Origin of the sequence: Actinocrinis sp., from assembly GCF_035605935.1 — a bacterium.
Classification (GTDB): domain Bacteria; phylum Actinomycetota; class Actinomycetes; order Streptomycetales; family Catenulisporaceae; genus Actinocrinis.
In genome coordinates, this window is sequence record NZ_DATNGK010000270.1 from 1 (window position 1) to 41,964 (window position 41,964).

The following is a 41,964-nucleotide window of genomic DNA, read 5'->3' on the forward strand; positions in this document are numbered from 1 at the left end:
CGATCTCAACGCCAGCGGAACCAACTGGTGGCTCGTCGCGAAAATCGTCCCCCGGCAGGCGGGAAAACAAGCCATCGACGGCATCAGAGTTCATTACACCGCAGGTGGGCGTTCAGGCAGCGCAGTCTATAACGAGAAAATCGTCACTAACTGCGCGAAGTGAGACCCAGGCCCAGGGGCGGGCGCAGTCTGCGCCCGCCCTCGTCAGCGCGCCAGTCCGTTCGAGCGCGGTGGACTAGGCGCAGGTGACACGGTAGTGGCATGGCCCGCCTATCCCCGACCAGGCACCTAGCCGAGGCGGACGAATGGTCGTCCTGACGGGGCTGCTCGGAGCAGGCAAAGCACGGTCGCGGAGACCCTCGCCGACCGCCTGACCTTCAGCGTCCACCTTCACAGCGACGACTTCTGGCATCACATCACACATCAGTGGCCAGAAGGCTGGTTAGGGCAGCGACCGTAGGTCGGATGCGTGGTGGTGCCGGGTGGGTCCAGCCGCTCTCTGCTGAGAAACCCAATGCCGAATCGCCGGGCCGGCGTCGGCCGTGCTGCCCGTTCTTACCTGCGGCTCGACCACCACTCGTCCGAATGCGCGTCGCCCGGTCACCGGGAATCCCGGCGCACGACGGCGCGAGACGGCACTAGGGCCGGTTGAGAGTGATCGAGTTGATCGGCGTGAAGTCGACCGCGACCGCTACCCACTGGGCATCGATGCGGCCGTTGTCAGCGACCTGAGGATCGTTGCAGTTCGTGCCGTTATAGCCCAGGCAGAGGTTCGCACTCGCGCCGCCTGTCTGGTTGTTGATGACGTCGTGAGGGCCGTACATGTTGCTCAGGTTGTGTGCCCCGTAGCTCCACAGCACGAGTTCGGGGACGCTCGTGTCAGTCGAGTCCTGGCCTTCCGGGTAGACACACACCGCGCCATCGGGACATCCGTCCCACGTACTGGCATGTGCAGCGGTGGCCGAGCCGAGCGCCATGGTGCATGCTGCGGCGAAGGTGAGGGCTGCGGCCTTCCCGGCTCGGCGGCTGCGCTGGAGGGACGGTCGCCCGGTGATTTCGTGGCTCATGATTACCTCGTTCGTGATTGCCCCGTTGGGCCCCGAAGGCAGCCGTTTCGGTGCCAGCGAGCGTTGTTCGACGTTGCAATGACGCCGCCGGGCCCTGCCCGACACTCTGCAACCAGGAGCGCTCGCCGGTAACCTGTGGGCTCTTAGGGTGCGGTCCGGGCGGAGAGCCGCTGCGAAACCTTGACTCTGTAGCGGAGCGGCCGAGCGGCAGCGAGGGCGTGGAGCTTCGGGGGTGGAGGGCGGGCTCCAGTTCCGGCGGAGCCGGAGCCAGCCGCAGGCGTCAGGCGGAGCGACGCGGAGCCGGGCCAGCGCAGCGTTCAGCGCGGAGCGCGTGCGCGGCAGCGCCCTGAGACTGTGAAGCGAAGCGGAGCGGGGTGGGAGGGCAGGCAGCCGAATGCGTTACCGGTCGGCCGCAGGCGTCCCGACGGAGCGCACCAGAGCAGCGAATCAGACCTCATCGGCGAGGATGTCGAGCGGATAGTCGCTCGTTTCCAAGCCTGCGGCCGTCACCACGCGCACGGTCCACGGGCCCGGTTCGGCCTCGAACGGGATCGGGACCGTCAACGCCGTATCGGTCGGGTTGGTGAAGCCGCCGTCCTGGTCCGGGACCAGCGGGACGTGGATGTGGATCGGGCCGAGTTTGACCACGATGCGGGCCAGCTGATCGGGGGCGGCGGCCGCTGCGGGGACGAAGCCCAGGCCGCGGATTTCGATCTCGTCGCCTTGCCGGATCGGGCCGTCCGGCTCGCCGGGAGTACGTACCCTGACGATGGAGACCAGGACCGGCTTGCGCACCTCGGTCAGCTTGACGGCCAGGTAGAGCGCCGCCGCACCGAGTGCGATGACAGTGACCGCGTCGGGTAACTGCGGGAGCTGATATGGGTCCTTGGCCAGCCCGATCACCAGGAACAGCACGCCGACCAGGTTCACCGGCAGCCATACCGCCGCGGCCAGCGAGCCGAGGCCGCTCTCCTCGACCAACAGATCGCGCAGCTGCGAGCGCTGTCCCGGCAGGTACGGCGCGGCCCTGCGGCGCATGCGTGCTGCCATGACCGCGCCGCTGATCACCGCGACGATGACCGGCGCCGCGAGCAGCGCGAGGTACTCCCAGCGCGGGTGCGAGAGCGACGCGGCGACCTGCGCTCGTTCGGCCGAGTCGCCTGCCGCGATGTCCTCGATCCCGAAGTACACGAACGCCGTGGCGATGCTCGCCGCCCATAGCACCCCGAGCGTGCGCGGCAGCGAAAGCCTTCCGTCGACCCCGACGAGGAAACACAGCACTCCGCCGATGTCGCTGTGTACGAGGGTGAACAACGTGAATAGCGCGGCGAAGGCGAGGAACGCGACCGGCGCCGCGGTGCGCGGCATCGTCCAGCCGTCCGAGAGCGGCAGGGTGGCAAGGTCGACCACGAGCACGGCGACCAGCAGCCACCATGCCCCGCGCATTGCCTGCTTGCCCACTAGCGCCAGCCAGGCCGCGTTCTCGCGGCGTGCTGCCGCCGCGAGCCGGCCGGCCCGCCTGGTCAGCTCGTCGGATACCCACTGCCGGGCGCCGGATTCCGAGTGCGCCAGCGCGGCGGGCACGCCCTCACCACGGGCGAATTCCGTACAGCGATCGACGAACTGGGTGAGTTCGAGGTCGTAGTCCCGCCGGACCGCGCCGTGATCCTGCGGTCCATGTACCTGCGGTCCGTGGACCACGCCCGCCCTCCCTGTGACATCGGCAGCAGGCTCGGAGCGTACACCGGTGAGGCCACGCGCCGGGCGGGGACAGTGCGGCGGTTGGGAATCCGTTACGGGATATCGATAAAGCGGACCGCAGGCGTCCGAATGGGGGTGCGAATGGGGGTGATTACTCCCACTCGATGGTGCCCGGCGGCTTGGAAGTCACGTCAAGGACGACGCGGTTCACGTCGCGCACCTCGTTGGTGATCCGCGTTGAGATGCGGGCCAGCACGTCGTACGGCAGTCGGGTCCAGTCGGCGGTCATCGCGTCCTCGGAGGAGACCGGACGCAGCACGATCGGGTGCCCGTACGTGCGGCCGTCGCCCTGAACGCCGACCGAGCGCACGTCCGCGAGCAGCACCACCGGGCACTGCCAGATCTCCCGGTCGAGCCCGGCCCGTGTCAGCTCCTCGCGGGCGATCGCGTCGGCCTCGCGCAGCAGGTCCAGCCGGTCCTCGGTGACCTCGCCGACGATGCGGATACCGAGTCCGGGGCCGGGGAAGGGCTGGCGCCACACGATCTCCGCAGGCAGACCGAGTTCCTCGCCGACCCGGCGCACCTCGTCCTTGAACAGCTTGCGCAGCGGTTCTACGAGTTCGAATTCGAGGTCGTCGGGCAGGCCACCGACATTGTGGTGCGACTTGATATTCGCGGTGCCGGCGCCGCCGCCAGACTCCACCACGTCGGGGTACAGGGTGCCTTGCACGAGGCACCAGTCGGAGGGAGCCGCACTGTGCTCGGATGCTGAGTCGCCCGCGACGATCTCGGCTTGCGCCTGCTCGAAGACCCGGATGAACTCCCGGCCGATGATCTTGCGCTTCTCCTCCGGGTCGGTCACTCCAGCCAGCGCGTCGAGGAAGCGCTGCCTGGCGTCGACCACCTTGAGCTCCACTCCGGTGGCCGCCACGAAGTCCTTCTCGACCTGCTCGGCCTCGCCCTTGCGCAGCAGTCCGTGGTCCACGAACACACAAGTGAGCCGGTGCCCGATGGCCCGCTGCACGAGCGCGGCCGCGACCGCGGAGTCCACGCCCCCGGACAGGCCACAGATCGCGCGGCGGTCACCGACCTGCGCGCGGATGGACTCCACGGCTTCCTCGACGATGTTGACCATGGTCCAGCTCGGCGTGATCCCGGCGCCGTGGTACAGGAAGTTCTCCAGCACCTTCTGGCCGTGCGCCGAGTGCAGCACTTCGGGGTGGTACTGCACGCCGTACAGCCGCCGCTCGTCGTCTTCGAAGGCTGCGACCGGCGCGCCGAAGGAGCGCGCGCTGACCTGGAAACCCTCGGGCGCGGCGACGACCGAGTCACCGTGCGACATCCAGACCGACTGCGCGGCGGGGGTTCCGGCGAACAGCGTCGAGGCGGTCTCGCTGACGGCCAGGTCGGTGCCGCCGTACTCGCGCGTGCCGGTCTTCTCGACCACGCCGCCGAGCGCCCGCGCCATGGCCTGGAAGCCGTAGCAGATGCCGAAGGTGGGCACTCCGGCGCGGAATAGCTCGGCGGCCACGTTCGGCGCGCCGTCGGCGTACACCGAGGAGGGCCCGCCGGACAGGATGATCGCGGCCGGGCGCTTGGCCAGCAGTTCGGCGACGGAAATGTCGTGCGGCACGATCTCGCTGTAGACCCGCGCTTCGCGGACCCGGCGCGCGATGAGCTGGGCGTACTGGGCGCCGAAGTCGATGACGAGAACCAGGGGGGAAGTGGAGTCCATAGTGCGACCAGTTTAGAGGGAGCGGCACGAGAGGCCGGTCCCGGTCCACCGGCGCGGCTCGCGGGTTCTGTGCGCCGGTTCAGCCAAGGGGTCCCCGCGCCGGGCCGGACAGGAGTGATCCCGGGCGGCCCGGCACAGGGACGGGAAGGGTACGCGGACGCCTGTCGGCTGTCCCCTGCCGACGGACGCGCACCGGGGCGAGGTCCCACAGCCGGGGGCCGGTTGTCGCTCTGCCCGGCCCCGGCCGTTCGCCACCGGCCCATCCGCCGTAGACAACGACTGATCGGACGTCCGGTTACGCAAGGGCGCGCCGCATAAGGCACACGCGGCTACGCGCGTCCGCGGCCGAGTTCGAGCAGGGCCATGGCGATCGTGGTGCCGGGGCGGCCGAGCGCGGCGGAGTAGCGGGCGATGATCTCGGTCTCCCGGCGCAGATCCACGCGGCGGCCGCCGTCTGAGATCCGGGCGGCCTGAATTTGCCGGGAGACTTCGATCCGGCGTTGCACGAGATCGGCGATCTCGGCGTCGAGCGCATCAATGCGTTCACGGCCGGTGAGCACACCATTGGGGCCCTCGGGACCGTCGGGACTTGCGGACCCGTCGATCGGGAGCTGCGGCGCGGGCTCGGTGCGGGGCGACTGCGCGGAAAGCTCGGTGGCGGTCATGGTCGGTCAATCCTTCCGGGTGGCCCTTGCGGGCGGTTCGGGAAGGCGCCGGCGGGTCCGCACGACCCGTGGCGAACGCGACGGCGCCCCGGACCCTGCGGGGTCCGGGGCGCCGTGAGTGGTCTCGCCGTGTTCGTCAGCGCGCGACCGCTTGGCTTGCCGGACCTGCCGGAAAGCCATAGCTAAATCGCCGCGAGTGAAGCACGTTCGTCACCTTAGCAGAGCATGCGCAAGAGTCCGGCTCGCGTCCACGAGCCGGACTCCCCCACGCTGAACGAAGACTCAGCCCCAGCTCTGCGCATTGGACGACTCGGTCGTCCGGTAGGCCTGCTCCGTCTCGTCGAGCACCCGGCCGATCGTCTGCAGCACGTTGCCGAGGTCGTTCTGGGCCTGAGTCCAAGCCTGCTGCTTCGCCTGGTACTGCTCAGCGGCCGCACCCGACCAGGTCGAGACCATCGGCTGCAGGAAGCTGTGCAGGTCGTTGAGCTTCTGCTCGAGGCTCTGGTATGTGCGCTGAGTGTTCTGGGCTGCCTCCGCGATGGTCGCGAAGGTGACCATCACCTGGCCCTGGTCGTAAGACATTCCCTACTCCCCTCGTGAGATGAAGACCCGCCGCGTGGCGGGATTAAGAACCCGCTCGATCGCCGCTTATTGGAGACCCTTGAGAATCGCGCCGATCTGCGACGAGTTGTTCTCTTCAGCCTGCGAGTAGCTCTTGTTGGTCTGCTCGAGCATCTGGGCGATGTCCGCCAGCGCCTGCTGCAGCTTGGTGGCATCCTGCCGCCAGCGCTCCATCAGCTGCTGGAACGCGCTGGCCGCGCTGCCCTTCCAGGAAGCGGCGACCGGCTCGAGGGCACTGGCCAGCGAGTTCAGCTCCGAGCCGATCTCCTCGCTGACCTGCTGGACCTGCTGCGCAGCCTTCTGCATCGTCGCAGCTTCGGTTGTGTAAGCTCCGGCCATCGTTCACCATCCCCGTCAAATCAGGAAATCTGCGTATAGGACAACTGTGAGGTTGTCAGATCCACCATTCCCGCGCTCCCCCAAGACCAAGGCCCTCGTTAGAGGTGACGGTTCGGTGCCATCTGCCCCTACACGCTACTGGTATGAGCGTGGCGGCAGAAAGCCGGGTACCAGACATTACCAAGTCTTTACCGTGTTCCAGCGCGTCGTGATCGGCAAGGTGCGGCGGCCCGTTGTCGCCTGCTGTCAGCGTTCTGGATCAGGTCAGGCCTCTACGTGTGTTGCTAACGCCGGCTGAGCGGCTACTTCAGTCCGAGGCGCTTGAGCAACCGCAGCGAGAACGTCAACTGCTTGGTGTAGCGCTCGGCGGAGAACCCGAGCCACGGGGCGAGCGGAAGTACCGTCTGCCGGGCGATCGTCTGGATCTCGGTGTAGCGGTGAATGCCTTCTGCTCCGTTGCGGCGGCCGAGTCCCGAGTCGCCCATCCCGCCGATGGCCGCGCCGACGGAGCCGAACGCCGCCGCGTACGCCTCGTTCACGTTGACCATTCCGGAGTGCAGGCGCAGCGCGGCCTCGCGGGCGCGCTTGGTGTCCCGGGTCCACACGGCGGCGTTCAGGCCGTACGGAGTGTCGTTGGCCAGGTCCAGGACCTCGGCCTCGTTCTTGAATCCGTATACTGATACGACCGGTCCGAAGGTTTCCTCGCCGTAGACGGACATCGTCGGCTTGACCCCGGACAGGATGGTGGGCTCGTAGAACAGCGAGCCGATGTCGGGACGGCGACGGCCGCCGGCGAGCACTTTGGCGCCCTTGGCCCGCGCGTCCTCCACATGCAGCGTGACCGCTTCGAGCTGCCTGGTCGAGGCGAGCGAGCCGATCTCCGCCGAGTAATCCAGGGCGCTGCCAAGCCGCAGTGCTTTGGTCTCGGTGACGAAGCGTTCGACGAACTGGTCGTATAGCGAGTAGTGCACGTACACGCGCTCGAAGGAGACGCACAGCTGCCCGGCGGACGAGAAGCAGCCGCGCAGCGCGCCCTGCACCGCCTTTTCCACATCCGCGTCGTCGAACACGACCATCGAGTTCTTGCCGCCGAGTTCCAGCGAGCAGCCGATCAGCCGACCGGCAGCCTGCTGCGCAACCTGGCGGCCAGTGCGGGTCGAGCCGGTGAAAGCGACGTAGTCGGCGTGGTCAACGACAGCCGGTCCGGTAACCGGTCCCTCACCGGTGACGATCTGCCACACGTCTTCGGGCAGGCCGGCCTTGACCGCGAACTGGCGGACGTAGAGCGCCGTGAGTGTGGTCGAATTGTCCGGCTTGTGCACAACCGCGTTGCCCGCGGCCAGGGCTGGGGCGATGTCCATCACGACGAGAGCGAGCGGGTAGTTCCACGGCGTGATCAGGCCGACGACGCCCTTGGGATGACGCACCTCGGAGACCTTGGTCAGGCCGGGCAGGATGCCGGGACGACGCCGGTCCTTGAGATACCCGGCGGCCGCGGCCGCGTAGTGACGCAGCGCGGCGGCCGAGCCGGCCAGTTCCTCATAGGCGTGCAGCCGCGCCTTGCCGGTCTCGATCTGGACGAGGTTGAGCAGATGCGGCTCGTTGTCGAACAGCAGGTCGTGCAGGCGGCGCAGCACCGCGGCGCGCTCCCGCACTGGCCGCGCGGCCCAGGCCGGCTGCGCCGCGCGGGCCTTCTGGAAGGCCAGCCGCACGTCACCGGGCGCGGACTGCGGCAGCTCGACGATGACCTCGCCGGTCAGCGGGGCGTGGATCGACGCGGTCGAGGCGGAGGAGCCGACCACCACGTCCTCGACCAGCCGCGCGACGAACTCGCGAGGCAGATGCGGGCGTATGGACTCCAGCCGCACCCCGGAAGCGCCGTTACCGCCGGCGCCGGCACCATTGCCCGCACCAGCGCCCGAGCCCCCTCCTGCCGCTGGGCTCTGCGCCGCCTGGGGAGTCACACCGCTCGTCGTCATAGCGCACAGACTAAGCCCGCCATCTCGCCGAATCCAGACCGGTTACCGGCTAGTAATCGACCATGGTGCTGCACCGGTGCGATCAGAACGCGAGTTCGTCCCATGCGATGCGGATCGGGAACGGCTCGTCGGCGCGGACGCCCTCGGGTGTCTCGGCCGGCGTCCAGCGGGCGCGCACCTCGTAGCGCTTCTCGCCTTCGGGGAGCGCGTACCAGGTGACGGTGGATATGGCGCCGTTGCGCGTCTCGACGGTCCAGTAATGGGGGATGCCAGCGTCGGCGTACTCGGCGGACTTGTGCACTGTGTCCATGATCCGGCTGGACTGCGAGACGATCTCGACGACCAGCAAGGTGTCCGAGGGCGAGGGCAGATTTGAGCCGTGCGCGAGTTCGTACACGATCACGTCGGGCCGGCGATGGTGCAACGGATGGTCCCGAAGCCGCAGCGCGTAGCCGTAGATCGCGTCGATCGCGCGGCCGGAAGCCTGCGCATAGGCGCGGGCGTGCGACCGGAGCTCCAGATTGACCATGCCGGCGGCGCCCTGGTGATCCATGGTCGGCGAGGCGAGCAACAGAGCTCGCCCGTCGACGATCTCCATCCGGCTGCACAGGGTTTCGGGCATCGCCTGCCACATGTCCGCGGTCACGTTTTCCCAGATCCAGTACGGGATCGCGTGGCCTGCCCAGTAAGTCGTCTCGTCCCACGTGCGCTCCACGGCGGCGTCCCTGCGCCCGATTCGATCATTCACGCGACCGAACGTAGCAGACCTCTCACACACCGTCACACCGAATCAAGCACGGTGGCTTGATCAGACCACTGTCAGCGGCAGCAGCTTCTTACCCGTCGGGCCGACCTGGATCTCGGTCTGCATCTGCGGGCAGACGCCGCAATCGAAGCACGGGGTCCAGCGGCAATCGTCCACCTCGACCTCGCGCAGCGCGTCCTGCCAGTCCTCCCACAGCCATTCGCGATCGAGGCCGGAGTCCAGGTGGTCCCAGGGCAGCACCTCGACCTGGTCGCGCTCGCGGGTCGTGTACCAGGGCACGTCGACCGGCTCGTCCTTGAGCGCGCGCTCGGCGGCCCGCATCCAGCGCTCGTAGGAGAAGAACTCGCTCCAGCCGTCGAAGCGGCCGCCGTCCTCGTATACCGCGCGGATGACCTTGCCGATCCTGCGGTCGCCGCGGGAGAGCAAGCCTTCGACGATGCCGGGCTTGCCGTCGTGGTAGCGGAAACCGATGGCGCGGCCGTAGTCACGATCGGCGCGGATCGCGTCGCGCAGCTTGATCAGGCGCGCGTCCGTCTCCTGCGCGCCGAGCTGCGCGGTCCACTGGAAGGGCGTGTGCGGCTTGGGCACGAAGCCGCCGATGCTTACTGTGCAACGGATGTCGCGGCTGCCGGATGCTTCGCGCCCGGCCTTGATGACCTTGCGCGCCATCTCGGCGATCTGGAGCACGTCCTCGTCGGTCTCGGTGGGCAGACCGCACATGAAATACAGCTTGACCTGCCGCCAGCCCGCCGAGTACGCGGCGGTGACCGTGCGGATCAGGTCCTCCTCGCTGACCATCTTGTTGATGACCTTGCGGATCCGCTCGCTGCCACCCTCCGGCGCGAACGTCAGGCCACTGCGACGGCCGTTGCGGGACAGTTCGTTGGCCAGGTCGATGTTGAACGCGTCGACACGAGTGGACGGCAGCGAGAGCGACGTGTTCGTGCCCTCATACCGGTCCGCCAGGCCCTTGGCGACGTCGGCGATCTCGCTGTGGTCGGCGGAGGAAAGCGAGAGCAGGCCGACCTCTTCGTATCCGGTGGCGGACAGGCCGCGCTCGACCATCTCGCCGATGCCCGTGATCGAACGCTCGCGTACCGGGCGGGTGATCATGCCGGCCTGGCAGAACCGGCAACCGCGGGTACAGCCGCGGAAGATCTCCACGCTCATCCGCTCGTGGACCGTCTCGGCGAGCGGGACCAGCGGCGCCTTCGGGTACGGCCACTCGTCCAGGTCCATGACAGTGTGCTTCGACACCCGCCACGGCACGCCCGGCCGGTTCGGCACTACTCGCTTGATCCGGCCGTCCGGCAGGTACTCGACGTCGTAGAAGCGCGGGATGTAGACGCCCCCGGTGCGCGCGAGGCGGAGCAGGAGCTCGTCGCGGCCGCCTGGCCTGCCCTCGGCCTTCCATGCGCGCACGACGTCGGTGATGGTGAGCACCGCCTGCTCACCGTCGCCGAGCACGGCCGCGTCGATGAAGTCCGCGATCGGCTCGGGGTTGAAGGCGGCGTGGCCCCCGGCGATGACGACCGGGTGCGACTCGTCGCGGTCCTTGGCCTCCAACGGGATGCCGGCCAGATCCAGCGCGGTGAGCAGGTTGGTGTAACCGAGTTCGGTGGAGAACGAGATGCCGAACAGGTCGAACGCGCCGACCGGCCGGTGCCCGTCCACGGTGAACTGGGGCACGTCGTGCTCACGCATCAGCGCTTCGAGGTCCGGCCAGACCGAATACGTGCGCTCGGCCAGCACACCCTCGCGCTCGTTGAGCACCTCGTAAAGGATCATGGTGCCCTGGTTGGGCAGGCCGACCTCGTAGGCATCGGGGTACATCAGCGCCCAGCGCACGTCGCAGGCGTCCCAGTCCTTCACCGTGGAGTTGAGTTCGCCGCCGACATACTGAATCGGCTTGCGCACGGAAGGCAGCAGGGCTTCTAGACGGGGCCAGACGGAGTTCACCACGGTCCCAGGCTACCTGGTGGAGCGGAGCCTGACGTTTTCCAGCAGGCCGACGGCGATGAAGTTGGCGAACATCGAGGAACCGCCGTAGGAGACGAACGGCAGCGGGATTCCGGCCACCGGCATGATCCCGAGCGTCATCCCGATGTTCTCGAAGGTCTGGAAGGTGAACCAGCTGAGCACTCCCGCGGCCAGCAGCAGCGGGAACGGCTCGGTGGCGGTGCGGGCGATCACGCAGGCGCGCCACAGCAGCACGGCGAACAACGCGATGATCAGCAGCCCGCCGACCAGGCCCAGCTCCTCACCGGCGACCGTGAACACGAAGTCGGTCTGCTGCTCGGGCACGAATTGGCCGTTGGTCTGCGCGCCGTGGAAGAGACCTTGGCCGAAGATCCCGCCGGAGCCGATCGCCAGGCGTGCCTGGTGGGTGTTGTAGCCCACGCCCCGTGGATCGAGGTTCGGGTCGGCGAAGGCGGCGAATCGGTTGACCTGGTGCGCGGCGAGCAGATGGAGCTTCACGATCGCGAACACTCCCGCGCCGGCCCCGATCGTCAACAGCGCGAGTACCCGCATCCGGACGCCGCAGACCACGATCATGCCGACCACGGTCGCGACGATGACCATGGTGGTGCCGAGGTCGGGCAGCAGCGCGATCAGGCCCATCGGCACCGCGGCCGCCAGCAGCGCCAGGAACAGCTGCCGGGCGGTGGGCACGTCGCCGGGCCGGCGCGCGTCGAAGACCGGGGCGAGCAGGTCGGGAGCGCGCCGGATGCTCGGCCGCGCGGCCAGCGCCATCGCGACCGCCATCACGACGCCTACTTTCGCGAACTCGGCAGGCTGGATCGAGAAGCCGGCGCCGAGCTCGATCCAGGAGCGGGCGCCGTTCACGGTCGAACCGAGCGGGGAGAGCACGGCGAGCAGGCCGAGGACGGCGAAGAGATACACGGCCGGAGTCAGCGCGCGCATCCGCTTGTGGTCGAGGGCGCTGACGGCGATCGCCAGCGCCAGCCCGACGCCGAGGTTGAGCAGGTGCCGCTTGAGGAAGTACTGCGGGTCGCCACCGGTCAGCTGGCTGCGCTCCCGCGTCGCCGACCAGACGAGGACCGCGCCGACCAAGGCGAGAGCGATTGCCGAACCAACCAGCGGCCAGTCGAACCGGCGCAGCGCTCCGCCGCGGCGGGCGGCCGCGCGTACTCGGTCGGTCGGGGAATCGGTCAGCGCGATGCCGACCGCGGGGACGCCGGCCTTCTCACCGATGATCATGTGAAGACGCCCCCTCGGTGCAGGCCCGCGCGGATGAGATCGGCGTAGCGGCGTTCGGGGAGGTAGTAGGCGGCAGTGAGGATTGGTGGCACGGCGTGGAGTGACGGTGCGTGGAGTGACGGTGCGTGGAACGAAGGCAGGACGGCGGAGACGCCGTAGGCGGGCGGCGGCAGATAGGGGGGCGGGAGGATCTGGTCCGCCGGGGTGACGAGCGTGCCGTCCGGCTGGATCCGCGGAAGCGTGGCAGGGGGCTGCGGCAACAGGGCCGCCTGCTGGTTGATCGCGCCGTTCTGGACGCCGTAGAGCGCTTCCTCGATCTTTTCCACCGCCGGACCAGAGGTCATCGCGCCCTGCCCACCCTGGGAGACCATCATCGCGACCGCGTACTGCGGGTGATCCGCCGGGAGGAAGGACGCGAACACGGACGTCGCCTGCTTGCCGTACACGTCCGCGGTTCCGGTCTTCGCGCCGATCGCGATCTTGTCGCGCGGCCAGGCGCCGAACACGCCCGCCGCGGTGCCCTCCTGCGCGACACCCTCGAACGCGTTGACCAGGAATGAGCGCGTGGCCGGGGAGACCGGCACATGCCCGACGACCTTCGGCTGGTACGTCGAGACCAGGTGCCCGTCTGGCGAGATCACCGCCTTCTCCAGGTGCGGCTGGTACAGCGTTCCGCCGTTGGCCAGCGCCGAATACGCGCGCGCGAGTTGCAGCGGCGTGACCAGGATGCCGCCCTGGCCGATCGCCTCGATGACGGCGTCACCGCCGCGGAACTGCCAGCCGTCCTGGCAGTTCTCGTAAGCGATCTGCTTGAGGTACGCGGCGCGCGCCGGGTCGGAGCCGGCCACCTCGGGATAGCCGGTCTGGGCGCGGCGGCACCAGATGTCCTTCATCTGCTTCCACGTCGCCAGCTTCTCCTGCCGGGTCTGCACATCGCCGCTGGCCTCGCCGGGCAGGTCGATTCCGGTCGCCCGGCCGAAGCCGTACTGCGCGGCCATGGTCTGCACGGGATCCAACGGGTGCGCGACCGGGTGGTTGCCCCCGTCGTGCTGCCACATCTGGTAGGCGGCGCGGTAGAACACGGTGTCGCAGGACACTTCGATGGTGCGCTTGAGGGTGATGGGGCCGAACGCCTCGCCCTCGAAGTTGTGGAAGGACTGGCTGCCGATGTCGAACGACGGCGAGCATTCGTAGGTGCCGTGCGGCGGGAAGCCGTCCTGCAGCATCGCCGAGGCGGTGACCAGCTTGAACGTCGATCCGGGGGCGAACTGGCCCTGGAACGCGCGGTCGAGCAGCGGGATGCCGGCCCCCGGGTCGGTCAGATGCGCGTAGTCCGCCGCGCTGATACCGCCGCTCCACACGGTCGGGTCGTAGCTCGGGTAGGTGGCCATCGCGACCACTCCGCCGGTGTTCACGTCGAGCACGACGACCGCACCCGAGTCGGCCTTGTAATGGGCGCTGCTGTTCTTGTCCCAACCGCCGCGCGCCGACTTGATCGCGGCGGCGAGCTGTTGTTCCGCGATGGCCTGGATGTGCGCGTCAAGGGTGGTGACCACGTCGTCTCCGGCGATCGGAGCCGTGGACGAGACGGTGCGCACCGCGCGGCCCACGTTGTCGACCGCCACCTCGGACGTCCCGGAAACGCCGCGCAGCTGCTTGTCATAGCTCTGTTCGAGCCCTGAGCGGCCGACCATGTCGGTGGGCTGATAGGAGGAGCCTGGAGCGCTCAGCTCGTCCGGGCTGACCGGAGAGAGGTAGCCGAGAACCTGCGCGGCCTGCATGCCGTACGGCTCCGGGTAGGCGCGCTGCGCCGCGGGGACGACGGCGACGCCGGGGAACTGGTCGTGCTCCTCCATGATCTTGACGGCCAGCGGGGGCGGCACGTCCTGCGCGACGGGGATCGGCTGGTACGGCGAGCCGGTCCAGCAGGGCTGCGACACCGTAGGCGAGCAGAGCCTGGCGTGCTGCTCGATCTGCTCGACGGGCACGCCGAGGGTGCCGGCGAGGTGTTCGAGCACAGCCTTGCCCTGGTGCGGCTGCTGAGCCAGGGTGCTGAGGTCGACGGTGGCTTCGAGCACGGTGCGGTTGTTCACCAGCGGCCGGCCCTGGTCGTCGAGGATCGAGCCGCGAACGGCCGCGGTCGCCACCGTGCGCAGGTCGTTGGCCGCGGCGGCTTGCTGGAACTGCGTGCCCGAGTGCACCTGGAGATACCAGAGCCGGGCACCGAGAGTGCATAACAGGGCCAGCACCAACACCTGCACAACGGATACACGGCTGCGCGCGAGCTGCGGTACGGACAACGGACGGTTCACACCCTCTCGGCCTCGGAACGCAGTCCGGGGCTGGTGTGCGCCGGACCGGGGAAGATGGCGCCCTCGACGGCGTTGCCGACCGGGGCGAGATAGCGGGCGCCCGCGCCGTCCGCACGGCGAGCCAGAATCGCCAGGCCGGGGACGATCAGGGGCGTGGCGACCGCGGTGTAGAGCGCGGTGGCGCCGAGCGCGAGCAGAAGTCCGGAGCCGGAGAGACCGATGCCGTCGCCGAGCGCGAGGCCGATCACCGTGTCGAGAATGAGCGCCAGCGCGGCATAAAAGCCGGCCAGGACGCTGGTGCGCAGAGCGGAGCGGCGCACCTCGCGAGCGGCCCGCCCGGCGAGCGCGCCGATGAGCGTCAGGACGAGGGCATGCCTTCCGACCGCGCTGAGCGAAGGCGGCGCGAGGTCCTGGATCAAGCCGGCCATGAAGCCCGCGGCCGCCCCGCCGCTGGTCCCCCACTCGGCGGCGAGGGCGAGCGTCGCGAGCAGAATCAGGTCGGGTACGGCGTAGGGCAGGTGCAGCTTCGGCGCGACCGACGACTCCAGCGTGAGCGCGAGAATCGCGGCGGCCGCGGTCAGCGCGGCGCGCAGCAGGGTTCGCATGGATTCCTGACCTCTTCCCGGCGCGGTTTGGGCTGCTCCACCTGCTACGGCCGCGGTGCGCTGGCTGACTGTGCGTCAGATACGGCGCCCGGCACCATCGCGTCACGCGGATCGGTACGCGGAGGCTGCACAACCACGGCCACCGTGTCGACAGACGTCGCGTCGACGTACGGGGTAACGAGCACCGTGCGCGTGAGGGCACCAGGCGTCGAAACAACCTGACGTACCGTCCCGACCGGTACTCCAGGCACGAATGGCGTGTCACCGGCCGAACCGAGGGTGACGACGACCGCGCCCGGCTTGACCTTCAGCTGCGGGTCAAGGAACTCGACGCGCAGCGTATGCGGATCCTGACCGCTCGCGGTTCCGATGGTGCCCGAACCGGCGAGCCGTACCCCGACCGTGGAGGCCGGGTCAACAGCCAGCAGCACGGTTGCGGTATACCGGCCGACCGCGGTGGTGCGGCCGACGAGCCCGTCGCCGGTGATGACGGTCTGGTTCTCGGTGATGCCGTCGCGCGCCCCGGCGTCGATGGTCGCCGACCAGGTTCCGTCCTGCGCGGGGGAAAGGCCGACCAGCTGTGCGGGCACGGTTTTGAGGCCGCCGAGCGCGGTCAGCCGCAGCAGCTTGTCGAGCTGGTCGGCCCGCGCGCGGTCCTGCGTACCGGTCTCCAGCTGCGTCTTGAGCGAGGAGACCTGCGCGGTGAGCTGGGTGATGCGCTGTTGGTCCGCGGTCGAGTGACCCCAGCCGTTCAGCAGCGATCCGATGCCGCGCATGCCGCTGCCCGCGGCCCGCTGCACGGGTCCGAGCACGGACTGGCCGACGGAGCGCACCTTTCCGAGCGGTCCTGGCGATCCGGGGCGGTCGCCGTGTGCATCGACAGTGATCAGCGCGAAGCCGGCGAGCAGCAGCCCGACCAACACGATCCGGGTACGGCGCGTGTCGCGCATATAGCGGCGTCCTTCATTGCTTTGCGCCTCTCATGCGACTACACCCGTCATTGCCGTGCACTTCGTCACCGTGTTCCGCCGGTCACCTGCGGCTCTGCGCGCCGAGCACTGGCTGGAGCGCGTCGAACTCGTCCACACAGCGGCCCGAGCCGAGCACCACCGAGTCCAGCGGATTCTCCGCGATGAGCACCGGCATCCCGGTCTCCCGGCGCAGTCGCTGGTCGAGGCCGCGCAGCAGGGCGCCGCCGCCGGTGAGCACGATGCCGCGGTCCATGATGTCGCCGGACAGCTCGGGCGGGCACTTGTCCAAGGTGTCCTTCACCGCGTCCACGATCGCGGCCACCGGCTCGTCGATCGCGCGGCGGATCTCGGTGGAGGTCAGCACGATGACCTTCGGCAGCCCGGAGACCAGGTCCCGGCCGCGCACTTCGGCGTGCAACTCGGCGTCGTGGTCGTCTGCCGAGCCGATGGTGATCTTCAGCTCCTCGGCGGTGCGCTCGCCGAGCAGCATCGAGTACTCCTTCTTGGCGTACTGGATGATCGCGTTGTCCAGCTCATCCCCGGCGGTGCGGATGGACGAGGCGGTCACGATGCCCGCGTAGGAGATGACCGCCACCTCCGTGGTGCCACCGCCCACGTCCACGACCATGTTCCCGGTGGCCTCCTGGATCGGCAGGCCGGCCCCGATCGCGGCGGCCATCGGCTCCTCGATCAGGTGCACCTGGCGGGCGCCGGCGGCGTCGGCGGCGTCCTCGACGGCGCGCCGCTCGACCCCGGTGATCCCGCTCGGCACGCAGATGACCACGCGCGGCTGGGCGAGCAGCCTGCGGTGGTGCACCTTGCGGATGAAGTAGCGCAGCATCCGCTCGGCGATTTCGAAGTCGGCGATGACCCCGTCCTTGAGCGGGCGGATGGCGACGATGTTGCCGGGAGTGCGGCCCATCATCTTCTTCGCCTCGGAGCCGACCGCGAGCACCGCGCCGTTGTGCGTGTTGACCGCGACGACCGAGGGTTCGTTGAGCACGATCCCCTTGCCGCGCACGTAGACCAGCGTGTTCGCCGTTCCGAGGTCCACCGCGATGTCACGGCCGACGACCGACATGCCCATATTCGTACCAGCTACCTTCCGCGATCACCCACGCCCGTCTTCAGACAGTACGGGTGCTTCCCGCCGATTCGCGGCAAGGAAACGGAGGTTCCACCGGACGAGGTACCGACGGCTGGTCTGGTCAGCCCTGCTCGGGGAAGAACAGCTTGATCTCGCGCTCGGCGGAGGTCGGCGAGTCGGAACCGTGCACCAGGTTCTGCACGACGGTGGTGCCGATGTCGGTGGCGAGGTCGCCGCGGATGGTCCCGGGCGCGGCCTTGACCGGGTCTGTGGCGCCGGCGAGGGTGCGGAAGGCCTCGATGCAGCGGTGGCCTTCGATGATCATGGCGACGACCGGTCCGGACATCATGAAGGAGACCAGCGGTTCGAAGAATGGCTTGCCCTCGTGCTCGGCGTAGTGCTCCTCGACCAGCTCGCGAGGCAGCGCCCGCAGGTCCAGCGCGACCACCCTGATCCCCTTGGCTTCGATCCGCCGGATGATCTCCCCGGTAAGCGCGCGGCGCACGCCGTCCGGCTTCACCAGCACGAGCGAGCGTTCCACAGGGGTCGCCACCATCATCTCCTCAAGCAGTCGTGCGACGTCTGATTCGACGTCTGTGGTTCCCTTGATGGTATGACCCCGATCAGCGGGTCTTCACTCCAGGACGCTCTGTAGAAGTTCGCTCGTCGGCCGCGGAATCCGGCGCCTCGGCCGCGGGTTCGGCCTCGGCTTCGGCCTGCTGCGCCGCGGGTTCGGCCTGCTGCGTCCTAGCCTCGTGCTCGGCCATCCGCTGCGCCTTGATCTGCTCCGCCTTCGCGCCGAAGTGCAGGCCGGCCCACCAGATCGCGGTGAAGATGACGCCGAGCACGAACATGTCGGTGACCAGGAATCCGGCCGCGATGAAGCCGATTTGCAGCGCCCAGCCGACGCCGTAGGCCCAGCGGTATCGCATCATCCCGGACAGCAGGATGCACACGACGCCGAGCACTACCGCGACGATCCAGTCGTCGGAAGGGTGCAGCTTCCCGACGACGAGACCGAAGAAGAGGGCGATGAACGCCTCGAAGACGAGTACGGAGGCGGCCATCCGGCGCATCGGATCGCCCTTTCTGGTTCAGTGTCCGTCGCTGACCTTGCCGGCCGCTTGAACCTCCATTGAAGCAGCCGCGGCGCTACCGCTTACACGTGGCCTGCCGAGGCCCTAGGCCGTGTTTAGCGCCGCAGCAACCGCCCGGCTTCGCCCGCGGTGACCACGGAGCCGGTGATCAGGACGCCGGTACCGCCGAGTGAGGCGTCCGCCACCCCCTCCTCGGCCAAGCCCACTGCCCGCTCGATCGCGTCGTCGAGCCGGTCGACCGCGATGACCCGCTCGGGGCCGAAGACCTCCGCGGCGACCGCGGCCAGCTCGGCTACGGGCATCGCGCGCTGCGTCGAGTTGCGCGTGAGCACCACCTCGTCCAGCACCGGCTCGAAGGCCTCAAGCACGCCGCGCACGTCCTTGTCCCGCATCGCGGCCACGACGCCGACCAGGTGGTCGAAGGCGAACTCCTCGGCGATCGCCTCCGCGGTGGCCAGCGCGCCGCCAGGGTTATGCGCCGCGTCAATCAAGACGGTGGGGCTGCGGCGCACCACCTCGAGCCGGCCTGGCGAGCGCACGGCGGCCATGGCCTCGCGTACGATCTCCGGCTCGAGCGTGCCGCCGCCTTGGCCCGCGCCGAGGAACGCCTCGACGGCGGCGATGGCGCAGGCGGCGTTGTGCGCCTGGTGCGCGCCATAGAGCGGGAGATGGACGTTGTCATACTCCTGCGATAGACCCTTGATGACGAGCTGCTGGCCGCCGACCGCGAGCTGACGGTCCATCACGCCGAACTCGATGCCTTCGCGGGCCACCGTGGCGCCAACCTCGGCGGCCTGCCGCAGCAGCACCTGCGCGGCTTCCAGCGGCTGCTGGGCCAGCACGACCAGCGCCTCGGCTTTGATGATTCCGGCCTTCTCCCAGGCGATGTCCTCGACGGTGTCGCCCAGCAGATGAGTGTGGTCAAGCGAGATCGGGGTGATCACCGCGACCTGCCCGTCGATCACGTTGGTCGAGTCCCAGGTGCCGCCGAGGCCGACCTCGACGACCGCGGCGTCCACCGGGGCGTCCGCGAAGGCCGCGTAAGCCATGCCGGTGATCAGCTCGAAGAAGGAGAGCGGGAAGGGCTGGCGCTTGTCGACCAGTTCGGCGAACGGCTGCACATCCCGGTACACCTCGACGAAGCGCTCGCGGCTGATCGGCTCGCCATCCAGGCAGATCCGCTCGCGCATCTCCTCGAGGTGCGGGCTGGTGTAGCGGCCGGTGCGCAGGTTGAGCGCGCGCAGCAGCTCGTCGATCATCCGCGCGGTGGTGGTCTTGCCGTTGGTGCCGGTGATGTGGATCGCCGGGTAGGAGCGCTGCGGCGAACCGAGCACGTCCATGAGGTCTTCGATCCGGTCCCTTGACGGCTCGAGTCTGGTCTCCGGCCAGCGCCCTAGCAGCTCGCCCTCGACCGCCCGGTACTCCGCCTCGATGTCGTCCCGCCGCACGTTCATGCGGTAATTCTCTACGATCGCGCGACTAGGTTCTGACCGGCGGCCTTCTGGCAGCGCGGGCAGAAGTACGAGGATCGGTTCATGAAGGCCACACGGGTGATCAGGGTCGCGCAACGGCCGCAGGGCTGTCCGGCCCGGCCGTAGGCGTTGAGCGAGCGGGAGAAGTAGCCTGATTCGCCGTTGACGTTGACGTACAACGCGTCGAACGACGTACCGCCCACCGCGAGCGCTTCGGCCATCACTTCGCGCGCGGCAGTGAGCAGCCGCTTGGCCTCGGGCAGGGTGAGCGAGGTCCCGGGCCGGTCGAAGTGGAGTCGAGCGCGCCATAGCGCCTCGTCGGCATAGATGTTGCCGACCCCGCTGATCAGCGATTGATCGAGCAGTGCGCGCTTGACGCCGGTGTTTTTGGCCCGCAGCGCGGCGAGGAACTTCGCGTCCTGAAACCCGGGGTCCAGCGGATCGCGGGCGATGTGCACGATCGTCGCCGGAACGCCGTCCTTGAGCGCTTCGAGCGACAGGCCCCCGAAGGTGCGCTGGTCTACGAAGCGCAGTTCCGGGCCGTCGTCGGTGAAGGTGATGCGCACGCGCAGGTGCTTTTCATCCGGGGCGCCGATCGGCTGGATGAGCAGCTGGCCGCTCATGCCGAGGTGGCCAAGTACTGCTTCGTCCTCGCCAAGCGGCACCCACAGATACTTGCCGCGGCGCTGCGCCACGCCGAGGGTGCGGCCGACGAGTCTGGCCGCGAAGTCGTCCGGGCCGGCGACATGCCGCCGAATCGCGCGCGGGTGCAGTGCCTCGACCGCCGCGACCGTGCGTCCCGCGGTCCAGCGCTCCAGGCCCCGGCGGACGACCTCGACTTCAGGCAGCTCCGGCATCAGGTTCCGCCTTTGCCGAGCCGTACACCGCGCGGATCGCCCGGTAGGCGTGCTCGGCGGCGATCTGCTCGGCGACCTTCTTCGAGCGGCCACGGCCCGACGGGTATTCCTTGTCCGCGACCCGGACCCGGGCCTCGAAGAATTTGTCGTGGTCCGGGCCGTCCTCGGTGACCAGGTACACCGGCACGCCGAGTCCGTGCTCGGCGGTCAGTTCCTGTAACGAGGTCTTCCAGTCCAGGCCCGCGCCGAGGCCGGCGGACGCCTCGATCAGCCCGTCGAAGAGCCGGTGGATCAAGCCCCCGGCGGTCTCCAGGTCGTGGTCCAGATAGACCGCGCCGATCAGCGCCTCCATGGTGTCGGCGAGGATCGAGGACTTGTCCCGGCCGCCGGTGGCCTCCTCGCCCTTGCCCAGGCGCAGAAACTCCCCGAGCCCGAGCGAGCGGGCCACGTCCGCGAGCGCGCGCGAGTTGACCACGTGCGAGCGGAACTTGGCCAGCTGCCCCTCGGGCAGATCTGGGTGTGTGTCGTACAGCGTGCTGGTGACGACAAGCCCGAGCACCGAGTCGCCGAGAAACTCAAGGCGCTCGTTGGTCGGCACGTTCCCGTTCTCGTAGCTGAACGAACGGTGGGTCAGCGCACGCTCGAGCAACTTCGCATCGAGCGGAACGCCGAGCCGCTGCTCCAGCACGGCCGGGGGCACCTGGGAATCGGTCACGAACGGCTCCCGCCGGCCGTTAGACGGCGACGACCTGACGCTTGTTGTACGTGCCGCAGTTCTCGCACAGGGTGTGCGGGAGCTTGGTCTCACCACAACGGTCGCAAGCGACCAGGGTCAGCGGCGCGGCCTTCCACTGGGCACGCCGCGAGCGGGTGCGGCTGCGGGACTTCTTGCGCTTCGGAACGGCCACGGTTCGAACTCTCCTGGTCATCGCCCGCTGCAGGCCGCCAAGCCGCCAGCGAGTAGGGAAAAACTGTTGCGATTTTACAGTGCTCGCGCTGCTGCTCGGAGCCGTCGAAAGGCAGACCGGCTCCGATAGTGCTCCGACGACTGTACTGGACAGCGCCGACTGGTACTTACCTACTGCGTCGTACTGCTGATTTACCCGCCGTTCACGCCCGATTGGCCGGGCTCGGCGGAGTTCGGGCCGGCCTGGCTCCCGCCACCCTGAGCTAATGCGCCCTGAGTCAAACTGCTTAGGGCGGCCCAGCGCGGGTCTACCGTCTCGTGCCCGTGATCCGGGTCATCGGCCAGCCTGGCGCCGCACTGCGCGCACAGCCCCGGGCAGTCCTCGTCACACAGCGGCTGAAGCGGCAGCTCCAGCATCACCGCGTCGTGCACGAGCGGGCCGACGTCGATCAGGTCCTCCACCACGAGCTGCGCCTCCTCCGCCTCTTCGGCGGTGAGGTTTTCGAAGTCGTAGTAGTAGAGCTCCTGGAACTCGGCGTCGACTTCCACCTCGACCGGGTCCAGGCAGCGCACGCACTCCCCGACCAGCGAACCGGAAACCTCTCCGGTGGCCAGTACGCCCTCCACCACCGACTCGACCCGCAGGGTGAGCCGCAGGTCCGCGCCCTCGGCCGAGTAGAGGCCGTCGAGCGTGGCCGCCTTCTCACCGTTGAGCAGATCCGCGGCCGGCAGGTCGCGGTCGAACTCGCGCATCGCGCCGGCGCGGCGGCCGAGCTCCCGCACGTCGAAGACGAACGGGGACCGCGCGTCGAGACGGCGTGGCTTTGGTGCGGCAGGCATGACGACTTCCAGCGGTAAGAGGGGTGGCGGAGCAGGCGGCCCGACGAAGCGGAACCGGCCGTCCAGCTTAGCAAAAAGCTGGGCCGTTCAAGGAACGGCCCAGCTCAGCGCGCAGCGGACTGGGGTTACCCGGAGTCTTAGCGGCTGTAGCCGCTGTTGTCGTGCTGGAACTGGCGCACGTCGATCAGGCCGGTGTCGAAGTACGAGGTCTCGTCGGCCGGGTACTGCGAGGGCGGGCCCTGGCGCTGCGCCGGCGGCTGACCGTACTGCCCGGATTGGGCGTACTCGTCGCCGTACTCGGGGCTGTAGCCACCGCCCTGCTGCGGTTCGGTGTGGAACTCACCGGTGCCGTACCCGTGAGCCGCGCCCTGGTCGTACGCACCCTGCTCGTAGCTGTAGCCGTCGTGCTGGTCCGAGCCGTACGCGCCCGCGGCCGCGTAGTCGCCCTGCCGCTCCGGGTACGCCTCATCGCCATAGGTGTTCTGCTCGTATGGGCGCTCCGCCTCGGCGAACGCGTTCACGGTGAATTCCTGGCTCTCGTACCCGTCGAAGCCGCTCTCGCCGCCGGAGAAGTCCCGCGAGCGGCGCCGCTCCTCGGTGACCGCGTCCTGCTCCTCGACGTGCCGGCCGAGCTCGTCCATCGGGTTGGTGCTGCCGCGCATCTTCTCCCGGCCGCGGCCGACCGCCTGGATGGTCTTGGTGAGCACCACCTCGAAGTTGGCCAGCTTCTGGTCGACCCAGTCCTCGGCCTCGGCGCGCATCTGCTCGGCTTCGCGCCTGGCCTCGGCCAGCATCCGCTCGGCCGCGCCGCGCGCCTCCCGGGACATGTCGGTGTTCCCGATGATCGACTCGCGCTCGCTGCGGGTGCGCTCAAGCAGCCGCTCGGCTTCGCGGCGGCCTTCTTCGAGCACGGACTCGCGGTCGGCGAGCACCCGGCGGGCCTTGTCCATCTCTTCCGGCAGCCCCCGCCGCAGGTCGTCGAGCAGCTCGAGCACCTGAGCGCGGTTGATCACACACGAGGCCGACATCGGCATTGCGCGTGCGCTCTCCACGATCTCGATGAGTTCGTCGATCTTGGCATTCACGTCCACCGGACTGGCACTCCCTGTTTCACGGGCGGCGCCCGGAAGCGGGCGTCCCGCCAACGGTACCCCGTACGGCTCAGTGCGCGAGTGCCGCGCCGGAAATGTGCGGACTGCCGTGAATGGCCCTATCGCCGGGAAAGCCGCAAAGAACCGGTAAAGATATGACGTACCGTCATGTACCGGTCACGTATCACGCAGCTCAGCGCGGCATTACTTGCGCAGACGTTCGATCAAGCGCTCCAACACGGCGTCGGGAACCAGGCCCGCGACATCGCCGCCGAGCGCGCAGACCTCCTTGATCAACGAGGAGGAAAGGAAGCTGTAGAGCGGGTTGGTGGCCACGAAAAGGGTCTCGACGTCGGCCAGCCGGTGGTTCATCTGGGACATCTGCAGCTCGTAGTCGAAGTCCCCGACCGCTCGCAGCCCTTTGACGATGGCCCGGATGCCGCGCTCGAGGCAGAAGTCGACCAGCAGTCCGTCGAAGACCTCGACCTTGACGTTGGACAGGTGCGAGGTCACCTCACGCAGCATGTCCATCCGCTCGCCGTAGCTGAACAGGCCGTTCTTGCCCGCATTCTTGCCCACTGCGACGACGACCTCGTCGAACAGCTGCGACATCCGGCCGATCACGTCGAGGTGACCATTGGTGACGGGGTCGAAGGAGCCCGGACAGACCACGCGGCACATCGTCGTCTTCTCCGGGAGGCCGGGGTTGTCCACGAGACGGTCCTTGTCGTCGTCGGCAGAACACCTAGTCAGTGGCTGTGTCTAGTCAGCGCGCAGCGTCTAATTTGCTCGTAGCATCCGGCCGGGGCCTCAGGGCGGCTGTAGCCCGGCGTCGGGAGAGAAGCTTCGCTTCACCGCCGCCGGTCTTTCGCCGCCGCCCCGTCCGCATGCTGCGAGCTGACTTGGCGGCGACCGTACCAGACCGTGCCCTCGCCGTATGCGCGGGACCTTAACGCGTTGAAGCCCGCAGGCCAGAGCCACTGCGGACCGCGGGACGCACGCTCGACGGCAATCATCGCGCCGGAGGCGATCCAGCCGTTGTCCGCGAGCGTGACCAGCACGGAGGCCAACTCGTCGGCAGGCATCGCATACGGCGGGTCAAGGTAGACCAAGTCGTAGGGCTCGTCAGGGCACGGCTTCGCAGCTAAATGCTCAACGCGATCGCTAGCGACGCTCGCGCCGGGCAACCCAAGCGTGTCGAGGTTGGCGTGCATGACGCGGGTCGCCGCGCGATCCGAATCGACCAGCAGGGCAGCGGACGCGCCGCGCGACAGCGCTTCGAGCCCGACTGCTCCGGAGCCCGCGTAGAGGTCTAGGACACGCAAGCCGCCGAAGCCGTTGAGGGCGGCGTCGAGCGCGGAGAACAGTCCCTCGCGGGTGCGGTCGGACGTTGGTCGAGTGCTGCGTCCGTCAGGCACGGCAAGGCGACGCCCCCGAGCGCTCCCGGCGATGATGCGTGTCATGGAGCCGATTCTGCCGGTAGCCGCCGGTTGAACGCGTATCGACGAGGCGAGCTGAGGTCGTTCTCCCTCAAGACTTCTCCAGGAACGTTGCCTGATCTGAGGTGACCAGTGCGGCGACGGCGGCGGCGAGCGCGGGTTCGGTAGTCAGCTCTGGGTCGCGTTCGACGAGGGCGGTCGCGGCGTCGCGGGCGTCGCGAAGCAGGCCCTCGTCGTGCAAAACACGCAGCAGCTTGAGCGAGGAGCGGCGGCCGGACTGGCTCGCGCCGAGCACGTCGCCCTCCTTGCGTTGCTCCAGGTCGATGCGGGAGAGCTCAAAGCCGTCGAGGGTGCCGGCCACCGCGTCGAGCCGTTCGCGGGCAGGCGCGTCGGCCGGAGCCTCGGTGACGAGGAGACAGAGCCCTGGCGCCGATCCGCGGCCGACCCGGCCACGCAGCTGATGCAACTGCGAGACGCCGAAGCGGTCGGCGTCGAGCACGGCCATGACGGTCGCATTGGGCACGTTGACGCCGACCTCGATGACGGTGGTGGCGATCAACACGTCGACCTCGCCGGCCGCAAAGGCGGTCATGACCGAGTCCTTCTCCTCGGGCGCCAGCCGGCCGTGCAGCACTCCGACGCGCAGGCCCGCGAGTTCATGCTCGGTCAGTTGCCGGGCCATGTCGACGACGGATAGCGGCGGGCGGGCGGCCGGAGCGACGGAGGCGAGGTCGTCGAAGGAAAGCTGTGCCTGGCCTTCCAGCGCCGACTCGGTTTCCGTGGCGCCGCCGCCGACATGCTCGTCCACATCGGTAGCACCGCCGCCCCCGCCAGCGTCCGGATCGTCCGCGCCGCGGCGCCGTTTCGGCTTCGGCTCGTCGCTCTGCGCCGCGCCCTGCCCGTCGTAACCGCCGGCTTCGTCGCTGCCGGTCTCGGCGCCGTCACCGATCCGCGGGCAGACGATGTACGCCTGATGCCCGGCGGCGACCTCTTCGCGAATCCGGCCCCAGGTTCGGGCAAGGTAGTGCGGCTTATCCGCGGCCGGAACGACGAAGGTCGAGATCGGCGAGCGGCCGAACGGCAGTTCCGCCAGGACTGAGGTCTCCAAGTCGCCGAACACCGTCATCGCCACCGTGCGCGGAATCGGCGTCGCCGTCATCACCAGCAGATGCGGCGGCTTCTCGGCCTTAGCGCGCAGGGCGTCGCGCTGCTCGACACCGAAGCGGTGCTGCTCGTCCACCACCACCAAGCCGAGATCGGCGAACTGGACCGTGTCCTCGATCACCGCATGCGTACCGACCACGATCCCGGCCGCTCCGCTCGCCGCGTCGAGCAGGTTGGCGCGGCGCTCCTTCGCTCCCTGCGATCCGGTGAGCAGTGCGACGCGGGTGCCGTCGGGGTCGCCGTCGATCTGCCCGGCGCGGGCGAGCGGGCCGAGCAGGTCGAGGATCGAGCGGTGGTGTTGCTGGGCGAGCACCTCGGTGGGCGCGAGCAGCACGGCCTGGCCGCCCGCGTCGACGACGGTGAGCATGGCGCGCAACGCGACGACGGTCTTGCCCGAGCCGACCTCACCTTGCAGCAGCCGGTGCATCGGGTGCGTGGCCGCCAGGTCCTGCTCGATCTGGCCGCAGACCTCGCGCTGACCGGTCGTCAGCTGGAAGGGCAGCCGCTCGTCAAATCGGTCCAGCAGGCCGCCGGTGCGCACCGGCCTGGGCACGGCGGGAAGGGCGAGCGCGGCGCGGCGGCGCTGGGCCAGTACCACTTGCAGCGGCAGCGCTTCATCCCACTTCAGCCGGTGCCTGGCGATCAGATGATCAGACCGCTCCTCGGGCCGGTGCACGTTCTCGAACGCATCACGCAGGCTCATCAGGTGATGCTTCTCGCGGACCCGCGCAGGCAGCGGATCGGGCACGTCTTTCAGGCTGTCCAGCGCCAATCTGACGCAGGCTTGGATCTTCCGGGTCGAGAAGCCCGAAGTCGCCGGATAGAACGGGATCAGCTCGTTCGCATAGCGCTCGGCCGCGGCGTCGGCGTCCTCGTCGTCTTTCAGCACCTCGAACTCGGGCTGGGCGAGCTGGCGGTGCTTGCGGAACTCGGTGACCCGGCCGGAGAACAGGCCGATCCGCCCCGGCCGCAGATCGCGCTCGATCCAGGGCTGGTTGAAGAAGGTCAGCGTGAGCGAGGAGGTGCCGTCGGTGACCGTGACCTCGGTCAGCGAGCCACGCCGGCCCTTGAACGAGCGCTTGGCGACCTTGTCCACCTCGGCGAGCACGGTGACGTAGTCGTCAAGCGCCAGGCTCGCCAGATCGGTCAGCTCGCCACGCTTGGCGTACCGCCGCGGATAGTGACGCAGCAGGTCCCCGACCGTACGCAGCTCAAGGTTGCGCTCAAGCACCTTTGCCGTACGACCGCCGACCAGGTCCTTTAACGGCTCGGCCAGAGGGTCGACGATCCCGCTGCTCATCCCAGTCGTGCTCACTCCACCCCGATCAGTAGCGGCCAGCCGCTCTGGCCACCCTGGTAGGCGACTACATCCATTTCCGGCCTGGCCGCGTGTACCCGCTGCCGCACGGCCTCGATCAGGTCCGCGGCGTCCGGTCGTGTTGCGTCCGGTCCGCCAGCAGCTTCGTCGAGCCCGTCGCCGGTGACTAAGGTCACCATCTCACCGCCCGCCGACACCATGCGATCTACCAGCGCGAGCGCCGCATCACGCAGGCTCGGGGCGATCAACGCGACGTCGCCCTCGATGAAGCCGAGGACGTCGCCGGCGTGGCAGACGCCCGCCATGGTCCAGGCGTCGTCGGCGGCGATCTGGAGGGCTGCGTGCCGGGTGGCTCCGGCGGCGGCAGTCATGGCGACTATGTCGGCGTCGAAGCGACGTCCAGGCTCGTGCACGGCTAGTGCGGCGATGCCCTGCACGACCGCCTTGCTCGGTACGACGGCGACGCGGACGCCATACCCGCCCCGATGCACCTGTTCAGCGGCTGCGGACGCCGCGGCGAGACCTTCCGCGTCGTTGACCAGGACGATGATCTCCTCGACTCCGGCCTCCGCGATGGCTCGGCTGAGTTGGGCGCTGGTCGGAGGGCGCCCGCTGAAACATGGCAGCGGGATAGCTCCGGCTTCGGCGAACAGCTCGGCGAGGCCGGGTCCGGGCGCCGCCGCGATCACGGCGCGACCCGGCGCGGCGCGGAAGTGCGCGGCATGGCCGGCTGAGGCGGGCTGCGATTCGGCGGCCTGCGCTCCAGTCAGCTGCCCGTCCGATGGCGCGTCAATCCTCCGCATGTCGGTGGTGCAGTCCGTTAGCGCGTTAACGCGAAGGTCATAGGGCTTACCGAGCCGGATCGCAGCCTCGATAACCGGTCCGGGCTGGTCCACGTGGATGTGTACCCGATAGGCGCCATCACCTCCCGCGATCACCAGCGAGTCGCCGTCGCCTTGTTCGCAGAGCTCTTCGAGCGTGGTCCGCAGCAGGGCGAGTTGCGGTTCGCTCGTCTCCATCATGTAGATGACCTCGTATGACGGGGACGGCGACGAGACCGGCGCGGCGCGCACGGCTCCGTTGATAATCCCGATCGGCTTCAGTGGCCCACGCACACGTCCCACTGTTACCGCACGCGTCGGGTCGTAACCCCCGAGCAGCGCGGCCAGCACGTCGAGCAGGATGCACAGACCGCGGCCTCCGGCATCGACGACGCCCGCTTCGCCGAGCACAGGGAGTTGCGAAGGGGTGAGGGCGAGGGCGGCTTCGGCGGCATCGCGGGCCGCCTCGGCGACGGCGGCGAAGGTGGGTTCCAGGTTCCAGTCTCCCGGCAGGCTCGTACCGTCCACCACGGCGCACGCGGCGTCGGCGGCGGCTCTGGCGACGGTCAGCATCGTTCCCTCGGCCGGGGCGGCGACCGCCTGCCAGGCGAGCTCCGCAGCGTCGGCGAGGGCCGCGGCGAGTACCCGTGGACCGGTCGGCTGCCCGTCCCGGATCGCGGCACCGACCTCGTCGGCGAGGCCGCGCAGCAGTTGGCTGAGGATGACCCCGGAGTTGCCGTGCGCGCCCTTGAGCGCACCGGCGGCCAGCGCACCAAGGGCAATAGCGGCTCCCGCTTCACCAGCGTGCATCTCGGCGTCCGGATCGAGCGCGTCGAGCCCTTCGCACGCGGATTCGAAGGTGAGGAAGAGGTTCGTGCCGGTGTCGGCGTCGGGCACGGGGAAGACGTTCAGCGCGTCGATCTCCTCGCGGGCACGGCCCAACGCGGCCAGGCTGGCCCTGGCCCACAGTCGTACCGCCGGCCCGTCGAGCGTCTCAAGCACGCTGTGCCTCTCTGTCCGCCGGGTCGCAAACCATCCGTACCCGAGGATATGGGTCGGGACCGCAGAGCCCTATGTGCACGTATACCGCTAGACCGGGTTGTAGGACACGGACCGGATTGGCTCTTGCCGGGCCGGTTGGGTTACCCTGACCAGGTTGCCTTTCCGCGTCCGCGTCTCCGCTTCGGAGCCAGCACGGCGTCGGTGACAATCTCTCGTACGTAACCGACTGTCTTTTGGAGTGTCTCCCGTGGCTGCCACCTGCGATGTCTGCGGCAAGGGTCCGGGCTTCGGCATGAATGTCTCGCACTCGCACCGCCGCACCAAGCGCCGGTTCAACCCGAACATCCAGCGGGTGCGCACCACGCTGGCCAACGGCACGCCGAAGCGTCAGAACGTCTGCACCAAGTGCCTGAAGGCGGGCAAGGTCAGCCGCTAAGCAAGCACGACCCAAGGCCCCGCACCGTCCTCGACGGCTGCGGGGTCTTCTCGTTGCCGGCGCGGCGAGTCGGCCCGGTGAGTTTTCCTGGCGCGTCAGCGTTTCCAGCCGTGGTCCACCGGCCCTATACCGGCGCCGAGCGCAAACCCGGCCGTGATCGCGCCGGTGACGTACAGCTTCGCGGCTCGTACCGCATCGGGCACTGTGCGGCCGAGTGCGAGATAGGACGCGATCGCGCTGGCGAGCGTGCATCCGGTGCCGTGCGTGTGGCGGTTCTCTGCGCGTGTGGCCGTAAGCGTGATTTCGTCCGGGCCGTTGGTCAGCAGGTCTGTGCAGCGATCCGAACCCAAGTGCCCGCCCTTAATGAGCACCCATGCTGGGCCGAAGTCGAACAACCTCGCCGCGGCCTCGCGCATCCCCTCGAGATCCGTGACCGGGAGTCCGGTGAGCGCGCGGGCCTCGTCAAGATTCGGCGTGATGATCGTCGCGCGGGGCAACAGTTCCGTGCGCAGCGCATCGAGGGCGTCGTCGGCGAGCAGCGTGTTCCCGTGCTTCGAGACAGCCACTGGATCGACGACGACGGGTATGGCCGGATCCAGAGTGCCAAGCAGTCGCGTCACCTCGGCGACCACGTCCTTTGCGCCGAGCATGCCGACTTTCACGGCGTCGACGCCGATGTCGTCGACGACAGCGCTGAATTGCGCGGCGACGGCCTCCACCGGCAACTGCCAGATCCCGTGTACGCCGAGGGAGTTTTGCGCGGTGACGGCAGTGATGACACTCATGCCGTGGACGCCGAGCGCGAGCATGGTCTTCAGGTCCGCCTGGATTCCCGCGCCGCCGCCTGAATCGGAGCCGGCGATCGCGAGCACGCGCGGGTGATTGCGCCCGTCAGGCAAAGTGATCCCACCCTTGCGCTCCGATCCACGCCTTACCCGCCACGGTCACGCGCGGCGCTGACTGATCGGCGGACCGCTTATGGACGGTGCCGATGACCGTCCAACCCGGCGGTATGTCGGCCGCGGCCGGATAACACGCGGCAAGTGCGTGGTCCTCGCCGCCGGTAAGGATCCACACGAGCGGGTCGATCCCGAGCCGGTCTGCGGTCGTGCGAAGTTGTTCGGGAATCGCGAACGCGCCCGGTTCGACGTCGATCCCCACATCGCTCTCGCGGGCGATATGGCCAAGGTCCGCAAGCAGGCCGTCACTGACGTCGATCATCGCTGTTGCGCCGGCCTCGGCTGCGAGCGGACCCTGCGCGTAGGGAGGCTCGGGCACCCGGTGCCTCGCCAGCGCTTTCTGCGGACCGGCCGCGCCACTTGCCAGCAACTGGTAGCCGCAAGCGGACCAGCCGAGTTCTCCGACTATCGCAACCCTGTCCCCCGGATGGGCCCCTGAGCGAGTTACCGGGGCGTGGCCACGCAGATCGCCGAGCGCGGTCACCGCGATCATGATCGAGTCGGCGCGCGTCGTGTCCCCGCCGGCTACCGACACCCCGACCAGCGCGCACTCGTCGGCCAGGCCCGCGGCGAGTTCCTGGGCCCAGGTCACGGGCAGATCCGCCGGCGCGGCGAGGCCGATCAGCAGCGCGGTCGGGACCGCGCCCATCGCGGCGATGTCGGCAAGGTTCTGCGCGGCGGCTTTTCGGCCGACCTGGTATGCGGTGGACCAGTCGGTGCGGAAGTGGCGGCCCTGCAGCAGGAGGTCCGTGGACGCGACCACGCGGCCGTCCGGCGCGGCAACCAGCGCGGCGTCGTCGCCAGGCCCGAGGAGCACGGTCGGGCTCTGCAGGGCTTGCCGAGCCACCCGATCGATCAGTCCGAATTCGCCGACGTCGCGCAGAGTTTCGGGCGCATGACGCGCATCGAGCGCGGACGTGGCCGTGTTTTCGCCCTCGGCCTCGCCGCGGCCTCGCGCGTCCGCTTTACCGGTTTCGCCGCTTCGCTCAGCCGCCCGTTCGCTCACTTTCAAAGCTTAGAGCGACCGAGGCGGTCGTTCTAATAGCCACCCGCAGGTGGTAACGCGCCGCCGCCCCCTTGCGCCGGAGAGGTATCAGGCGGGTAACGTTTCGCCGTCGCATAGTTCTAATTGACTACTCTCACTAGTCCAACCGGATAGAGGGCAGGGAGGACCGCATGGTGCAGGCGTACATCCTCATTCAGACTGAGGTCGGCCGGGCGGCCGCGGTCGCTCAGAAGATCGCCGGTCTCACGGGGGTCACCAACTCTGAGGACGTGACCGGACCGTACGATGTCATCGTGCGCGCAGAGGCGGAAACGATGGACGACCTGGGCAAGCTCGTGGTCGCCCGCATTCAGACGATCGACGGCATCACCCGCACCCTGACCTGTCCGGTGGTGCGGCTCTGACGTGCAGTACGCAAGGCTTCCGGTACCAATCCAGGCGGCCGCCGCGCTCGGGGTGACCGCCCTGACCGGCGGCGCCGTCTGGCTGCTTTTCAATTCCGGCAACGCGGTCGCGGTCGCCGCGCCCACGCCGACCTCGTCCAGCGCGCAATCGGAATGCGCTGCCCTGACGAAGGCCCTGCCGCAGAGTGTGGACAACGAGAACCGCCGCGGGACCAGCCCTTCATCACCGCTCACCGCGGCCTGGGGCGACCCGGCGATCACGCTGCGCTGCGGTGTACCGGAGCCACAGATTCTGCGTCCGGGATCGAAGACCTATGACCCGACCGCCGAGGAGGGCTATTTCAACGGCGTGGCCTGGCTGATCGAGAAGACCGGCGACGGCTACCGATTCACCGCGGCGCAGCGCGCGGTCTACGTCGAAGTGGACGTGCCGAACGCCTACAGCCCGCAGACGAGCGCGGTCATCGACCTGTCCCCCGCCGTCATCAAGGCGATTCCGCGCAACGACGGCGCTTCCGGCCCGGACACCTCACCGGCGGCCGGAGCTAGTTCCGCTGCGCCCGCATCCCCGTCGGCGTCGCCGTCCGCCTCTGCGGGCGCGAGCGCGCCCGCGTCTGCCGGCCCGTCAGCTTCTCGCTAACGCAGGCCGGTCGGGCGGGAAAGCGCCTCGGTGATGAGCCGGTCCACCAACTGCGCGTAGGAAACCCCTGACGCAGCCCACATCTGCGGGAACATCGAGGTCGGCGTGAATCCAGGCATCGTGTTGACCTCGTTGATCAGCCAGCGCGGCGGCGCGTCGGGACCCTCATCGGCCAGGAAGAAGTCAACGCGGGCCAGGCCCTCGCACTCCAGCGCTTCAAAGGCGGCCAGCGCCAGCCGGTGCAACTCGGCCGACTGCTCTTCGGTCAACTGCGCGGGCAGATCGATGTCGGTCGAGCCGTCCAGATATTTGGCTTGGAAGTCGTAGAACTCGTGCCCGCCGCGCACCTTGATCTCGGCTGGAACCGAGGTGCGCGGACCCTCGCCGGGCCCGGTCAGCACGCCGATCTCGATCTCCCGGCCCTGCACCATCGCCTCGACGATGACCTTCGGGTCGTGCCGCTGCGCCGCCTCGATCGCGGCGGCAAGCTCCTCAGGACCGTGCACCTTCGAGATGCCCATAGAGGAACCCGCGCGCGCGGGCTTGACGAACACCGGGAAGCCCAGCCCTGCAACCGACTGCGCGACGCCCTCCGGGTTCCTGAGCCACTCGCCGCGTCGCACCGCCACATACGGCCCGACTGGCAGCCCCGCGGACGCCAGCAGCCGCTTCATGAACTCCTTGTCCATGCTGACCGCCGAGGAAAGCACGCCCGAGCCGACGTAGGCCACGCCCGCGAGGTCCAGCAGGCCCTGCAGCGTGCCGTCCTCGCCATACGGGCCGTGCAGCAACGGGAAGACCACGTCCACCTCGCCGAGCGCCTTGGGCACCGAGCCGGGCTCGTGCACGGTCAGCTCGCGGGCGGTCGGGTCCGCGGCCATGGTGACCAGCGCGCCGCTGGTCTCGTCGATCCGGGACGGCAGGTTCCCGCCGGTGATCACCAGCTGCGCGGTTTCCTCCCCCGCCATCAGCACCCAGCGGCCGTCGGTGGAGATCCCGATCGGCAGCACCTCGTAGCGCTCCGGATCCAAGGCACGCAGCACGCTGCCCGCGGTGACGCAGGAGATCGCGTGCTCGGAGGAACGGCCGCCGAACACCACGGCGATCCGGATCCTGCGCTGCGACGAAGGCGGTACGGAAGGCAGGGACTCGCTCATAGCAACGAGACCTTACCGTCTTCGCCGTTTCTACTCCTCAGTAGAGCGACTCGGACTTGGCCGAGCGCGCCATCAGCGCGGCCAGCATCTCGCGTGGCGAGCGGCCTTCGTGCACCACCGCGACCACGGTCTCCACCAGCGGCATCTCCACCCCGTGCCGCCGCGCGAGTTCGAGGACTGATTCGCAGGACTTGACACCTTCGGTGGTCTGGCGCACCTCCTGCTGCGCCTCGGCGACCGTGCGGCCGCCGCCGAGCAGGCTGCCGAAGCGATGGTTGCGGGAGAGCGGGGACGCACAGGTCGCCACGAGGTCACCGAGCCCGGCCAGTCCGGAGAAGGTGAACGGATCCGCGCCGGCCGCGATGCCGAGACGCGTGGTCTCGGCCAGGCCACGGGTGATCAACGAGGCCTTGGTGTTGTCGCCAAGGCCCATGCCGTCGGCGATCCCGGCGGCCAGGCCGATCACGTTCTTGACCGCGCCGCCGAGTTCGCAGCCGATCACGTCGGTGTTGGTGTAGGGCCGGAAATACGGGCTGTGGCAGGCCTTCTGGAGCCGTTCGGCGACGGCCTGGTCCGCGCAGGCCACCACGGACGCGGCCGGGTGCCGCTCGGCGATCTCCGGGGCCAGGTTGGGGCCGCTCACCACCGCGATCCGGTCGGGCGCGGCCCCGGTGACTTCCGCGATGACTTGGCTCATCCGCATGCAGGTGCCAAGCTCGATCCCCTTGATCAGCGAGACCAGCACGGTCTGCGGCGGGATCAGCGGCGCCCACCGGGTCAGGCTCTCGCGCAGGCTCTGCGCCGGGATGGTCAGGACGAGGAAGTCGGCGCCGTCGAGCGCGGCGGCCGGATCGGTGGTGGCGTGCACCGCCTCGGGCAGCGCGATTCCGGGGAGGTATTCAGGGTTCTGATGGTCGCGTTCGATCCGCTCGACCACCTCGGCGCGCCGCCCGCACAGGACGGTGTCGGTGCCTGCGTCGGCGAGCACGAGGGAGAAAGCCGTCCCCCAGTTGCCGGTTCCGAAGACGGCGGCTCGGGTCACGCCTGCGCCCCCGGATCCGTGGCGGTCGCGGCGGCGGACTCGGTTTCGGCCGCGGGCTCGGCGGTAGCTTCGCCTGCGTCGGCGGGTTCGGCCGCGGCAGCCGGCGCCGGCTTCTGCACGGCGTCCGGGTCGAACCGTTCGGCCGGCGGCTCTTCGCCGCGAATCTCGGCCAGCATCCCGGTGATCACGTCCATGATGTGCACAGTCGCCTTACGCAGCGCCTCGCTGGTGACCTCGGGGCCGAATTCGGCGCGCAGGTCGATCGGCGCGCCCGCGGTGACCTTCAAGGTCTTGCGCGGGAAGAAGTCCGGTTTCTTCGAGTAGTGCGCGAAAACCTCCTGGGCGCCCCACTGCGCGATCGGCAGCACCGGCGCGCCGGTGCGCAGGGCGATGCGGGCCGCGCCGGTCTTGCCCACCATGGGCCACAGGCCCGGGTCCTTGGTCATCGTGCCTTCCGGATACACGATGATCGTCTCGCCGCGTTCGACCGCCGCGAGCGCGTCCTTGAACGCCAGCGCGGCGTCGCGCGATTCGCGGTACACCGGGATCTGGCCGGCCGCGCGGAACAGCTTGCCGAGCGTGGGCTGCTTGAACACCCCTGCCTTGGCCAGGAACCGCGGCGTGCGGCCGGCCGCGACCAGGAAGTGGCCGACCGAGATCGGGTCGAAGAACGAATAGTGGTTGGCCACCACGATGACCCCACCCTCGCGCGGCACGTTCTGCATGCCGCGCCAGTCCCGTTTGACCAGGACCACCAGCAGCGGCCGGCATAGCGCCTCGATGAACGTGAACGCTGCCCCGGGCCGGGGATTGCGGCGCGATGCGCGGGCCACCGTCGATCCTTCTTCCGTTAGTGCCGGCTGCTGGATTGGTGCTAGGTGCTTTGCGTGCTCGACGGTTGACCGGACGGACCGGCCCGAGCACAGGCGCTCCAGTCTCCCGCGCCGGGAGCCCGGGTGCCAAGCTCAGCCGCCCTCTCGCACCCCCGGCCGCCGCGGCGTGGGAAGATCTTCCGGTGTGGTCAGTGGTGATTCCCGTCAAGCGGCTGCCGGACGCCAAGTCCCGGCTGTCCCCGCTTTCCGTCGAACACCGCGCCGCGCTCGCCTTGGCCTTCGCCAGTGACACGGTCGCCGCGGCCGCCGCGTCGCCATTGGTGGCGGCGGTCTTCGTGGTTACCGGTGATCAGCGGGTCGCGCGACGGCTGGGCGCGCTCGGCGCGCGGATCGTGCCCGACGATGCGCCAGGCGGCCTGAACGGCGCGGTCGAATCGGGCCGGATACACGCGCTGGCCGACGATCCGCGCCGCCGCGTCGCCGCCCTCACCGCCGATCTGCCGGGCCTGCTCACCGAGGATCTGACCGACGCGCTGGCCGCCGCCGCAGACGGCCGGGCGTTCGTCGCCGACGCCCCCGGCAGCGGAACGACGTTGTTGCTCTCGGACGTGCACGGCACGCTCGGCGCGCGTTTCGGGGTGAACTCGCGGTATGCCCACGAGGCGAGCGGCGCGCTGCTACTGGCCGGCGCGGGCCGGTCCCTGCGCCGTGATGTGGACACCATGGAAGATCTGGACGACGCGGTCGCGCTCGGAGTGGGCCAGCACACCGCGGCCGCGCTCAAGCTTTTTGACTGTGCAGCCCGGGTGGGGGACTGCGCCCTGCGCTGATCCGGACTAGCGGACGACTACAGCGCCGACCCCGAGCCGGGCACTACGCTCATCCCATGCAAGGGACCGTTCGCGTTTTCGACCCCGAGACCAGGGGCGGCTCCGTACTTCTCGACGACGGAACCGAGCTGGCTTATGAAGCGGCCGCCTTTGACGCAGGCGGCCTACGCATTGCGCGGCCCGGACAACGCGTAGCGCTACGCGTTGATGACGAAGGCCGGATCACGGCGCTGACTCTGGCCACTCTGCCGCTGCCGAATTAGGTTCGCTGCGGGTACCGAATCGCGCCGGGGCTTTCGCACTGAGCGGGGCGGCGATTTCTGATACCGGGACCGGGATCTGACCCAGCGTCGAACTAGGGCGTGTTTTGGAACTTTCGCCTGGGCCGCGGCGCCTGCCACGCACGCTCGCTGCGTTGTCGGATCGTCCACGGACGCCCGGTACGAGAACGACCCTCCGCCTTGCGATCGCACCCGCCAGACACCGCGGCCTTAACCGGCGCTAGCTCCAAAACACGCCCTAACACAAAGTCAAAAATGACGGTATACCGCAGACAGCGGCCCGGGTATCGCGCGATACCCGGGCCGCTTGTCAGCAGTACTTAGCGCTTCTTGGCGGCGGTCTTCTTCGCGGTCGCCTTCTTGGCCGCGGTCTTCTTCGCCGCCGTCTTGGTCGCCGGGGCGACCGCCGCGGTCTTGCGGCTGACCGGCCGCGCGGCGGCCTTCTTGGTAACGGACTTCTTCGCGGTGCTCTTAGCCGCGGCCTTGGTGACCGCGGCCTTCTTGGCGGTGGTGGTGCGGGTGCTGGCGGCCTTGGTCGCGGTGGTCTTGCGCACGGCGGCCTTCTTTGCCGGGGCGGCCTTCTTGGCGGCGGTGGCGCGCGCGGGGGCTGCGGTCTTCTTCGCCGCGGACGCCGTCGTGCTGCGCTTGGCCGCGGCCGCCTTCTTCGCCGCGGCGCTCTTCTTGGCGCCGTTGACCTCGTCCTTGAAAGCCTGCCCGGCGCGGAACTTCGGCACGGTCGCCGCCGCCACCTTGACCTGATCGCCGGTGCGCGGGTTGCGCGCGATCCGGGCCGGCCGCCTGGCCGACTCGAAGGTGCCGAACCCGGTCAGCGAAACCTTCTCACCGGATACGACCGCCCCAGTGATCCCGTCGAGTACCGCGTCGACCGCTTCGCCGGCCGCCCGCCGCGACACCTCGAGCTTCTCAGCAACCGCGTCGATGAGCTGCGCCTTGTTCACGTTGCTTCCCTTTGGGGATGGGTGCGGTGCGCGGTACGCGCCGCACGGGTGGAAACCTGGGCCGCCGCTCCCGGATTTCCCTCCGGTCGTAACGACCTTTTCCGCACCGTAGAGCGATGAATCGGGCGAATCAATCACCAACGGCCCTAATCACCCTTGTGTCGCAATGGTTTCCACCGAGGGTGGAACATGAGAAGTCGGACTATCGCCCTCTAGCGCGGCGTTATCCGGGTTCTGCGCACATGCGCTATAGGTCGGTCGCGGCGCCGCGCTTCTCGTCTACTGCGCGCAAAAAACGCTCGAGGCGGCGCATCGCGTCATCCTGATCGTGCCGGGATGCGGCGGTGATGACGAGCAGCCGCCTCACGAAATCAGCGCGATCCGGCAGTTCCAGATCCATTCCGCGCAACACGCCGTGCGCTTCCTTCAGCAGCTCGGCCAGTCGCGCATAGCCGGAAAGCTCGCGCAGTTCCTCGGAATCGAACAGCTCGGCGGACGACACGGCGCCATGGCCGGTAGCGTCACCGTCCTGATCCGCGCCACGCTGCTCCACCTGCACTCGTCCATTGTGCCCCGAGTTGGCGCATGCTCCGGTCACGCGCTGCTCACCGTGCTAAGACGCCAACGCGGCCGGATGCAACGCCGCCGGATCCATGCGGAAGCGGCGCGTCGCACCGGTGGTGGCCGGTACAACGCGCCGCTCGGACGCAGCTAACGCTGCTTGATCGCTTAGGCCGGGATGGGCTGCGTGACCGGCTTGAACGACGGCCGCTCCGTCTCGAAGGTGCCGATCGCGTCCACGTGCCGCAGGGTCAGGCCGATGTCGTCGAGCCCTTCCATCAGCCGCCAGCGCGTGTAGTCGTCGATCTCGAAAGCCGCGACCAGTTCGCCGGCGCGCACCTCGCGCGCCGCCAGGTCGACGGTCACCTCGACCTTCGGATCGGCCTCGATCAGCTCCCAGATCTGCTCGACGGTCGGCTGCGGCAGCACGACGGTCAGCAGGCCGCCCTTGAGCGAGTTGCCGCGGAAGATATCGGCGAAGCGGGAGGAGATGACCGTCCTGAAGCCGTAGTTCTGCAACGCCCAGACCGCGTGCTCACGCGACGAGCCGGTGCCGAAGTCGGGCCCTGCGACCAGCACCGACGCGCCGGCCCGCTCCGGCTTGTTGAGCACGAACTCGGGGTCGTTGCGCCACGCGGCGAACAGCCCGTCCTCGAAACCGGTGCGGGTAACCCGCTTCAGGTAAACGGCCGGGATGATCTGATCGGTGTCCACGTTCGAGCGGCGCAGCGGGACCGCGGTGCCGGTGTGGCTGATGAACTTTTCCACGGCTCAGACCTCCAGCAGATCGGACGGGGCGGACAGGTGGCCCGTCACGGCGGTGGCCGCGGCGACCAGCGGCGAGACCAGGTGCGTACGCCCGCCCTTGCCCTGCCGGCCCTCGAAGTTGCGGTTCGAGGTGGAGGCGGAACGCTCGCCCGGCGCCAACTGGTCCGGGTTCATGCCGAGGCACATCGAGCAGCCCGCGAAACGCCATTCCGCGCCCGCCGCCTCGAAGACCTTGTCCAGGCCCTCGGCCTCGGCCTCAAGACGCACCCGCGCCGAGCCGGGCACGACCAGCATCCGCACACCCTCGGCGACCTTTCGGCCCTTGATCACTTCGGCGGCGGCGCGCAGGTCCTCGATCCGGCCGTTGGTGCATGAGCCCACGAACACCGTGTCGACGGTGATCTCGCGCAGCGGCGTGCCCGCGTTCAGGCCCATGTACTCCAGCGCCCGCTCGGCGGCTGCGCGCTCGTTCGGGTCGGCGTACGAGGCCGGGTCCGGGACGCGATCGCCGAGCGGCGCGCCCTGGCCGGGGTTGGTGCCCCAGGTGACGAACGGGGTCAGCGCGTCGGCGTCGATCTCGACCTCGGCGTCGAAAACGGCGTCCTCGTCGGTCTTCAGCGTGGACCAGTAGTTGACGGCCGCCTCCCAGTCCGCGCCCTGCGGGGCGTGCGGCCGGTCCTTGAGGTAGCCGAAGGTGGTGTCGTCGGGCGCGATCATGCCCGCGCGGGCGCCGGCCTCGATCGACATGTTGCAGACCGTCATCCGGCCTTCCATGGACAGCTCGCGGATCGCCTCGCCGCGGTATTCGAGCACGTAGCCCTGTCCGCCGCCGGTGCCGATCTTCGCGATCACGGCCAGGATGACGTCCTTCGCGGTCACCCCGGGCCGCAGCCGTCCGGTGACGTTGATCGCCATGGTCTTGAACGGCTTGAGCGGCAGCGTCTGGGTGGCGAGCACGTGCTCGACCTCGCTGGTGCCGATGCCGAAGGCGAGCGCGCCGAACGCGCCGTGGGTGGAAGTGTGCGAGTCGCCGCAGACGATGGTCATACCCGGCTGGGTGAGACCGAGCTGCGGGCCGATCACGTGCACGACGCCCTGGTTCGCGTCACCGAGGGAGTGCAGCCGGACGCCGAACTCGGCGCAGTTGCGCCGCAGCGTCTCGATCTGGGTGCGGGAGACCGGGTCGGCGATCGGCTTGTCGATCTCCAGGGTCGGGGTGTTGTGGTCTTCGGTGGCGATCGTCAGATCCGGCCGGCGCACCGGGCGCCCGGCGAGCCGGAGCCCGTCGAAGGCCTGCGCGCTGGTGACCTCATGCACGAAGTGCATGTCGATGTAGAGCAGGTCGGGTTCGCCCTCGGCGCGGCGCACCAGATGCGCCTCCCAGACCTTCTCGGCCAGGGTGCGGCCCCTGGCGGCCGCGGACCCTGCGGCATTGGCTGCCATCGGTTTTCTCTCCTTCGGCTTCGCCGGCCCCGCCGTTGGGGTTGTCCCGGCGATGGGCGATAGGCACAGTCGCACCGGTTGCTCGGCGGATCGACGCCCAAATCTCCGGCGCTGCGCTCGTCGAACTCGGTCGGTGGTACGAGCCTGGCACCGTCTCAATGGCCATCGCATTTGTGTCTCGTGATTTGAGATGGCAATATCGTTCCATGGACACAGCCCGCTCCGTGGACAGCCTCCGCACCGTGGATCCGGCCCGCGCCCTGGATCCGCTTGCCAGAGCAGCAGAATCGGGCCGCACCGGGGATCCCGGCCGCACCGCGGACCCATACGGCCGACCGGCGGACAGCCTGCGCTCGACGGAGGCTGCCCGTTCGCTCGACTCCGGTTCCAGCGGGGTCGGAGTGCTGGACAAGGCGGCCGCCGTGCTCTCCGCGCTGGAGGCAGGCCCGGCCACCCTCGCCGCACTGGTTTCCGCGACCGGCTTGGCCCGGCCGACCGCGCACCGGCTCGCCGTGGCGCTTGAGCACCACCGACTGGTCTCGCGGGACATGCAGGGCCGTTTCATCCTCGGCCCGCGACTTTCCGAGCTGGCAGTCGCGGCGGGCGAGGACCGGCTGCTCGCGGCGGCCGGGCCGGTGCTGACGCATCTGCGCGACATCACCGGTGAGTCGGCGCAGCTGTACCGGCGCCAGGGCGACATGCGTGTGTGCGTGGCGGCGGCCGAGCGGCTTTCCGGGCTACGCGACACGGTCCCGGTCGGCACGGCGCTGCCCATGGCCGCGGGATCTGGCGCACAGGTGTTGCTCGCTTGGGAGGAACCCGACCGCATGCACCGCGGCCTCCAGGGCGCGCGCTACACAGCGACGACGCTGGCGGGCGTGCGCAGGCGCGGCTGGGCGCAGTCGGTGGCCGAGCGCGAGATGGGTGTCGCCTCGGTTTCAGCGCCGGTGCGCGGACCGAACAACCGGGTCATCGCGGCGGTTTCCGTCTCCGGACCGATCGAGCGGCTGACTCGTCAGCCCGGCAAGTTGCACGGTGAGGCCGTGGTCGAGGCGGCGGCGCGGCTGTCCGAGGCGGTCAAGCGCGGCTCCTGACCGCGACGGCCTTGCGCGAATTCGGGTGGCGCGATCCGGACGGGCTTCCGCGTCCTTACACCACGCCTTGGCCGGCCACAGCGGAATTCGAGCATGCCGATGGCCCTCGAACTGCTGTGGCCGGACGGCGCTGATCACCCGCGCCTCCATAATTCCCGTGCACGGCGGCGCGATCGCGTCCTGAGCGGTACGCGCGTGCCCTAAGTGAAGCTCAACGAGGCGTTATCGGCGCGGCGCTCTAGACCTCTGCGCGGCGAACAGCGGGCATGATGCGCAGGTAGATCGCGAAATCGGCGCGCAGATTGACGGGAAAAGCCCGCGCCGAACTCTTGACCTCTGAATTGGTCTAGTCCACTGTATTAATCCCCGGATCACGCGCGGCGGCATCTCTCCCCTGCCCGCGCGCCCGGCCGATTGACGCTCGGACCGCCACGCGGTTCGGACCGGACGGCGCCCCGGTCCGCCTCGCTCCC

The 41,964-nt window shown here is 69.1% G+C and carries 41 protein-coding genes; 6 read left to right on the forward strand and 35 right to left on the reverse strand.

All coding sequences use genetic code 11. The features are described 5' to 3' along the window. Positions 1–638: 638 nt before the first annotated feature. The 26 genes from VN779_RS21780 to VN779_RS21905 all read right to left on the reverse strand — a co-directional run bounded on the left by VN779_RS21780 (position 639) and on the right by VN779_RS21905 (position 29,078). Positions 639–1,067, reverse strand: a complete 429-nt coding sequence (locus VN779_RS21780) for a hypothetical protein (RefSeq protein WP_325726301.1) — start codon at positions 1,065–1,067, stop codon at positions 639–641. 447 nt (positions 1,068–1,514) lie between these two features. Then, a complete protein-coding gene (locus VN779_RS21785) occupies positions 1,515–2,768 on the reverse strand; it encodes a hypothetical protein (RefSeq protein ID WP_325726303.1) in 1,254 nt (417 codons plus the stop codon). Positions 2,769–2,919: 151 nt separating this feature from the next. Further along, complete coding sequence (gene guaA / locus VN779_RS21790; protein WP_325726305.1) at positions 2,920–4,503, reverse strand: glutamine-hydrolyzing GMP synthase; 1,584 nt, start codon at positions 4,501–4,503, stop codon at positions 2,920–2,922. Between the two features lie 329 nt (positions 4,504–4,832). Continuing rightward, positions 4,833–5,168, reverse strand: a complete 336-nt coding sequence (locus tag VN779_RS21795; protein ID WP_325726307.1) for a chorismate mutase — start codon at positions 5,166–5,168, stop codon at positions 4,833–4,835. Between the two features lie 282 nt (positions 5,169–5,450). Further along, on the reverse strand, positions 5,451–5,750 hold the full coding sequence (locus VN779_RS21800) for a WXG100 family type VII secretion target (protein ID WP_325726309.1): 300 nt from the start codon (positions 5,748–5,750) through the stop codon (positions 5,451–5,453). A gap of 66 nt (positions 5,751–5,816) precedes the next feature. After that, positions 5,817–6,128, reverse strand: a complete 312-nt coding sequence (locus tag VN779_RS21805; RefSeq protein ID WP_325726311.1) for a WXG100 family type VII secretion target — start codon at positions 6,126–6,128, stop codon at positions 5,817–5,819. A 302-nt stretch (positions 6,129–6,430) separates the two neighbouring features. After that, positions 6,431–8,107, reverse strand: coding sequence for a succinic semialdehyde dehydrogenase (locus VN779_RS21810; protein WP_325726313.1), 1,677 nt, complete (start codon positions 8,105–8,107; stop codon positions 6,431–6,433). An 82-nt stretch (positions 8,108–8,189) separates the two neighbouring features. Next, a complete protein-coding gene (locus VN779_RS21815; RefSeq protein WP_325726315.1) occupies positions 8,190–8,855 on the reverse strand; it encodes a Uma2 family endonuclease in 666 nt (221 codons plus the stop codon). 60 nt (positions 8,856–8,915) lie between these two features. Beyond that, entirely contained in the window at positions 8,916–10,835 is a 1,920-nt protein-coding gene (locus tag VN779_RS21820; protein ID WP_325726317.1) for a TIGR03960 family B12-binding radical SAM protein, read from the reverse strand. Positions 10,836–10,844: 9 nt separating this feature from the next. Next, entirely contained in the window at positions 10,845–12,095 is a 1,251-nt protein-coding gene (gene rodA / locus VN779_RS21825) for a rod shape-determining protein RodA (RefSeq protein ID WP_325726319.1), read from the reverse strand. Next, positions 12,092–14,395, reverse strand: a complete 2,304-nt coding sequence (gene mrdA / locus VN779_RS21830) for a penicillin-binding protein 2 (protein ID WP_325726321.1) — start codon at positions 14,393–14,395, stop codon at positions 12,092–12,094. The genes rodA and mrdA overlap by 4 nt, the downstream gene beginning before the upstream one ends. A gap of 8 nt (positions 14,396–14,403) precedes the next feature. Further along, positions 14,404–15,012, reverse strand: coding sequence for a rod shape-determining protein MreD (gene mreD, locus VN779_RS21835; RefSeq protein WP_325726323.1), 609 nt, complete (start codon positions 15,010–15,012; stop codon positions 14,404–14,406). Positions 15,013–15,056: 44 nt separating this feature from the next. Beyond that, the gene (mreC, locus tag VN779_RS21840) at positions 15,057–15,962 is read right to left on the reverse strand and encodes a rod shape-determining protein MreC (protein ID WP_325726325.1); all 906 of its coding nucleotides are present in this window, start codon (positions 15,960–15,962) and stop codon (positions 15,057–15,059) included. A gap of 82 nt (positions 15,963–16,044) precedes the next feature. Beyond that, positions 16,045–17,064 carry a rod shape-determining protein gene (locus VN779_RS21845; RefSeq protein WP_325726327.1) on the reverse strand — a complete coding sequence of 340 codons (1,020 nt, stop codon included), beginning with the start codon at positions 17,062–17,064 and terminating at the stop codon, positions 16,045–16,047. A 127-nt stretch (positions 17,065–17,191) separates the two neighbouring features. Beyond that, entirely contained in the window at positions 17,192–17,626 is a 435-nt protein-coding gene (ndk, locus tag VN779_RS21850) for a nucleoside-diphosphate kinase (RefSeq protein ID WP_414639736.1), read from the reverse strand. Between the two features lie 67 nt (positions 17,627–17,693). Continuing rightward, positions 17,694–18,137, reverse strand: coding sequence for a DUF4233 domain-containing protein (locus tag VN779_RS21855; protein WP_325726331.1), 444 nt, complete (start codon positions 18,135–18,137; stop codon positions 17,694–17,696). 125 nt (positions 18,138–18,262) lie between these two features. Continuing rightward, positions 18,263–19,621: a bifunctional tetrahydrofolate synthase/dihydrofolate synthase gene (gene folC / locus VN779_RS21860; protein WP_325726333.1), complete on the reverse strand. Its 1,359-nt coding sequence runs from the start codon at positions 19,619–19,621 to the stop codon at positions 18,263–18,265. 11 nt (positions 19,622–19,632) lie between these two features. Continuing rightward, positions 19,633–20,496: a bifunctional DNA-formamidopyrimidine glycosylase/DNA-(apurinic or apyrimidinic site) lyase gene (gene mutM, locus VN779_RS21865; RefSeq protein WP_325726336.1), complete on the reverse strand. Its 864-nt coding sequence runs from the start codon at positions 20,494–20,496 to the stop codon at positions 19,633–19,635. Beyond that, entirely contained in the window at positions 20,480–21,211 is a 732-nt protein-coding gene (gene rnc / locus VN779_RS21870) for a ribonuclease III (RefSeq protein ID WP_325726338.1), read from the reverse strand. The genes mutM and rnc overlap by 17 nt, the downstream gene beginning before the upstream one ends. Before the next feature lie 19 nt (positions 21,212–21,230). Further along, positions 21,231–21,404 (reverse strand): 50S ribosomal protein L32, encoded by a 174-nt coding sequence (gene rpmF / locus VN779_RS21875; RefSeq protein WP_325726340.1) that lies wholly within the window; start codon positions 21,402–21,404, stop codon positions 21,231–21,233. 191 nt (positions 21,405–21,595) lie between these two features. Beyond that, positions 21,596–22,243 (reverse strand): YceD family protein, encoded by a 648-nt coding sequence (locus VN779_RS21880; RefSeq protein WP_325726342.1) that lies wholly within the window; start codon positions 22,241–22,243, stop codon positions 21,596–21,598. Between the two features lie 137 nt (positions 22,244–22,380). Next, positions 22,381–23,334 carry an ATP synthase F0 subunit B gene (locus VN779_RS21885; protein ID WP_325726344.1) on the reverse strand — a complete coding sequence of 318 codons (954 nt, stop codon included), beginning with the start codon at positions 23,332–23,334 and terminating at the stop codon, positions 22,381–22,383. 204 nt (positions 23,335–23,538) lie between these two features. Then, the gene (gene coaD / locus VN779_RS21890) at positions 23,539–24,015 is read right to left on the reverse strand and encodes a pantetheine-phosphate adenylyltransferase (protein WP_349260889.1); all 477 of its coding nucleotides are present in this window, start codon (positions 24,013–24,015) and stop codon (positions 23,539–23,541) included. Between the two features lie 170 nt (positions 24,016–24,185). Then, complete coding sequence (gene rsmD / locus VN779_RS21895) at positions 24,186–24,797, reverse strand: 16S rRNA (guanine(966)-N(2))-methyltransferase RsmD (RefSeq protein WP_325726350.1); 612 nt, start codon at positions 24,795–24,797, stop codon at positions 24,186–24,188. Positions 24,798–24,864: 67 nt separating this feature from the next. Continuing rightward, entirely contained in the window at positions 24,865–27,237 is a 2,373-nt protein-coding gene (locus VN779_RS21900; protein WP_325726352.1) for an ATP-dependent DNA helicase RecG, read from the reverse strand. Between the two features lie 11 nt (positions 27,238–27,248). Then, a complete protein-coding gene (locus VN779_RS21905) occupies positions 27,249–29,078 on the reverse strand; it encodes a DAK2 domain-containing protein (protein WP_325726354.1) in 1,830 nt (609 codons plus the stop codon). A 247-nt stretch (positions 29,079–29,325) separates the two neighbouring features. On the opposite strand from VN779_RS21905, the gene rpmB reads away from it, so the two are divergent. Continuing rightward, on the forward strand, positions 29,326–29,514 hold the full coding sequence (gene rpmB / locus VN779_RS21910; protein WP_325726356.1) for a 50S ribosomal protein L28: 189 nt from the start codon (positions 29,326–29,328) through the stop codon (positions 29,512–29,514). 95 nt (positions 29,515–29,609) lie between these two features. Here rpmB and thiD read toward each other — a convergent pair whose 3' ends face one another. After that, positions 29,610–30,386 carry a bifunctional hydroxymethylpyrimidine kinase/phosphomethylpyrimidine kinase gene (thiD, locus tag VN779_RS21915; RefSeq protein WP_325726358.1) on the reverse strand — a complete coding sequence of 259 codons (777 nt, stop codon included), beginning with the start codon at positions 30,384–30,386 and terminating at the stop codon, positions 29,610–29,612. Positions 30,387–30,405: 19 nt separating this feature from the next. Further along, positions 30,406–31,356: a thiamine-phosphate kinase gene (locus VN779_RS21920; RefSeq protein ID WP_414639737.1), complete on the reverse strand. Its 951-nt coding sequence runs from the start codon at positions 31,354–31,356 to the stop codon at positions 30,406–30,408. Positions 31,357–31,649: 293 nt separating this feature from the next. On the opposite strand from VN779_RS21920, the gene VN779_RS21925 reads away from it, so the two are divergent. Continuing rightward, positions 31,650–31,883: an Lrp/AsnC ligand binding domain-containing protein gene (locus VN779_RS21925; protein ID WP_324841305.1), complete on the forward strand. Its 234-nt coding sequence runs from the start codon at positions 31,650–31,652 to the stop codon at positions 31,881–31,883. 1 nt (position 31,884) lies between these two features. Next, positions 31,885–32,523, forward strand: a complete 639-nt coding sequence (locus VN779_RS21930; protein WP_325726362.1) for a DUF3515 domain-containing protein — start codon at positions 31,885–31,887, stop codon at positions 32,521–32,523. On the opposite strand, the gene VN779_RS21935 is transcribed toward VN779_RS21930, so the two are convergent. The 3 genes from VN779_RS21935 to VN779_RS21945 are packed head-to-tail and all read right to left on the reverse strand — an operon-like array spanning position 32,520 to position 35,555. Beyond that, entirely contained in the window at positions 32,520–33,680 is a 1,161-nt protein-coding gene (locus VN779_RS21935; RefSeq protein WP_325726364.1) for a D-alanine--D-alanine ligase family protein, read from the reverse strand. The two genes, VN779_RS21930 and VN779_RS21935, sit on opposite strands and share 4 nt — an antisense overlap. A gap of 37 nt (positions 33,681–33,717) precedes the next feature. Continuing rightward, positions 33,718–34,722 carry an NAD(P)H-dependent glycerol-3-phosphate dehydrogenase gene (locus VN779_RS21940; RefSeq protein ID WP_325726366.1) on the reverse strand — a complete coding sequence of 335 codons (1,005 nt, stop codon included), beginning with the start codon at positions 34,720–34,722 and terminating at the stop codon, positions 33,718–33,720. Continuing rightward, positions 34,719–35,555 carry a lysophospholipid acyltransferase family protein gene (locus VN779_RS21945; RefSeq protein ID WP_325726368.1) on the reverse strand — a complete coding sequence of 279 codons (837 nt, stop codon included), beginning with the start codon at positions 35,553–35,555 and terminating at the stop codon, positions 34,719–34,721. Before VN779_RS21945 ends, VN779_RS21940 begins: the two co-directional genes overlap by 4 nt. Before the next feature lie 191 nt (positions 35,556–35,746). Here VN779_RS21945 and cofC point away from each other — a divergent pair, with 191 nt between their 5' ends. Next, the gene (gene cofC / locus VN779_RS21950; RefSeq protein ID WP_325726372.1) at positions 35,747–36,385 is read left to right on the forward strand and encodes a 2-phospho-L-lactate guanylyltransferase; all 639 of its coding nucleotides are present in this window, start codon (positions 35,747–35,749) and stop codon (positions 36,383–36,385) included. A 56-nt stretch (positions 36,386–36,441) separates the two neighbouring features. Further along, entirely contained in the window at positions 36,442–36,648 is a 207-nt protein-coding gene (locus tag VN779_RS21955; protein WP_325726374.1) for a hypothetical protein, read from the forward strand. Positions 36,649–36,986: 338 nt separating this feature from the next. Here the strand turns inward: VN779_RS21955 and VN779_RS26570 are convergent, their stop codons facing one another. From VN779_RS26570 to leuC, 4 genes are all read right to left on the reverse strand, one after another. Further along, positions 36,987–37,625 (reverse strand): HU family DNA-binding protein, encoded by a 639-nt coding sequence (locus tag VN779_RS26570; protein WP_349260888.1) that lies wholly within the window; start codon positions 37,623–37,625, stop codon positions 36,987–36,989. A gap of 247 nt (positions 37,626–37,872) precedes the next feature. After that, positions 37,873–38,184 carry a hypothetical protein gene (locus VN779_RS21965; protein ID WP_325726376.1) on the reverse strand — a complete coding sequence of 104 codons (312 nt, stop codon included), beginning with the start codon at positions 38,182–38,184 and terminating at the stop codon, positions 37,873–37,875. A 170-nt stretch (positions 38,185–38,354) separates the two neighbouring features. Further along, entirely contained in the window at positions 38,355–38,954 is a 600-nt protein-coding gene (leuD, locus tag VN779_RS21970; protein ID WP_325726378.1) for a 3-isopropylmalate dehydratase small subunit, read from the reverse strand. 3 nt (positions 38,955–38,957) lie between these two features. Beyond that, entirely contained in the window at positions 38,958–40,397 is a 1,440-nt protein-coding gene (gene leuC, locus VN779_RS21975) for a 3-isopropylmalate dehydratase large subunit (RefSeq protein WP_325726380.1), read from the reverse strand. Between the two features lie 206 nt (positions 40,398–40,603). Between leuC and VN779_RS21980 the strand changes: the two genes are divergently transcribed. Next, on the forward strand, positions 40,604–41,491 hold the full coding sequence (locus VN779_RS21980; RefSeq protein WP_325726382.1) for an IclR family transcriptional regulator: 888 nt from the start codon (positions 40,604–40,606) through the stop codon (positions 41,489–41,491). The last annotated feature ends 473 nt before the right edge of the window (positions 41,492–41,964 follow it).

What these genes read in the sequence shown, in the direction of transcription:
- VN779_RS21780 (WP_325726301.1), bottom strand. Translation starts at nt 1,067, where the DNA reads ATGAGCCACGAAATCACCGGGCGACCGTCCCTCCAGCGCAGCCGCCGA.
- guaA (WP_325726305.1), bottom strand. Translation starts at nt 4,503, where the DNA reads ATGGACTCCACTTCCCCCCTGGTTCTCGTCATCGACTTCGGCGCCCAG.
- VN779_RS21795 (WP_325726307.1), bottom strand. Translation starts at nt 5,168, where the DNA reads ATGACCGCCACCGAGCTTTCCGCGCAGTCGCCCCGCACCGAGCCCGCG.
- VN779_RS21800 (WP_325726309.1), bottom strand. Translation starts at nt 5,750, where the DNA reads ATGTCTTACGACCAGGGCCAGGTGATGGTCACCTTCGCGACCATCGCG.
- VN779_RS21805 (WP_325726311.1), bottom strand. Translation starts at nt 6,128, where the DNA reads ATGGCCGGAGCTTACACAACCGAAGCTGCGACGATGCAGAAGGCTGCG.
- VN779_RS21810 (WP_325726313.1), bottom strand. Translation starts at nt 8,107, where the DNA reads ATGACGACGAGCGGTGTGACTCCCCAGGCGGCGCAGAGCCCAGCGGCA.
- rodA (WP_325726319.1), bottom strand. Translation starts at nt 12,095, where the DNA reads ATGATCATCGGTGAGAAGGCCGGCGTCCCCGCGGTCGGCATCGCGCTG.
- mreD (WP_325726323.1), bottom strand. Translation starts at nt 15,012, where the DNA reads ATGCGAACCCTGCTGCGCGCCGCGCTGACCGCGGCCGCCGCGATTCTC.
- mreC (WP_325726325.1), bottom strand. Translation starts at nt 15,962, where the DNA reads ATGCGCGACACGCGCCGTACCCGGATCGTGTTGGTCGGGCTGCTGCTC.
- VN779_RS21845 (WP_325726327.1), bottom strand. Translation starts at nt 17,064, where the DNA reads ATGTCGGTCGTCGGCCGTGACATCGCGGTGGACCTCGGAACGGCGAAC.
- ndk (WP_414639736.1), bottom strand. Translation starts at nt 17,626, where the DNA reads ATGGTGGCGACCCCTGTGGAACGCTCGCTCGTGCTGGTGAAGCCGGAC.
- VN779_RS21855 (WP_325726331.1), bottom strand. Translation starts at nt 18,137, where the DNA reads ATGGCCGCCTCCGTACTCGTCTTCGAGGCGTTCATCGCCCTCTTCTTC.
- folC (WP_325726333.1), bottom strand. Translation starts at nt 19,621, where the DNA reads ATGAACGTGCGGCGGGACGACATCGAGGCGGAGTACCGGGCGGTCGAG.
- mutM (WP_325726336.1), bottom strand. Translation starts at nt 20,496, where the DNA reads ATGCCGGAGCTGCCTGAAGTCGAGGTCGTCCGCCGGGGCCTGGAGCGC.
- VN779_RS21880 (WP_325726342.1), bottom strand. Translation starts at nt 22,243, where the DNA reads ATGCCTGCCGCACCAAAGCCACGCCGTCTCGACGCGCGGTCCCCGTTC.
- coaD (WP_349260889.1), bottom strand. Translation starts at nt 24,015, where the DNA reads ATGTGCCGCGTGGTCTGTCCGGGCTCCTTCGACCCCGTCACCAATGGT.
- rsmD (WP_325726350.1), bottom strand. Translation starts at nt 24,797, where the DNA reads ATGACACGCATCATCGCCGGGAGCGCTCGGGGGCGTCGCCTTGCCGTG.
- VN779_RS21900 (WP_325726352.1), bottom strand. Translation starts at nt 27,237, where the DNA reads ATGAGCAGCGGGATCGTCGACCCTCTGGCCGAGCCGTTAAAGGACCTG.
- VN779_RS21925 (WP_324841305.1), top strand. Translation starts at nt 31,650, where the DNA reads ATGGTGCAGGCGTACATCCTCATTCAGACTGAGGTCGGCCGGGCGGCC.
- VN779_RS21935 (WP_325726364.1), bottom strand. Translation starts at nt 33,680, where the DNA reads ATGAGCGAGTCCCTGCCTTCCGTACCGCCTTCGTCGCAGCGCAGGATC.
- VN779_RS21955 (WP_325726374.1), top strand. Translation starts at nt 36,442, where the DNA reads ATGCAAGGGACCGTTCGCGTTTTCGACCCCGAGACCAGGGGCGGCTCC.
- leuC (WP_325726380.1), bottom strand. Translation starts at nt 40,397, where the DNA reads ATGGCAGCCAATGCCGCAGGGTCCGCGGCCGCCAGGGGCCGCACCCTG.
- VN779_RS21980 (WP_325726382.1), top strand. Translation starts at nt 40,604, where the DNA reads ATGGACACAGCCCGCTCCGTGGACAGCCTCCGCACCGTGGATCCGGCC.